The following is a 57,671-nucleotide window of genomic DNA, read 5'->3' on the forward strand; positions in this document are numbered from 1 at the left end:
AGCTTGGTGATAGCGTTCCAGCCCTGGCCGATCACGCGGCTGCTAGTCCAGCCGCTGTGGCCATTGCCACCGTAGAACACGAGGTTTCCGGCGCCGTCACGGGCGAGGACATCAGGCTTGTGGTCGCCGTCGAAATCACCAGGGGAGAACACCGAAGTCATGCCGCCCCATCCCCAGCCGACTGTCGAGGCAGCCAGGAAGCCGCCGTGGCCGTTGCCCGGGTACAGCATGAGCTCACCGGAAGACTTGCGGGCAAGGAGGTCGTTGTTGCCGTCTCCACTAAAGTCGCCTGCCGCGAAGATGGTGCTGAAGATCCCCCAGCCCCAACCGATCTGCTGTCTCGGGTACCAACCACCATGCCAGCCAGCTGGGTAGAGGAAGAGCGAACCGGAACTGTCGCGGGCAATGACGTCATTCTCGCCGTCGTTGTTGAAGTCGCCGGCAGCGAACATCGTGTTGAAGATGTTCCACCCCGAGCCGACTTCATATGCCTGCTGCCAGGTGCCGTTTCCGCCGGTCGGGAACAGGCCAAGTCGTCCCCAGGAGTCCCGGACAAACAAACTCATCGTGTACGAATCCCAATATTCGGCACGGTAGAAGCCGGACGTGTGGGGACGATCAATGTCTACGGGAGTCACGTAGTTGAAGTCCAAGGCGTCCAAGGCCACAGCCGCGGTTCCGGAGGCGGGGAGGTTGCCGGGGTTGTGGATCAGGGAACCGTCGCGCCAGTAACCTACTTCCTGGCCGGCTGCGGTTTGAATCTGCATGTACTGGGCAAGGTAGGTTCCCGGCGGGGTCCCCTGTGCAAAGAAGACGTCGAACGAGTACGTCGAATCAGCGGAACTGTACGAGCCCTGCGTCATCGTCGTGTGGAGTTTACCCGTTGCTGTATTCCGGAACAGGACGTAGACGTCGGTAATCGGACCGGATGCCTGGAAGGTAACGCGCGATGTTGCCTGCCCTCCAGCGCCGATCGCGTCTGGCGTCGTGGAGACCGCTACAGGTACCGGTGCGAAGGTGTCATCAGCATGTGCTGCGGGTGCCAACCCCAGCCCGCCGACCAAAATAACGCTGCCCAAAAATGCGGCCAGCCAGCTGCGCACGCGGCGCAGAGGAGTGCTCCCCATGGTTCCCCCAAATTAGGCCGGTCGCAGATGGCCGGCGGGAATAAGTGACTTGAGAGTACATGGCGACACAGAAAGTCTGGGAATTTGCTGGCAAATATTCACGCGAAAGACAAGTCAAACTCAAAACGCAACCAAAATCGGCTTAGAAAACCGCCGTGAACCCGCCCCAGCCCCAGCCAACGACACCGGCGCCTTTCCATCCTCCGATGCCGCTGCCGTAGTACATGTTCAGTTGGCCGCCGGCGTCGATGGCCCAAACGTCGTTGAAGCCGTCTCCGTTGAAATCTCCGGCCCCACCAATGCGTGACATGACGTTCCAGCCTGTGCCGATGGACCGGGCAGTGGTCCATCCGCCGTTGCCGTTGCCACCGTAGAGCCGTAGGTTTCCTGCGCTGTCACGGCCCAGGACATCAGGGTTGCCGTCACCGTCGAAGTCGCCGGGCGAGAAGACCTCGCTGAGGGCGTCCCACCCTTGGCCTACGGCGCCAGGGGATTTGAAGCCGCCCGTCCCGTTGCCGGGGTAGAGCACCAGGGCGCCCAAAGGCGTGCGGGCAAGGACATCGTTGTTGCCATCGCCCGAGAAGTCGCCTGCGGCGATGATCGAATCGAAGACGTCCCATCCCCAGCCGATCTGCTTGCGCGGAAGCCAGCCGCCGGTTCCGTTGCCCGGGTACAGGAACAGCGATCCATCGTGGTCCTTCGCGATGACGTCGTTGAACCCGTCTCCATCAAAATCGCCCGCGTTGAAGGCGGTGTCGAACACGTCCCAACCAAAGCCGATGGTCCGCGGAGCTTGCCAGCGGGCCGCGCCATCGGTGGGGTACAGGAGCAGGTTCGCCGCAGCATCGCGCGCGAACAGGTCCATGGAGGCCCCGGCGTCGAAACCTGTTGTGTGCGGCTTGTTTCGAACCACGGAGCGGTCGAAAACCGTAAACGGACGCGTGGCCGTCACTGGATTGCCCGCTTGGACTACTGCCCGGAAGCCGACGACGGCGCCACGGTCCGCTGCCTGAAGGGTGTAAGTCTTGGTGGTGGCACCGCCGATCACGGTACCGTTGCGCACCCATTCGTACCTGACGCTGACGTGCCCGCCGAGTGTCCCGCCGGAGACGCTGCCCTCGTTGAAGACGCCGGTGAGCTTCTCTCCGATGATCAGCTTGCCTTGGAGTGTGGGAGCGGTAGCTGTGATGGGTGACGTGGGTGTCAGTGGGAGCGAGGATGCCGACACAGCCCGGAAGCCTGCCCTTGTGGCCGTGACCCGTAGTGACAGGGTCTGATCAAGGTCTGCTTCTGCGATGCGGTAATTGCTGAGCGTGGCTCCAGGGATCGGCTGGCCGTTGCGCAGCCATTGGTAGGCGAAGCCGGTGGGCGGTTGGGTCCAGGAGCCGTTGTCCGCGGTCAGCACTTGGTCGTAGCGTGCCACGCCTGTGATGGTTGGTGGCTTGATATTTGGATTGTCCACCAGTGGGAAGCCGGGATTGTTGACGGCGAAGTCGACGCCGTCCAAGGCCCCTGGCCGCTGCGTTGGTGCTTCCAGTCCTTGCGAAAGGAAGATGATGTTGCCATCGCGGCCGTAGCGGATTACCCCCTGGCCCAAGGGGAGCATGATGTTGACGCTGAGGAGTTTGTAGCGCCCGGTTCGCTGGAAGGCGCTCCCGTCCACCGGCACTTTGGCTTGCGCGCTGTAGGGCCCGGACAGCTGGCTGGCAGGTCCGTAGAGGGTGGCCTGCTCCAGGGTGTCCTCATTGACGTAGGTGAAACCTACTTCCTTGGCGGGACCGCTCAGTGTGAAGGACAAGGAGACAATGCTCCCGGGACCCGCCGTTGCCGCCGACGTCCGGGTAACCACGGTGGGAAGCGGGACGATTGTTCCCGCAGCTGTAGCGCGGGGCGGCGGGACTGCAATTGCCAGCGCAGAGCAGAGGAGGATGGCTAGAAGGATGTGAAAACCCGACCGTACCGAATGCACAAAAGCCGCTGGGCGCACGGAAGAAAAAGTCGTCATGGTCTCCCCCAACCCCCTAGAACAAGGCGTTAAAACCGCCCCAGCCCCAGCCGATGGTTTGGGCGCCGTTCCAGCCGCCGTCGCCGTCGCCGTAGTAGGCCAGCAGCTGGCCGGATCCGTCCACTGCATAGACGTCCACATTGCCGTTACCGTCGATGTCGCCGGCTGCGCCAATGGCTGCCATGCCGTTCCAACCTTGACCGATCACGGCCATGCCTGCCCAGCCGCCGCTGCCGTTGCCCTTGTACAGGCGCAGGCTGCCGGCGGAGTCCCTCGCCAGGATGTCCACGTTGTAGTCGCCGTCGAAGTCGCCAGGCGTGATGATCTGGTTGACCACGTTCCAACCACTGCCGGCCAATGAACGGTTCAGCCAGCCGCCGCTGCCGTTGCCGGGGTAGAGATAAAGCAGTCCGCCGGAATCACGGGCGAGGATGTCGTTGGTGCCGTCGCCGTTGAAGTCGCCGGGGGAGACGATCGACGTAAAGCTGTTCCATCCGCTGCCCACTTGGCGTCCGGCAAGGAAGCCGCCGTCCCCAGTACCCGCATAAAGGAAGAGCCTTCCGGAGGAGTCCTTCGCAAGGATGTCGTTGGTGCCGTCGCCGTTGAAGTCGCCGGGGGAGAGGACCGTGCTGAACCCGTTCCAGCCGGGGCCAACGGTCCGGGAGGCTTCCCAGGCGCCGCCAATCCGGGGATACAGCATGAGGGTGCCATCCGTGCGGCGGGCCAGCATCTCATAGGCGCCCCGACCGGTGAAGCCGTTGGCCCTGTTGGATGCTGAGATGGGCGCTGTTTCCTGGCTGGAGACTTCCTGCGGTTCACACCCGTTTTGGCTGGCTGCGACATGGGCGGCGATGGTCTTGCCGCGGTCTTCTTCGCCGAGCTTGTAGTTCCACCACTCCCAGTGGTCCCCGGCTCGAACACCGTCGCGGGTCCAGTAGATCTGGTAGTCCGGGCCTGCCGCGGCGCCGCAGCCACGGTAGGAAGCAGGATCGATCTCAAGCGTGAGCGTTGAGCCAACAAACGGCGCACCGTGAACCACGGGATCTGCGGGGTCCATGGTTGCCATTGCAGGTGCCGGGGCGAAAGCGACGGCGGCAATAAGCGCAGCCGCAATTCCGGCTACCGCTCGGCGCACGCCTGATACACGGCATGATAGAGCGTTCATTGTGTCCTCCCCAGACTTATGCGGCTAATCTTACCGCGGCTGGGACTCAGCTAGAAGATTGCTGTGAAACCGCCCCATCCGTTGCCCACGGACTGGGATGTGCGCCACCCGGTCCGGCCATCGCTGTAATAGATCACCAGCCGGCCCTGTTGGTCCACGCCGTAAACGTCCTGGAAGCCATCCTTGTCGAAGTCACCCGCGGCACCCGCGGCTTTGAGGGCATTCCAGCCGACACCGATGAGCCACGACCGCGTCCAACCGCCCGCCCCGTTGCCGCCGTAGAAATACAGGTAACCGCTGCGGTCACGGGCAAGCACGTCCACCTTGCCGTCGCCGTTGAAGTCGCCAGGCGTCAGCAAGGCGTCCATCACCTGCCAGCCCTGCCCGACGGCGGTCCTCGCCAGCCAGCCTCCGGAACCATTGCCGGGGTACAAATAGAGGGCGCCGCCGGGTTCCCTGGCCAGGATGTCGTTGTTGCCGTCCCCGTTGAAGTCGCCAGGGCTGACGATTGAGTCGAAAATGTTCCAGCCTTTGCCGATGGTCTGGGCGGGCTTCCATCCACCGGTTCCGTCGCCGGCGTAGAGATACAGAGTCCCCGCCGAATCGCGTGCGATCACGTCACCCTTGCCATCACCGTTGAAGTCGCCGGGGGAAAGGACAAGGTTGAAGACGTTCCACCCCCAGCCCACGGTGCGGGCGGCGTCCCAAGCGGCGCCTGTCCGCCCGTACAACATCAACGAGCCGTCACTTCCGCGCGCCAGGAGTTCGAAGCTGCGGCCCGTGAAACCATTGGCCCGGTTGGGCGCAGCGACGGGTCCGGTCTCGTCGCTGTGAAGGGTTTCGCCCCCGCAGGCAGTCTTGCTGGCGGTCAGGTGCACAGCCATGCGTGCGCCCGTGTCATCCTGCTGCAGGAGGTAGCTGCGCCCGGTTTCGCCCGCCACCAGGAAGCCGTCCCTTGTCCAATAGACAGTGAAGTCGGGGCCCTTGCCGCCGCCGCAGCCATAGAAGGTGTACGGGCCGATTTCGGCTGTTAGCGTCTTGCCGACAAACGCTTCACCATTGACTATGGGGTCCGGCCCGTTGCTGGCCGCCGACGCCGGCAGGGGGCCAAGTGCCACGGCCGCCACAGCGGCGGCCAGCAGCGCTGCTGCCATCCGGCGTCGAAAATTCCCCATAGTGGTCTTCCTCCCGTGCGTGGACCCAACTGGGTCGCATTTAAGCGCGTTTTGAGCGTCCAAAACGCGCTCTACTGCTACCTAGTTGGGTTTACCTGAGCTTCCTGCAGTTTAGGGGCGCAGCGGGGGGAATCCGGGGAACGGCATGGACGCGTTGCAAGCAGGGCGCTCTCAGGAAACGGTCATTTTGCTCACGTATCATTGGTGCGATCGGCCTGCCGCGGGTCCTGTGACCTGAGCCGGCCGTTTCCTTGCCAGCCTGCCAAGAGATCGCCGGAAATGCCCGAACCGTTTTCCCTGGAACCGTACTCCCTTGACCTGACGACGGGGTTGCCCCGTATGGCTGCCGCACCTACCACCCCGCGGCAGCTTTTGCGCTATGCCCGCATCCTGAAGACAGCCTCCGGCTTTGCGCAACGTCAATTCGACACCTTGAGTTTGTCGGACGTTGCCGCGAAAGCGGACGTTCCGCTGGGCACCCTCTACCGTTACTTTCCCTCTACGGCGCACCTCATGTTGGCCGTCTACCGGCAGCAGTTGCGCGAGCTTCGCGACGGCGTGCGCCAGAGGAACGGCAAGGGCCATGCACTGTCAGGTTTGATGATGGAGATCTTCCACCTGAGGGTTATGCAGCCCGGCGTGGAGCACTGCCTCATCCGGCCTGCCGGCAAAGACAGCGACACCGCCCAGCTGCTGCGCGAGATTGACCTCTTGTCCGAAGAAGTTGTGGGTTCGTTGAGCAAAGAGCCCGGAAATGACGCACCGAAGGCCAGGATTCTGTTGCATCTGGTCAGTGGTCTGGTCCAGGCCGTCCGGTGCCGTCGCTTGTCGCTCTTTGAAGCCGAAAAGGACCTCAAGAAGGCGTGCAGCCTCATGACGGGGGAATGACACATAGCTCTTCCGGTCTAGACCACCGGCCCCTGAGAATGCGTTTTTTCGCGTGAGCTGAGTCACTTTTAGACCTGCATAAACGTTTTACTCTCGAATCGTCTCTCTTGGTATTGAATCTTGTACCCTCCGGGCTTCCCTACGCTGGAAAGACCGAAGCGGCTAGCAGCCCAACCTGCAGATGCACCTTCCGGGCCAGCCACCCTTGGTCCGAACCAGCAGTTCTGTTCCTGCCCGAACCATGCCGTGGGTCCACGGCTAGCCTGAGGAGACAAAGACGTGTCCATTGAGACAATCGCTACTGACAACGACGCCCTGGTATTGAGCGAAGAAGAGATCTTCGCAGCACACGAGGGCGGCAAGCTGACGATTTCCAGCACCGTTCCCCTGAACAACAAGCGTGACCTTTCCATCGCGTACACCCCCGGCGTCGCCCAGGTGAGCCGCGCAATCCACGCCAACCCCGAACTTGCCCGCACCCACACCTGGGCTGAGCGCCTGGTTGTTGTCGTCAGTGACGGCACCGCCGTCCTCGGCCTGGGCAACATCGGCCCCAGCGCTTCCCTCCCGGTCATGGAAGGAAAGTCTGCCCTCTTCAAGTCCTTCGGCGACCTCGACTCCATCCCGCTGGTTCTCAACACCACCAACGTGGACGAGATCATCGAGACCCTGGTCCGCCTCCGCCCGAGCTTCGGTGCAGTGAACCTCGAGGACATCTCCGCGCCGCGTTGCTTCGAACTCGAAGAGCGCCTCATCGAAGCACTCGACTGCCCCGTCATGCACGATGACCAGCACGGCACCGCCGTCGTGGTTCTCGCGGCCCTGACCAACGCTGCAAAGGTGACCGAGCGCGAACTTTCCGGCCTTAAAGTAGTTGTCTCGGGCGCAGGTGCCGCCGGCATTGCCATCGCCGAGATTCTTCTTGCTGTTGGCATCGAGGACGTCATCCTGCTCGACTCCAAGGGTGTGGTCAACGCTGACCGTGCCGACCTCGTGGCCGATCCCGGCAGCGTCAAGGCCCGTATGGCTCAGCGGACCAACCCCCGCGGCGTCACAGGTGGTCCCGGCGAGGGGCTGACCGGCGCCGACGTTTTTGTAGGCGTCTCCTCCTCCAAGCTGGACGAAGAGCACCTGAAGTTGATGAACGATCAGTCGATCGTGTTCGCGCTGTCCAACCCGGACCCCGAAGTACTCCCCGAGGTTGCCCAGAAGTACGCGGCAGTTGTCGCCACCGGCCGCAGCGACTTCCCGAACCAGATCAACAATGTGCTGGCCTTCCCCGGCATCTTCCGCGGCGCGCTCGACGCCAAGGCCCGCCGCATCACGCCGGCAATGAAGATCGCCGCTGCACGCGCCATCGCAGAGCTGGCCGAGGAAGACCTCTCCGCTGACTACATCGTGCCGAGCCCCCTGGACGCCCGTGTAGCACCCGCTGTCACCGCGGCAGTTGCCGCAGCCGTGACCGAGTAACGGTAACCAACTAAAAACCGACGACGGCGACGCCCCCAGGCAGGGGAGCGTCGCCGTCGTCGGTTTGTTAAGGAGCAACGCGGGGTCACTTACGGCCCATGTTGCCCCGTCGGATGGGCCGTATCTGACCTCGCGTTGCACGTCGGGGGGGAGGGGCCACACCTAGACTGGGGCCATGAACGCCGAACTCGTTGTGACCATCCTCTGCGGCCTGGCCATTGCCGTGGGTGTGGCCGGAACCATCATCCCTGTCCTTCCGGGAAGCATCCTCATTGGGGCGAGCCTGCTCGCGTGGGCCATTTGGGGTGGTGCGGGAACGCTCGGCTGGGTGATCTTCGCCATCGGCATGGTGTTCGTGGTGGCAGGGATGGCCGCCAGTGCCGTGCTCACAGGGCGGAAGCTGAAACAGCATGGGATTCCCAACAGGTCTGTGCTGATTGGGATAGTCCTTGGCGTCGTGGGGATGTTCGTGATTCCAGTGATCGGGCTCCTGGTGGGGTTCGCCGTCGGGCTTTTGCTTAGCGAGGTCCAGCGGACCCGTGACTTCCGTACGGCCGTCCGCTCAAGCGGCGCCGCGCTGAAGGCGACCGGCATCGGGATTCTCGTGGAGTTCGGCCTCGCATGTGCCGCTGCGAGCACGTGGGTCATCGGGGTGTGGCTGTCCTAGTTCACCGAGATGGCAAAAGATGACAATCCCAGGCCGTGGGATTGTCATCTTTTGCCATCTCGGCGGGAACTAGCGGAGGCTGGGTACCCGCAACTGGGCTGGACGGAATGAAGCACCGGCTCCTGGGAACAAAGGGACGTCGATCCGGGCGTGGGTGTGGATTTCCTGAACCGTGTCCTTCGTGTGCTGTGCGATCTCAGCAAGCGTGGTGACCCACATACCTTCGAGGCCCTTGACCCGTTCGATCAGCTGCTCCAACGCGACGGCCCGGGACGGCCTGCCGGAGATGAACGGGTGGTTGGTCAGGACGAAGCAGCTGCCCTGGGCGTGGTGCGCCTGGGCCTCGAGCGTCCACATTTCCAAGGCTTTGGCCGGGCTTTCAATGACCCCGCTGCCCGTGATGCCGGGGTAGAACGCGTACTGCTCCCAATCGTCCAGTGCCCAGTCCACAGGGATTTCCACGATGTCCCGGGGATCATCCTCGGCCACTGACATGCGGTAGGGGGCATCGCCGTCGAGAAGGCTTGAGTCATACAGGAAGCCGCGGTCCGCGAGCAGCGCGGGAGACTGCCAGTTCAACTCCCACCACGGAGCCCGGTAGCCCACGGGCCGAACACCCGCGACGTTGGCGAGAGCTTCCAAACCGCGGTCCAGGTAACTGGCTTCGGTTGCGGCGTCGATTCCCTGCATGGGCTCGTGAAGGTAACCATGGTGGGCGATTTCGTGCCCGCCATCAGCGATCCTGCCCACCACGTCCGGGTAGCTCTCGGCCGTGAAGCCGGGGATGAAGAACGTTCCCTTGATGCCCTGGCGATCCAGGATCTGCAGGAGCCGCGGGACTGCGATCGTTGGGCCATAGGACTGGTGGCTCATGAGTGACATGCGCCGGGTGCTGGACGGATCGTGGGCGATGGTGCAGGACTCGGCATCGACGTCGAAGGTGAAGGACGCGGCGGCCTTGAAGCCCTCTGGCCAGGTGATCGGGTGCAGGGAGTCCGCGAAGGCAGGCTGGCTCATGCTGTGGTCCTTTCGGGAACGACGGGAGTAGCTGATGCTGCCGATGCACTGGCGGAGACGTGGTTTTCGTCCGCGAGGACGTACTTCCGGTGCGCCCGCGGGCCGAGGATGGCGTAGGCTGCCGCGCTGGTAAGTCCGCCGGCCAGCCACGAGAGATCCCAACCACCAAGTGCCACGGCGATGGGGCCTTGCATTACGGGTATCAGCCCGTACATGAACAGCCAGGTGCAGAAGATTCCAACCAACAGGGAGACGATGCCGGCCCAGTTGATCACGGGGAGGCGGCGTGTGCCGACGCCGTCGAAGAGCCGTTCCACCTTGCCCGGCCAACGCTTCTCCAGCCAGAAATAGTGCACCAACATGACGCCGCCCCAGGCAGCTACCCACGCCACGAGGCCGATCAGCCAGGCGTCCAGTACGGAGGCGAAGTCCTCCTGGAAGATGAAGAACACCACGGCGAGGAGCGAGAAGACGCCCACGAACAGGTTGAGCTTGCGACGATTGATGTTGATATCCAGGGCCTGCGTGGCCACGGAGAAGGTGTAGATGTTCAAGATGTTGGTGGCGATGGGGCCATGCAACACCATGAGGAGGACGGGAAGGGCAAGGACTCCGAAGTTCTGGACGATCAGCTTGCCGGGGTCGATCTCGCCGCTGTTTGTCGCAAGGCTCGCGCCGAGGACACCGAGCCAGACCACGGGAATGAACTGGCCAAGGACCGAGGCCAGGTAGACCTTGCGCTTGGGAACCGAGGTGCTGACAAAGCGCGAGTAATCCGCGGCGTAGGTGAACCAGGTGATGCCCCAGCCGATGCCGATGGCAGTCATGACCGCACTCATCGCCGCGATCCGCTCGGATCCTTCAAGAATGTTGCCGGCCGGACCTGCGTAACCCCAGTCGATCTTCATACCGAACCATGCCACGGCGGACATGACGGCCAGGATGATGATGGTGGGCGGAACAGTCCACTTTTCAAAAGCGGCGATGGCCTTGTAACCGAACCAGGCGATGGCAACCTGGGCGGCCATGATGACGGTGGCCACGCCGATCTTCCAGGCGTAGTTCTTTTCAGTGGGGTCCACCCAGCCCAGCGTTCCGAAGAGCGCCATGACCAGGTCCAGGATGATCCACGTATTGACCGCGCACCAGCCGATGACCAGGAGAGCCTGGATGGCGGCGGGGAGATAGTTGCCGCGACGGCCGAACGCGGCCCGGGCAAGGACCATGCCGGTGGCACCGGTCTTTTGGCCGAGGAGGACGAAGCAGCCAAACAGCAGCATGCCGATGAGGTTGCCCAGGACGAGCACAAACACAGTGTCGGCGAAGCCGAGGCCGAGGTGGATTCCGAGTGCGCCCAGCACCCAGTTGATAGGGGCCAGGTTGGCGCCGGCCCAGATCCAGAACTGGCCCGAGACCTTGCGCGTGCGGTCTGACTCGGGGATGGGCTGCAGCCAGGCTTCGCTGTCATGGGCCGGCGCCGTTGCCGGAACTGACTGCGATGAGCCTGGCTGCGATGAGCCTGGCTGGGGTGAGGCAGGCTGGGGTGAGGCAGGCTGCGGTGAGGCCGGGGAGAGGTTGTCTTGCATGAGGGGGAGCCTCCGTGTGTGAAAGGGACTCTTTCAGCGTATGTGCCACAGATCACAGCAACAAGATACGATGTGTCTAAAGAAACTGCATTCGACCATACGGAGTGTCATGCCTATCCTTCTGGGCCAGGCTTTGGAACGTGAAAGTCTCAAAGCCGCTGAGCCACGCCTGCTTAATTCAGTGGCGGACGCCCTGACCCGCCCCGTCCGTTGGGTGCACTCCAGCGAGGTTTTGGACATCGCTCCGCTCCTCAGCGGCGGCGAGCTGCTCCTCAGCGGCGGCCAGGCGCTTGCGCTTGAGAGCGCCGGGCGGCAAGCCGAATACGTCCGGGAACTGGCAGCCCGCGGGATAGCCGCACTGGCCCTGGAAACCGGACCGACGCTGCCAGAGGTTCCGGGTCCTATGTTGGAAGCCGCCGAAGCCGCAGGCCTACCCGTTATTGAATTGCGTCACGTTGTACCGTTCGTCGCCGTCATGCAGGAGATCAACTCCCTCCTGGTCAGCGAGTCCGTCGAACAGCTTCAACGCGGCGACCAAACCAGCCACGCGATGGCCGCCGAACTCGCCCATGGCGGCGGACTTGACCAACTTCTGGCTGTCCTGGCAGAAAGGACGGGTGTCAGCGCGCGGTTGGTATCGCCGTCGGGCCTTACCCTGGGTTCCGCAGCAGGTTCCGCACCAGGCTCAGCGCCGCCGGTGGAGGACCGCGGGCTCATCACAGTTGATGTGCCTGTGCGTGGCGTCCTCGCCGCCCGCTTGGAGCTGCGAGTGCCCGACGACGGCGACACCGGCCTCGCGCGCGTGGCGGGAGAGCGGTCCGTGGACATTCTTGGCCTGGCCCTGTTGCAGCGGATGCCGCCGGGATTGAAGGAATTGGCGGGCATCGAACTGATGCGGGCCATCAATTCCGGGAGCCAATCGTGGCAGCTCCAGCAGCTCGGGCCGGCGTCGGGTTTTCCCGCCAATGGCCCTGTTGCTGCGCTGGTGATCCGCTCCACGGGTGCCGGGCATCTCCGCTCGGCCTTGGATGCATTGCTGCGTGCGAACGTGCCGCACAGCGCCAGCTATGCAGATAACGCGGAGCTGATCGCACTCGCGTCCGTTGGCGATGGCGCTGCTACCCGGGTAACGCTGATGGACGCGCTCAGGGCATTGGAGACGCCGGCCGGTTCAGCGATAGCGCTTGGCCCGGTGGGCAAGGGGATCGATGAGGCCCCGTGGTCGCTGGCCGAGGCTCGCCGGACCTTGGACCTGGATTTGGTGGGAGGTGGCGTGGTGGATGCCGAAGCTTTCGCCATGGAACGCCTCGTCGAGGAACATCTGGACCCAGCCACCCGAGAAGGGTTCGTTCAGCGGCAGCTGGGGGCCGTCGTCGAGCATGACCAACTGCGGCGATCCGAGCTTCTCCGGACGCTGACCGTCTGGCTGGACACCGGCTGCAACACAGCCCAGGCCGCACGGGAACTGCACCTGGAACGGCAGTCCATGCACCACCGGCTGCAGCGGATCTTCGAGCTGTGCGGGGGAGATCCGCGTGGAACGGGACGGCTCGCAGCCCTGCATCTGGCGGCGCGGTTGGCTCGCCTACAGAACCCTTAGACGCCAAAACGACGGCCCGCTGCGCACACGACGATTTAATACGTCTAATGCGTAGCGGACCATCGAAATGGGGCGCGCAAGGCCTTACTTCAGCACAATCGTCCTGTTCCCATTCAGGATGATCCGCCCTTCGCAGTGCCAACGAACGGCGTTGCTGAGGGCCTTGCACTCCGTGTCCCGACCGGCGGCTACGAGATCGTCCGGTCCGAACGTGTGATCCACCTCAACCACCTGCTGGGAGATGATCGGGCCCTCGTCCAGCTCGCCGTTGACGTAGTGGGCGGTGGCGCCCACGGTCTTCACTCCACGGGCGTAAGCCTGGTGGTACGGCTTGGCACCCTTGAAGCTCGGCAGGAACGAGTGGTGGATATTGATGGCGCGCCCGTCGAGCTTGCGGGCGAGATCGTCGCTGAGCACCTGCATGTACCGGGCCAGCACAACGAGTTCCACGTCCAACTCGTCGATGATGTCCAGCAAACGCGCTTCCGCCGCAGGTTTGGTAGCGGCGGTGACAGGGACGTGGAAGAAGGGAATCCCGTGCCACTCCGCCAAGCCCTGGTGGTCCGTGTGGTTGGACACGACGCCCACCACATCGATCGGCAACTCACCGATCCGCGCACGGAACAGCAGGTCATTGAGGCAGTGCCCGAACTTCGAGACCATGATCAACACGCGACGCTTGGACCCCTGGCGTTCCAGCTGCCAGTTCATGTTGTACTTCTCGCCCACAGGGGAAAACGCAGCCCGCAGCGTGTCCACGGTTGATTCGTCACCGGAGGAAGCGAAGTGCACCCGCATGAAGAAGTGGCCCTCGGCACGGTCACCGAACTGCTTGTTGTCGATGATGTCGCAGCCATGCTCCAGCAGGAAGCCGGACACAGCGTGCACAATGCCGGGACCTTCAGGGCAGTCCAGGGTAAGGACGTGCTCCACGGTGGTTTCTTCGGCAGGGGTAACAGAGGTTTCAGTTTGGACGGCAGTCATGGCTAGCACTCCACTACGTTGACGGCGAGGCCTCCACGGGAGGTCTCCTTGTACTTGGATTTCATGTCGGCGCCTGTCTCGCGCATGGTCTTGATGGCTTTGTCCAGGGACACCTTGTGGCTGCCATCGCCGTGCAGGGCAAGGCGGGCAGCGTTGATCGCCTTGACGCTGGCGATGGCATTGCGTTCGATGCACGGGATCTGCACCAGCCCGCCTACGGGATCGCACGTGAGGCCCAGGTTGTGCTCGATGCCCACCTCGGCCGCATTCTCCACTTGCTCCGGCGTCCCGCCCAGAACCTCGCAAAGACCAGCGGCGGCCATGGAGCAGGCGGAACCCACCTCACCCTGGCAGCCAACTTCGGCGCCGGAAATGGACGCGTTGATCTTGAACAGAATTCCGACGGCTGCTGCCGCGAGCAGGAACCGCACGACACCGTCGTCGTTGGCCCCCGGAACAAACTTGGTGTAATAGTGCAGCACGGCCGGCACAATTCCGGCGGCACCGTTGGTTGGCGCGGTGACGATCCTGCCGCCGGCCGCGTTTTCCTCGTTGACGGCCAACGCGAACAGGTTCACCCATTCCATGGCGAGCAAGGGGTCAGCTGAGGATTTGCCGTTCAGCTCGGCGTCGGTTTCGGAAAGCTTCTTAAACAACGACGGCGCCCGTCGCCTGACCTTCAGACCTCCAGGAAGGATCCCCTCGGCAGAGCAGCCGTTGTCCACGCATTCGCGCATGACGGCCCAGATGCTGAGGAGCCGCTCGCGGAGCTCGTCCTCGGATCGCCACACCAGTTCGTTGGCCAGCATGACATCGGAAATCGACATGCCCTCGCGTGAACAAATAGCGAGCAACTCGTCAGCAGTGGAGAACGGGTAGGGGAGCACGGTGTCATCGGCTACTACTTTGTCCGTGCCCGTGGCGTCCCCATCCACCACGAAGCCGCCACCGATCGAGTAGTAGCTGCGCTCACGCAGTACTGCCCCGGTGTGGTCAAGTGCCCGGAACGTCATGCCGTTGGGGTGTGCCGGAAGGGACTTGCGGCGGTGGAGGACCACGTCCTCGTCCCAGTTGAAGTCCACCCGGTGGTCGCCACCCAGGCGCAGTTCGGCGTCGAGGGCAGCCGCGGCCACCTGGTCATCAGCCGTTTTGGTGTCGACAGTTTCGGGTGATTGGCCCTGCAGCCCCAGCACCACGGCTTTGTCGGAGCCATGGCCCCGGCCGGTGGCGCCCAGGGAGCCGAAGAGCTCAGCCTGGACGCGCACCGTGGCCGGAAGCTGGCCGGACGATTCAAGACCGTCCGTGAACTGCTTTGCCGCCCGCATCGGGCCGACCGTGTGTGACGACGACGGCCCGATGCCAACAGAAAACAGGTCAAGCACACTCAGTGCCATTAGGGGACCTCGGGGGAGGCATACTCCCGCATGGCATCAAGAAGCCAGCGTCCCAGGAAATCGGCAAACGAGGCCCGGGGAAAGATCCGGTAGTTCTCATCCGAGGTCTTCCAAAGCATCACGGGGATGTGTGCGAGCTCCGTTGAGACGGCGGTGCCGGCCTTGAAGACGCGGGGGTGAAGGTCCAGCGAGCACGTCTTTTCGAGCACAGCGCGGGCGTGGCTGCCGGAGAGCTCGAACGTGGTGCGGTTGGCGGACAGGTCCACCACCTGACCTTCATCGTTGCCCAGTGCCTTGGTCAGGTCGCTGACCAAGGAGCCGCCGAGTGAGTCGTGGGACTCCTCCGGAGCGACTACCAGGAACTCGGTGGGGCCAAGCCAGAGTGTGTTCACGGAACCGGCCTCCGTCACTTCACCACAAGTGGCAGGCAAGCCGCCGGTGATGGAGGCGACGCGGGCACCGGCGTCGGACGTTCGCTCAACCCGGATACCCACCATGGCCTGGTACGGGATTTCCTTGAGCGTCACGGTGCCCGGCACTGAGCCGGAGGTGAAGGCGTCAGCTAGGTGCTCGGCCGGGCTGCGGCGGGCTCCCCGTACGCGGTCGACGTGTGCGGTTTCTGCTGGTGTTGCTGTTTCAGCCATCTTTGCGGGTCCCTTCAGCATCGAAAAGTACGGTTTCGCCAACAACCACGTCCACCAGTTGGTCTCCCACCGAGGCCACGAGGGTCTCGCCGATGCGGTTGCGGCCGTTTTGGATCAGGGCCAGGCCGAAGGATCGGCCCAAAGCGGCACTGTGGTAGCTCGAAGTTACGAAGCCCTCCATGGGGACGGGTCCGTACGCCGGGTTGACCGGGATGCCCTTCTCCACAAGCTGTGTGCCTTCGGGCAGCCTCAGCGAGTGGTCCACGGGAAGGACGCTCACCAGGTGCTTGCGGTCCTCGCGCTTGGCATCCTCACGGAGGTAGGAGCGCTTGCCGATGAAGTCCTTGGCCTTGGAAACAATCCAGTCCATGCCTGCGTCCTGTGGGGTGACCGTGCCGTCGGTGTCCTGCCCGACGATCGGGTAACCCTTCTCGGCGCGGAGCACGTGCATGGTTTCCGTGCCGTACGGGGTGATGTTGAACTCAGCACCTGCGGCGGCAACGGCTTCCCAGGTGTTCAGCCCGTACCAGGACGGAACGTTGATTTCGTAGGCCAGTTCACCGGAGAAGGAGATACGGCAAACGCGTGCCTGCACTCCCGATGCCAGCGTGGTTTCGCGGAAGGTCATGAACGGGAAGGCTTCAGCATCCAGGCCGCCGTTTTCGGCGAGCTGCGGGGCAACCTTCGCGATCACTGCACGGGACTTGGGACCAACGACGGCGATGGTGCTCCACTGCTCCGTGACGGAGGTGAAGACGACGTCCAGTTCCGGCCACTCCGTCTGGTGCCACTCTTCCAGCCAATCCAGCACCTTGGCAGCGCCGCTGGTGGTGGTGGTCATGAAGTAGCGGTCCTCGTCCAGGCGCAGGGTCACGCCGTCGTCGAAGATCATGCCGTCCAGGGTGCACATGACACCGTAGCGTGCGGATCCCGGTGCGAGTTTCTTGAAGGCGTTGGTGTACACACGGTTCAGGAATTCGCCGGCGTCCGTGCCGCGGATCTCGATCTTGCCCAGCGTGGTTGCGTCCATGAAGCCCACGGAATCGCGGACTGCTGCGCACTCACGCAGGACTGCCGTGTCCATGTCCTCGCCGGACTGCGGGTAGTACCAAGGGCGCTTCCACTGTCCGACGTCTTCGAACAGCGCACCCTGGGCAACGTGCCACGGGTGGATGGAGGTCACTCGGGCGGGATCGAAAAGCTCCCCGCGCTGGCGGCCCGCCAAAGCGGCGAATGCGACCGGGGTGAACGGTGCGCGGTAGGCGGTGGTGCCGATCTCGCCGACGCCGGGTACGCTTTCCGCGCCGCCGAACTTCAATGCAGCGGCGATGACGCCGATTGCGTTGACGCCGGAGGTCTTGCCTTGATCGTTGGCGGTGCTGATGGAGGTGTACCGCTTCACGTGTTCCACCGAGCGCATGCCGGCGCCCGTGGAGCGAAGGACGTCAGCCACGGACTGGTCACGCTGGAAGTCAACGAAGTGGTGGTGCCACTCGCCAGGTTCGCCTTCCTGGCCGGGAACCAGCCACAACTGGCGTGTCGGCGCACTAGCCACGGGTGCCTGCAGGTCCACCGGGGTGGTTGCGGACTCAAAACCAGCAGCGATGGATGCTGCCGCTCCAGCCGAGATGCCCTCTGCGAGGCAGTCCTGGAGTTCATAGCTGCCGCGGCCTGCGCCAACAACCTGCTGGTCCCGAACCACCGTGGACGGAACAAACGCTGCGAGCTCGTCGTCCCAGCGCAGCTTGCCCTGGCGCTGGCTGTGGAGGTGCACCACTGGGCTCCAGCCGCCGGAAACAGCAAGGAGATCTGCGGCGATCTGCTCGACGCCCGAGGTGAGTTCGCCGTCGTCGTTAATGCTGCGGACGGTGACGCCGCTGAGGCGGCCCTTGTCATCGGCGCTCGTGTCAGCAACTGCGCTGCCAATGAGGACCCGGATACCGGACTCGACGGCGGCAGCGGCCTTCGCGCTGATCTGCGGACGGGCATCGACGACGGCGGCAATCGCCACGCCTGCTGCCTTCAGGTCTGCGGCGAGCAGGTAAGCGGAGTCGTTGGTGGTGCTGATGACGACGCGTGAACCGGCCGCGACCGCGTAGCGGTTGAGGTACGTGCGGACAGCCGAGGCGAGCATGATGCCCGGGCGGTCGTTGTTCTCAAAGACCAGCGGACGTTCGTGGGCACCCGGTGCCAGGACAACCTGCTGTGCGCGGATGTGCCAGATACGCTGACGCGAAACGCCCGGCGCGGCCGGAACGGTCAGGTGATCCGTGCGGTTCTGCGCTGCGATGAAGTAGTTGGAATCGTAGGAACCGAAGGCAGTGGTGCGGTTCAGCACGGTGCATTCTTCGGCGGAGACCAACTCCGCTTCCACGTCGGCAACCCATTCCAGGGCAGGCTTGCCCTCGATGGTTTCCTGCAGGCCTTCGGCCGTGGAACCGGAGAGCAGTGCACCGCCCAGTTCGGGCTGGTCGTCGATCAGGATGACGCGGGCACCGGTGCGGACTGCTTCACGGGCGGCTGCCAGGCCGGCAACACCACCGCCGACCACCAGGACGTCCGTGTGGACGTACTTCTTGTCGTACTCAGCCTTGTCCTCGGCAGGGTCAAGCTTGCCCAAACCGGAGAGCAGCTCAACGTTCATGCCGTCCACGAGTGAAACGGCGGTGGCGGGGAGCATGGATTCGGCAACGTGGCCCGGGAAGCGGGGAGCGATCTTGACCAGGGCGTTGGATTCCTCCACGCCGGCGGCCATGATGCCGCGGGGGCGGTCCTCGTAAAGGGAGTTGCCTGCGTTGATGTGGCCGTTGGCCAGCAGCGCCGAGGCGATGGTGTCGCCGGGGTGGCCGGTGAATTCCTGGCCGTCCACAGTGAAGCGCCAAGCGATGCTGCGGTCAATGCGTCCGCCAGTGGCGAGGCGTGCGTTCTTGCTGGTCACTTCTAGACTCCTTCCGAGGAGGTGGGGGCGGCAGTGGCCGTCGGGGTGGTGGGGGCGCCGGGGGCGAGGCCTGCTCCGCCGGCCTGGCCGTACTCGCCGGTTGTATCCGGGCGGGGTTGGCCCATCGCGTAGATGGAGTGGATGTCGTAAGTCACGGTGTCCCGCAGCATGTTGAACCACTGGCGGCAGCCTGTGCTGTGGACCCAGCGTTCGGCGAATGCACCCTTGGTGTTCTCGCGGTAGAACAGGTACTCGGCCCACTCGCGGTCGGTGAGTTCGTTCGGGTTCTCCGGGTAGGCAACGTGCGCCTGGCCGCCGTAGTGGAATTCGGTTTCGTCGCGTGGCCCGCAGTTGGGGCATGAAATGAGAAGCATGTCTTTTCCCGTCCTTACTAGTGGGCCACGGCTGCGGCGCCGTGTTCGTCGATGAGCGCTCCGGTTTCGAAGCGTTCCAGGGCGAAGGGCTTGTTGAGCTTGTGCGGGGCGCCGGTTGCGATGGTGTGCGCGAAGGTCAGGCCAGCCGCAGGAGTGCCCTTGAAGCCACCCGTTCCCCAACCACAGTTGACGAACATGTTCTCCACCGGGGTAAGCCCAACAATGGGCGAGGCGTCCAGTGTGGTGTCCACGATGCCGCCCCAGGTCCGGAGCACGTGGGCCCGGGCGAAGATCGGGAAGAGCTCCACGGCGGCTGCCATCTGCTCCTCGATCACGTGAAACGATCCGCGCTGGCCGTAGCCGTTGTAGGAGTCCACGCCAGCGCCCATCACCAGTTCACCCTTGTGTGCCTGGGACACATAAACGTGGACGTGGTTGGACATGACCACTGTAGGGTGGACCGGCTCGTGCAGTTCAGACACGAGCGCCTGGAGCGGGTGGGACTGGATCGGGAGGCGGAACCCGGCCATCTCGGCAAGGACCGAGCTGTGGCCTGCGGCGCAGAGGCCTACCTTTTCGGTGTTGATGGTGCCACGGGTTGTCTTGACGCCCGTAACCCGGTTTCCGTCCTTGATGAAGCCGGTGACTTCGCAGTTCTGGATGATGTCCACGCCGAGTTCATCGCACTTGCGGGCGAAGGCCCAGGCCACGTGGTCGTGCTTGGCGATGCCGGCACGCGGCTGATACGTGGCGCCCATGACGGGGTAGCGGATGTTGTCGCTGGTGTTCAGGATGGGGCAGAGTTCCTTGACCTGGTCCGGCTCCAGCCACTCTGCGTCCACACCATTGAGGCGGTTGGCGCCCACGCGGCGCATGCTTTCGCGGACATCGCCCAGGGTGTGGGCAAGGTTCATTACGCCGCGCTGGCTGAACAGGAAGTCGTACTCCAGCTCTTCCGGCAGGATTTCCCACAGCTTGAGGGCGTGCTCGTAAATCGCAGCGCTCTCGTCCCAGAGGTAGTTGGACCGGATGATGGTGGTGTTGCGGGCCATGTTGCCACCGGCCAGCCAGCCCTTTTCAAGGATGGCGATGTTGGTCATGCCGTGGTTCTTGGCCAGGAAGTAGGCCGTTGCAAGGCCGTGCCCGCCGCCGCCGACAATAACGGCGTCGTACGAGGATTTCGGTTCCGGGTTGCGCCAGAGGAAGTCGGGGTGTTCGGGGAGGTGGTCCGCGCTCACTGGGCTGCTCCAATCATTTCTTCGAGTTCAGCTGCGGCGTCGTTGCCGTTGCTGAGGTGTGGGTAAAGCGGGAACTTGTCGGCCAGCGCGCTCACGCGGCGGCGGAGTTCGACGGCGGTCGCATCGTCAAGGGTGACGTCACCATCGGTGCCTGCTTCGGTTCCGTCGCCGTTGGTGCCGCTGTTCGCTGCGGCGATCAACGCCGTCGCAATGATGTCCGAGACTTCGGTGAAGTCCTCGGCGCCAAAGCCGCGGGCTGCGAGGGCGGGGGTGCCGATGCGCAGGGCCCGAGGAAACCATCGGCGGGCGGGGGTCGAAGGGGACGGCGTTGCGGTTGACCGTGATGCCGATGCGGTGCAGCGTGTCCTCGGCCTGCTGGCCATTAAGGACGGAGTGGCGGAGATCGGCGAGTACCAGGTGCACGTCGGTCCCACCGCTGACCACGGAAATGCCGGCTGCGGCCACGTCGTCCTGGAGGAGGCGCTCGGCAAGGATCTTGGAACCCTCAAGTACACGGACCTGGCGTTCCTTGAACTCCGGCTCGGCAGCCATTTTGAACGCTACGGCCTTGGCTGCGATGACGTGCTCCAGAGGGCCACCCTGCTGTCCGGGGAAGACGGCGGAGTTAACCTTCTTGGCGATGTCGGCGTCGTTCGTCAGGATGACGCCACCGCGGGGACCGCCCAGGGTCTTGTGGGTGGTGCTGGTGACAATGTGGGCGTGCGGGACCGGGCTCGGGTGCAGTCCAGCTGCGACGAGACCCGCGAAGTGGGCCATGTCCACCATCAGGTAGGCGCCCACGAGGTCCGCGATGCGGCGGAACTCTGCGAAGTCCAGGTGACGGGAGTACGCCGACCAGCCGGCCACGATCAGTTGCGGCTTGTTTTCCAGGGCGAGGCGCTCCACCTCGGCCATGTCGATGGTGTGCGTGTCCTCCTGGACGCCATACGGGACAACCTTGTACAGCTTGCCGGAGAAGTTGATGCGCATGCCGTGCGTCAGGTGGCCGCCGTGGGCGAGGTTCAGGCCCATGATGGTGTCGCCAGGGGTGATCAGTGCGTGCATTGCCGAGGCGTTTGCCTGGGCGCCGGAGTGGGGCTGGACGTTGGCGAATTCTGCGCCGAACAGGGACTTCAGGCGGTCGATGGCCAGCTGTTCGATCACATCAACGTGTTCGCAGCCGCCGTAGTAGCGCTTGCCCGGGTAGCCCTCGGCGTACTTGTTGGTAAGGACTGAGCCCTGTGCTTCCATGACGGCCGTGGGGGCGAAGTTCTCAGAGGCGATCATTTCCAGCGTGGACTGCTGGCGGATGAGTTCCAGGGCGATCGCCTGATCGACCTCCGGGTCCGCCTGTGCGAGCGGGCGGATCAGCGGTTCAACCATGGTGTTCTCCTTCAAAAGCTTGTCTAGTGGCCGACTGTTAGGCAACTGATATATTAGAACTATTGCCATAGTATGTTGAAGATCACAAGGTCGTCAACAGGTCTGCGGCAATCCACCCAAACTGGATTGGCGACAACGGGAGAGAGCAATGAGCGCAGCATTGGAAGCACTGGAATCAGCTCCACAGGGTTCGTCCCTGGCGGAGAACGCCTACCTGCTCCTGCGCGACAGGCTCATCATGCTGGACATCAAGCCCGGCGACCCCATCAACGATGGCCAGATTGCTGCGGAACTCGGCATTGGACGCACGCCCGTCCGCGAAGCCATCAAGCGTCTTGAAAGCGACCACCTGGTGGTCTCCTACCCGCGGCGTGGGACGTTTGCCACGGGCGTGGACATCACCCAGCTCGCTGAGGTCTCCGAGATCCGCGAGCTCCTGGAACCACTCGCCTCCAGGAAAGCCGCCCGCATGGCCAGCCCTTCAATGCGTTCAGAACTCCGCGCTGTCGCTGGCGCAATTCGCGATCTTGAAGGCCAGGACAATTCCTCGCAGGAACTCATGCGCTACGACATCCAGGTTCACCGCCTGATCTACAAGGCCTCCGCGAACGCACACCTGGAAGACGTCCTGATCCGGTATGACAACCTGGCTACCCGCATCTGGTGCTACATGCTGGAACGGATGCCCTCCGTCTCGGGCCACATCTCCGAGCATGCGGAATTGCTGACAGCCATCGCCGATGGCGACGAAGACCGCGCCGCCGAACTGGCCCTGCACCACGTAGTCAGCTTCGAAGAGACGATCCGCAAGGTCCTCTAGAGCCCCCCGCCCGCTCCGCCGCCGGCACGTTCTCTCACATCCAACGGTCTTTTGGCCGATGCTCTCTCACATCCACCAGCCTTTTGGCCGATGTTCCCTCACGTCCGACGGTCTTTTGGCGGATGTTCTCTCACATCCGACGGTCTTTTGGCGGATGTTCTCTCACATCCAACGGTCTTTTGGCCGATGTTCCCTCACGTCCGACGGTCTTTTGGCCGAGGTTCCCTCACGTCCGACGGTCTTTTGGCCGAGGTTCCCTCAAATCCTTCGGCGGCATCTGACTCGCTGTCACGCGCTAAAGCCCGACGTCGGCACTCACCGTGGGAGTGTCCGATGGCAAAGGCGTTCAGGGCCGGTTTTCATCGTGCAATCCGTCGTGCTCTGCTCCTCCCGGTGGGATCCAGTGCGCGGGTGGCCGGGTAGAGGCATTTAACGGCCGCCGGGATGGTCGGGAAGTGTCCGCGGGCCCTGACTGCGCGACGATAGCAGGCGTTGAGGATTCGATGCGTTCGTGCTGCAGATGACGCGACAGATCTCCACGTCGTAGTCCAGCAAGGGGACGAACTCGCTCCACGCGTTCTCCCACAACCGGATGATCGCCGGATACTGCTTGCCCCATTTACCGGTGAACTCTCCAGGGCGTTCCTTGGCCGCGGGCTCGGACGGCGCCGTGTAAACCGGGCGGAGGTCCGGGCCATTTCGGTCCAGTCTTCCTTGAGGCGTAGCGGAAAGTGTTCCGCACCAGATGCAGGATGCAGATCTGGACCACTGCCAAGGGCCAGGCGGTGTTGGTCGCTTCCGGCAGGCCCTTGAGGCCGTCGCAGACAGTGATGCACACGTCCTCCACACCCCGGTTCTTGATCTCAGTCAGTACCGCGAGCCAGAACTCCGCTCCTCACCGTGGGTGTCCGATGCCGGGCTTTCTTTATGAAAGTGAGAGAACGTCCCGCAGTGGGCCGTTGGATGTGAGAGAACGTCCCGCAATGGGCCGTTGGATGTGAGAGAACGTCCCGCAATGGGCCGTTGGATGTGAGAGAACGTCCGGAAAAGGGCCGTTGGATGTGAGAGAACATCCGAGGGGTGGGGCGACTGGTGCAACTCAGTCGCTTCAGATGCAACAAACACTGGATCGGGCTCGCGAGCGCTGAACATACCCGGAACGCCAAACAAACCCCAATACGACTTTTGAAAATAGTCTTGACCGTGACGCGGCCCACACGTAGTCTGGTGCAACAGCGTTGCTTCTAATGCAACCCCAAATATTCTTGGTGGACACATGAGTAATGAACTTTCCTCTGTGGCAGCCGTTCCGGGAGATCAGTCCAATGGTGGACTCGGCACTTCTCCCGAAGCCGGCCCCAATCACACAGTCAGCAAGGACACGCGCCGACGCGTGGTCACCGCAAGCTTCATCGGCAACTTCGTAGAGTGGTTCGACTACGCCGTCTACGGATACCTGGCCGGCATCATCTCGACCGTCTTCTTCCCCGAGTCGGATCGCCAGACAGCCCTTCTCGCGACCTTCGGTGTCTTCGCCGTCAGCTTCTTCGTAAGGCCGCTTGGTGGATTCATCTGGGGCCACATCGGAGACAGGCTGGGCCGGAAGCAGGCGTTGTCGCTCTCGATCGTCCTGATGTCGGTAGCCACGTTCTGCATCGCCCTGATTCCCGGCTACGCCACTATCGGGGTCGTGGCCCCGATCTTGCTGTTGCTCGTAAGAGTGGTCCAAGGCTTCTCCGCTGCAGGGGAGTACGCCGGCGCGTCCGCCTTCCTGGTGGAGTATGCGCCGTCGAATCGTCGCGGACTCTATGCCGCCGTCGTGCCTGCCAGTACCGCAGCGGGTCTCCTGCTGGGCTCCTTGCTGGCCGCCTTGCTGAGTTCAGTCCTGACGCCGGAACAGCTGAACGAATGGGGCTGGCGGCTGCCGTTCCTGTTGGCGGCGCCCATGGGCTTGATCGGCAGGTACATCCGCACCAAGCTCGAGGACACCCCTGCGTTCCGTGAACTGTCCGAGAAGGAGACCCCTGTCAAGGCTCCGGCCCTGGCGATGTTCAAGACCTACCGCAAGCAGCTCATTATCGCCACGGGCGCAGTGCTGCTGAACGCCGTCGGCTTCTACGTGATCCTCAGCTACATGCCCACATACCTGTCCGTGGAACTGGGCTTCGGAGCAGCGGAATCGTTCCTTGCCACCACCATCGCCCTGGCAAGTTACATCGGCTTCATCTTCCTGACCGGCATCGCGTCGGACAAGTTCGGCCGCAAGCGCATGCTCATCACGGCGTCTGTACTGTTCGTGGTGCTGACGGTCCCGGCGTTCATGCTCCTGGATACTCGCAACTTCCTGGTGATCGTGCTGGTCCAGATCCTGCTGGGCGGAATGCTGACCCTCAACGACGGCACCCTGCCGAGCTTCCTGGCCGAACTATTCCCGACGAAGGTCCGCTACACAGGATTCGCTGTCAGCTTCAACCTCTCCAACGCGTTGTTCGGCGGTACTGCGCCGTTCATGGCAACGCTCCTCATCGGCATGACCCACAATCAACTGGCCCCCGGCTGGTACCTCGTGGCTGCCGCCCTTGTTTCCCTCATCGCAGTCCTGTTCGCCGCCGAGACTTCCAAGAAGCCACTGCAGCAGGACTGAAACCAACCAACCCATTGAAAGGAACACCATGACCATCACCGAGAACGAGGCCATCAACGATGTGGCCAAGCTCGATCGACTCAAGGTCCTCAACAACGGCGAGAAGGTTTCCCTGACCTTCTCCGATGCAGAGTTCGAGCGTCGACTCGCCGGACTTCGCAACATCATGGCCGAGAAAGACCTCGACGCCGTCATCCTTACCAGCTACCACTCCATCAAGTACTACTCCGATTTCCTCTTCACCTATTTCGGCCGTTCCTACGGCATGGTGGTCACCAAGGATGACACCGTCACCATTACGGCAAATATCGACGCCGGTATGCCTTGGCGCCGCAGCTACGGCGACAACCTCGTGTACACGGACTGGCGTCGGGACAACTACATCCACGCCATCCAGGAAGTCCTGCGCACCCGCGGCATCAACCCGCGCCGCATCGGCGTCGAGGATGACTCCCTGCCGCTGGACAACCGCAACAAGATCCAGGCCGCATTCTCCGGAGCAACGCTGGTGGATGTTGCCCAGGCTGCGATGCGCCAGCGCATGATCAAGTCGGACGAAGAAATCGCAGTCATCAAGCACGGCGCCCGCATCGGCGACCTCGGTGGAGAGGCCATCCGCAACGCCATCACGGCGGGAATCACCGAGTACGAGGTTGCCCTGATCGGCACCGAAGCCATGGTCCACGAGATCGCCCGCACGTTCCCGGACTCTGAAATCCGTGACACGTGGGTCTGGTTCCAGTCCGGCATCAACACCGACGGCGCGCACAACTGGGCAACTACACGGAAGATCCAGGAACACGACATCCTGTCCCTGAACTGCTTCCCTATGACAAGCGGCTACTACACGGCACTGGAACGCACCCTGTTCTATGGCGAACCGGACGCCCGCTCACTGGAACTGTGGAACATCAACGTGGAGGTCCACAAGAGGGGCCTGGAACTCATCAAGCCCGGCGCGGTCTGCAAGGACATCGCCGCCGAGCTCAACGAGATCTACATCGGTCACGGGCTCCTGGCCAACCGCACGTTCGGCTACGGCCACTCGTTCGGCGTCTTGAGCCACTACTACGGACGCGAAGCAGGCCTTGAACTTCGTGAAGACATCGATACGGTGCTGGAACCGGGCATGGTGGTTTCCATGGAACCGATGATTACGGTGTTGGACGGCCAGCCGGGTGCCGGCGGTTACCGCGAGCACGACATCCTGGTGGTGGGTGAAGACGGTGCGGAGAACATCACCAAGTTCCCGTTCGGCCCCGAGTACAACATCATCGGAGCCTAGGTGATCCGGCCGGTGGACGCAGTGCACGGCGTCCACCGGTCGAAACCTGTCCCTGTCCGCGAGCTTCAGCCAAATATAGTGAACCCATGACTCCCACGGAATCCAGCGACGTTTCAGGCAACGGCGAAGCCAAAGGTACCTCGGTCATTGTCAACGCCATCGCGGTCCTGCGCAGTTTCAGTGCCGAAGAGCCGCTGTTGGGGGTCACTGAAATCGCAGGGCGCATTGGCCTGCACAAGAGCACAGTCTCCCGCATTCTGGCCACATTGGAGCAAGAGCATTTGGTGGAGCGCGACGTCGATTCGCGCAGGTTCCGCTTGGGGCTGGGAATGATCGCCATGGCGGGCCCACTCCTGGCGGAACTCGAAGAGCGGCGCGTGGCGTATCCGGTACTGCGCGAATTGACCGAGCGAACCGGGGAGACCAGCGCGCTCATGGTCTGGAACGGCACTGAATCCATGAGTGTGGAGCAGATCCCCAGCCGGCACCAGGTCAAGCATCTAGCCCCGTTGGGAGTACGTTACAACGAGGCACTCAGTTCCTCTGTTCAGGTCTTCCTGGCCGCGGAAGACAAGGATCGCGTCCGGAATCTGCTCAGGAGCGGTGCGGTCACTCTTCCGGGCCTCGATGAAGAAGCCGTGGAGGCGTACCTGCAGCGGCTTGAGGACTCGACGAAGCGCGGCTGGACGGTGAACTTTGGCGAAACGTCCATCGAGGAAGTGGGCGTGGCCCTCGCCCGTCTATGACCACAGGGGAAACATTGTGGCGTCCGTGCTCATCCCCGCGCCAAAGTTCCGCGTCTCGCAGGATACGCTTACGAGTCTCGGTGAAGCTTGCGCCGATGCCGCCGCCAAGGTCACCACGCGCCTTGGTGGGCGCGCACCACGCTGAGCCCCGCCGAGATGGCATTTAATGCCAATCCGAGAGCCAAGGATTGGCATTAAGTGCCATCTCGGCGGAGACAAAAAAGAACGGCGACCGTCCCCACGAAGGGTCCGACCGCCGTCGTTCGTTGAACCGACGTCCGCGACGTTACATCCTCCGCCGTGCCGCCGTTGTCTCGTCCATGACATCCCTGCCCAGCCAAGCACCCAGACCGATCATGGCCACGCCAAGAACAAAGTGCAGCCAGTTATCAGCGGTGTTGAACGGAACAAAGTTGGCGCCCGTTTCCTGGTTGATGATCAGGCCGTAGATCCACAGAACGAGATATACGGCGCCGCCACCAATGAGGAAGAGGCGAGCCATGCGTGCTGTCCTGGCCATGGCCAAACCGGCTACGCCAAACAGCAGATGGACGATGTTGTGGAGAATGGATACTTGGAACACACCAAGCAGCATGGCGCCGGATTCATGTCCCGCGAAGGTCATGGCGCCGTAGTTGGTGGTGATACCCGGGATGAAGCCCAGGACACCCACGAGCAGAAATACAATGCCAACGCCCATGGCGGTGTTGTGAAGAGTCAACCCCATCGCATGATGGTGTTCGGTGGGGTGCGAAGCGGTGGTCATGAAGTCCTCCCTTTCACGCAGTTACACGGCTCTTCTCATGGAGAGCCGTCCCGCGGCAAGGGTGTCGGAAAACCTTGCCGACGCCGCCATAATACTCCTGAAATGCCTCCAATTGCAGGGGAATGGCCAGTCAGGTGGCAGTTAGCATGGGTTCATGAGCCAGGCTCCCAACGGCGATTTCCAATCAATCTTCCATGACACCCGGGATCTCACTCCCTTCCGCGAAGGATATGTGCGCACGACCGTCCGTGGATTGGCCGATGGCGTGGGTGAAGTGTTGTCCGGCGTCCTGACTGGCCGGGATCCTGCCCGCCTTTCCGTGCTGGGCGATGTTCCCCGTTTGAAGCGCCTGTCCACCAAGCAGGCCAAGGCAATGCACGAGGCCGTTTTCACCTCTACTGAGCCTGATCGGCTGATCTCCCTGGGTCGCGTCTACCCGGGGTGGGCGGGCTTGTGTTACGTGATGGCGGGGCTGTTGGCGTACAAACACGGCGGTTATCTGCGGGCGTCCGAGTTGTTGCGGCGCGGCTTAACAACAAGGATCGACGACGACGCGAGCCAGTTCTCGGCTCTCTACCTTGGGCAGGTGGTCACCAGGGTTGAGGTGGCCGAACGCATTGAAGTCCCGGTTTTGTTCAGCGAGGAGTCCGTGTTCCTAGCGTTGGCCCATTGCCTTCGGGAGATGGGAATGATCGAGTCGGCGTTGGAAGCTGTGGTGGGTTTGCCGCCGTCGTTGCCTTCTGCTCTGGCGCGCTGCACCGCAGCGTTTGCTCTGGGCCGGCACCGGGATGTGGTGATGTGTACGGAGGGGCTGTTGAATACGGATGATCTCTCGGCGGCATTGCTCCTGATCCGGGCTCGATCGCAACGTGCGCGTGGCGACTTTGAATCGGCCCAGGCGGCGCTGAAAGAGGTCCTTCGGCGCAGGAAGACCAGCCTGGCCTTGCGCAATGACGCCCTCACGGACCGCGCCCTTCTGGCGTTGGACCAGGGCCGCCGGACCTTGACTCCCCGTTCCAAGCGCCCCGCCCCGCCGGCAGAGCTGGAGGCCTTGGAAGTGATCCGCAAGGACGCCGAGATGCGCCGTTTGTGGGAGAACGACTTCAGGCAGCTAAGCGGGGAATAAGGCATTGTGCACGCCCTGATGCAAGCGTAGTCTTGTAATCAACCAAGTGATTGATAAAGCATTTGGTTGACAAAGAAAGGTCGCGCAGGGTTATGGATCCAGACGCTCTGGACAAGGCCTTCATGGCCCTTGCTGATCCCGTCAGGCGGGGAATCGTTGCCCGCCTGTCGCGGGGAGACGCAACGGTCAACGAATTGGCGGAGCCCTTCGCGATCACCAAGCAGGCCGTCTCAAAACACATCCAGGTCCTGGAGCACGCAGGGCTGGTGACCCGGTCCCGTGATGCCCAACGCAGGCCCGTGCACCTGGATGCAGCTGCCCTCGAAGAGCTGACGGCGTGGATAGACCAATATCGACTGATCGCCGAGCGTCGCTTCCGGCTGCTCGACGAGCTCCTGGTCGAGTCCGGCCCCGGGGTCCTCCAGGGGTCACAACAACAAGATGAAGAGGAATTGAAATGAGCAATCCAACAGCAATCACTGCTGATGACGGCGTTCCGTTCGTCGATACTGTCCGCGAATTCGATGCGCCGGTCAGCGCGGTATTCAAGGCCCACGTGGACCCGGATCTCCTGGCCAAGTGGCTTGGTCCGCGGGACGCGATACTGAACGTCACCGAATACAACGCCACCACGGGCGGCAGCTGGCACTACGAAAGTGGCCACGAAAACGCGATGTACGGATTCCGCGGGGTCTTCCACACCGTGGACACCGACGAGCTGATCATCATGACCTTCGAATTCGACGGTGCCCCTGGCCAAGTGGGCATCAGCACCACCAGGTTCGAGGAAATTGACGGTCGCACCAGGATCGTCGTCCACGAGGTCTACCCATCGGTGGAAGCGCGTGACATGGCACTCGCCACAGGCATGAATTACGGCGTGATCGAAGGGTACGAGCGACTCGATGAGGTACTGGCCGGCTAGGCCCGGCTTACCAGGATGGGAAGGAGTTGCTCCGTCAACAGCACTGCTCCCAGCCCGATCATGATGATCCCGCTTGCCAGCGTCACCACGCGTGCTGCGCCTGGACGTGAAGCTAGCAGTTTCCGCGAGGTCAGTGCGACCCCGGTGTACACCAGGCCGGCGAGGATCACGAACGTTAATCCCAGCAACCCGGACTGAACAGGAACAGGCAGCGCGGCTTCCGGGCTGACGAATTGCGGCACCAGCGCCACAAAGAACAGCAGGCCTTTGGGGTTGATGCCGCTGGTGCCCATGCCTTGGAAGAACGTGCGGAGCTGGTTTCCGGACTGCACGACGGCGCCTTCCGCACTAAAGCTGGCCCCTCGCCAGGAACGGATGGTCCCGAAGCCAAGCCACAACAGGTACGCGGCGCCGGCAACCGTGAGCCACCCCAGCAGGCCTGGCACTCCCGCCAGCAGGGCTGCCAAACCTGCCGTCATGAGCACGGTGTGAATCACGTATCCGCTGCATAACCCGGCGACAGCGGGCACGAAGCTGCGCTGGCGAAGTCCAGCCGAGATCGAGTAAGCCCAGTCGACGCCGGGGGTGCAGGCCAATGAGACTGCGACGAGCATGAAGGCGAGGAACAGCTGTGGGTTCACGATCTCTCCAGAGGGTTAGTGGTAGGAAAACTCTAAGGAAAATCGCCCGATAAGTGTTCCCTGATTTATCCCCAAAACCTTCAATCCGGGTAAGATCATTGCGTGATTGACCACATTGACAGAAGTATTTTGCGCCACCTTCAAGAGGATGGTCGAATGACCGCCACTGCCTTGGCATCGAAGGTGGGATTGACGGTTGCTCCGTGCCATCGCCGGCTCCGGGATCTGGAGGCTACGGGAGTTATCCGCGGGTATCGCGCGGACGTCGATCCAGCAGCGGTGGGGCTCGGATTCGAGGCAATTGTGTTCGTCACGCTCCGGCAGGTGGAGCGCACCATCATGGCGGAGTTTGAGGAGCGCGTGACGGCAAGCCCCAACATTGTGGAGGCGCAGCGGCTGTTCGGCTCGCCGGACTATTTGTTGAAGGTCATCGCGGCCCGACCTCCCTGCCTATCAACGCTTCTATGACGACGAACTCGCAGCCCTCCCGGCTGTTGAGCGACTCACTTCAACGTTGGTGATGAAGAACCTGAAGACCAATATCGGACCGCCGGTCTGAGCGCTATTCCTTCAGCAGCCCGGTTGTCCGGTAGGGAATCACTTCGCGTAGGAACATGCTGGTGGACGTACGCACGATTCCCGGGCAGAGCCTGATTTCCTCCGAGACGCGGTAGAGGTCATCCGGGCTCTTGGCAACCACCCTGATGATGAGATCGGTATCGCCCGCGGGTGCATGGCATTCGAGTACCTCAGGGATCTCCCGTAGGGCCGCGATGGCTTCGTTGAGGTGGCTTTGATCGAGTTCGGCGCTGACAGCGGCGGCCACACCCCGGCCAAGTGCCGAGGGCAGCACGCGGCTGCTGTTGGCGCGCAATGCGCCCGATGCCGTCATCCGCTCCAGCCGCGACTGGACCGTGCCGCGCGCCAGGTGAAGTTTCTGGGCGAGGACCATGATGGGGACGCGGGGATCCTCATCAAGCGCGGCGATGATCCTACGGTCTGTCGCATCGAGTTCCTGCAAAATGACCACTTCCTGTCTACAAATTCAACTGTGATTAGTCAGATCGACCACTCAATGCCATGTCTATTGCACCTACTGTATGCGTACTGTTGAAATGGTGACAACGAAGCAGGGCGAGGCTACCGCCGGATCCCGCAGGCAGCAGGCACCTGGAACACCACCCGGACCCCTGTACAGGTTTCCCGCAAGGAAGCAGCCGCTGATTGACTCTTGTTCACAGCATTGTCATTCTGCACCCGCCCGTCCTGACGGGCAGCACAGCAAGAGCCCCTGAGCCACCGGATCGTTGCGGTAGCTGAGGGGCTCTTGTGTTGTGCCCGGACGCATAGGCTTGGATCATGACGTCTGCCGGCCGCTTCGCCCCGAGTCCTTCCGGGGAACTGCATGTAGGCAATCTCCGGACGGCGATCCTCGCCTGGCTCTTCGCCAAATCGACTGGCCGCGACTTCCTGCTCCGTGTTGAAGACCTGGACCGTGCCCGGTCCGGCTCGGAAGCTGAGCAGCTCCGCGACCTGAAGGCCGTCGGCGTCAGTTGGGACGCCGCCGTCGTGCGTCAGACTGAGCGCGGACCGCTGTACGAGGACGCAATTGGCCGCCTGACTGTCCAGGGCCGCACCTACGAATGCTTCTGCACGCGCCGCGAAATCCAGGAGGCGCCGTCTGCGCCGCACTCTCCACAAGGCGCGTATCCGGGGACGTGCCGCAGGCTGTCCGAGGCCGAGCGCGAGATCCGCCGGGCGTCGCGTCCGGCCTCGATCCGCCTCCGGTCGGACGTCGCTGAGTGGGCTGTTGAGGACCAGTTGCACGGACACTACGTGGGTGTGGTGGATGACTTTGTACTGCGTCGCAACGATGGCGTCACGGCCTACAACCTGGCAGTTGTAGTAGACGATGCCGCCCAGGGAATCGACCAGGTGGTCAGGGGCGATGACCTCCTTCCGTCCACTCCGCGGCAGGCTTACTTGGCCACCCTGTTGGGCTTGCCAGTGCTGGAATATGCCCACGTTCCGCTGGTTGTAAACCACGACGGCGTGAGGCTGGCAAAGCGCGACGGTGCGGTGACGCTTGGCGACCTCGCCGCCGTCGGGGTTTCAGCGGTGCGCGTGCGCGACCTCCTCCTTGAGTCGTTGGGATTGCCGGCAGGTTCCTTGCAGGATGCGGTGCCCGAATTCGACCCCGAAAGGCTGCCAAGGGAGCCCTGGGTGTGGAAAACGCCCAACGGCTGAAGGCAGGCCAAGTAGGCTGTCTGGATGCATTCACAGGTGATCGCCCCAGGTTTCGAATCCGTAGCCGGGCTCTTCGAAAGTTTCCTCGAACAAGACCCTGAATATTCCGCCCAGCTGGCGGCGTACCATCGGGGTGTCAAGGTGCTGGATATCAGCGGCGGGCCCCACACTCGTGCCGATTCCGTGACAGGTGTTTTCTCGTGCTCCAAGGGCATGGCCGGCCTTGTCATGGCTCTGCTCGTTCAAGACGGCGAGCTGGATCCCGATGCGGAAGTGGCCAAATATTGGCCGGAGTTCGGTGTTGAAGGGAAGGCCTCCGTCACTGTTTCCCAACTCCTTTCGCACCAGGCCGGTCTGTTGGGCGTCGAGGGCGGCGTGAGCCTTGAGGAAGTCAACAACTCTGAACTCGCGGCCGCGAAGCTCGCCAAACTTCCGCCCCTGTGGAAGCCCGGTGCGGCGTTCGGCTACCACGCCCTGACAATCGGCATTTTCATGGAGGAGCTGTGCCGTCGAATCACGGGTTCCACGCTCCAGGAGGTCTTCGAACAGCGCATCCGCTCCGTGACCGGTGCCCACTTCTACCTTGGCCTACCGGATGCTGAGGAAGAACGCTTCGCGCCTTTCCGCTGGGCGGCCGACCCCACGTGGCCCTGGGTAGACCCCGCCAGTCACTTCGGATTGTCAGCCAATGCTGCAGAGGGCGACATCCTGGATCTTCCGAACATCCTCGAGGTCCGCGCCGCGGGTATGAGTTCGGTGGCGGGCGTCTCCAGTGCTGAGGGGATGGCCAGGATCTACGCTGCGGCGGTAACGGGCTTGGCCGCGGGCGGTCAGGCCCGCCGTCGCACCCTTCCTGACGGAGGAGACCATCCGCAGGGTTTCCGCTGAGCAGGTGTTCGGAATTGATCGCGTCTTCGGCGAGGCCGGTTGCTTTGCCACTGTCTTCATGAAGCCCCACAGCCGCATGCCCTTCGGCAGCTACCGCGCGTTCGGGCACGACGGCGCCAGCGCGGCTTTGGGGTTCGCGGACCCGGTGTATGAACTTGGCTTTGGATACGTCCCGCAACAGGCCGAGCCGGGAGGAGTTGGATGCCGCAACCTCCTGCTCAGTTCAGCCGTCCGGGAGGCAATTGCAGGGCTTTCGTAGTCCCGCCAGCGCCCTCACGCCAGCTGGCCCTCATCAGGCTGGTCAGGCGCCCGCTGTGTGTGAGAGCTGCGCGGCTGGAACTCCCGCCGCCATGCCGGCCCACAGGGTGTCAGTAGTGGCAGCAACAACGTCCTCAACACTGTTGCCGTCCAGTTGCTTGCCTGCTGCCAGGAGTGCGGCGCCGTGCAAGCTCACGAAGCACACCATTGCCAGGGTTTCGGTGTCGCCCGGGGCCAGGGCCCCACTATCCTGTGCCTCCGCAATGAGGGCGCGGGCTACGTGGATCCCTTGCTCGCCGATGTTCCGCAACTCGGTGCTGGAATCGGGGTGATGCTTGGTGGAATACATGACGGTCAAGAGCGCCGGGTGGGTGACTGCGAAGTCCACGTAGGCGGTGGCCACGCTTGCGAAGCGCTGACGAAGGTCATCTCCGGCCTGGGAGGCAGCGAGGATCCGATGGTTCATTGATTCGAACCCAGCCAACGCCAAGGCGTCGATGAGGGATTGCTTGTCGCGGAAATGTTTGGCCGGGGCCCCATGGCTGACATTGAGGTCCCTGGCCAGCTGCCTTAGGGAGAGTCCGTCGACGCCGGCTTGCTCAATGGTTTCCATGGCGCGCTCCAGTAGGGCCTCGCGCAGCTTGCCGTGGTGGTAGGGCTGGTCCGTCATACCGATAGTCTAGCGGAGAAGTAGTCATTGACAACAATGTAGACAGTGCCTACGATGTTGGCATTGACTACATCGAGTCAGCGGGTTTCATCCGGAGCCGGCGCTTACAGATTGGACTTGCCATGACCATGACCTATTCGGGTACTACCGCATTGATCACAGGCGCCAGCTCCGGGCTTGGCGCTGAATTCGCAAACCGCTTTGCCGCTCGAGGTTCCAACCTGGTCCTAGTAGCCCGCCGCGCAGACCGTCTCGAAGAACTGGCCGGGAAATTGCGCTCCGAGCATGGCGTAGCCGTCACAGTGCTTCCCATGGACCTGGGCCGGGCCGGTGTTGGCGCCGAACTCGTGGACGAAATGGCCAAGCGCGGAATCACCGTGGACACCCTCATCAACAATGCCGGGTTCGGAACACGCTCTCCCTTGGTGGAGGAAGATCCGGAAGTCATCGCTTCCGAGATCGCACTCAATGTGGCTGCATTGGTGGATATCACCCGGGCCCTTCCTGCCAGCCATGCTCTCTTCGGGCAAGGGCGCCCTGGTGAATGTCGCCAGCACAGCCGCTTTCCAGCCCATCCCCGGCATGGCCGTCTATGGGGCCACGAAGGCATTCGTCCTCAGCTTCACCGAGGCCGTCGCCCACGAGGTCAAGAGCTCAGGACTTCGTGTACTGGCCCTCTGCCCGGGCGCCACCCGCACCGAGTTCTTCGATGTCCTCGGCAGTGAATCGGCTGCAGTTGGACGCATGCAAACCTCAGCGCAGGTTGTGCAAACAGCCCTCAAAGCGCTGGACCGCCCCGGAACGCCGGCAAGCGTCGTGTCCGGCTGGGCCAACCGGATCGCCGCCGGTCTGGCGCAGCGCGTGCCGAGGGCGCTCGCAGTAGGCATCGCCGCACGCGCCGTTCAGGAGTAGGGACCTGTTCAGGAGTAGTGCCAGTGCCTGGGTAGGCGCTGCGCGGGACTTTACGGATAGCCTGAAGAAAGGTCCGATTCCTGTTCGGTGCCTACATCAATCCGGAGGCCCGCATGACCGAACCACGCTTCACCGTTGAGACGGCGAAGGTACTCGCCGAGGTGGCCCACAACCGCCAAAAGGACAAGCTCAAGCGCCCTTATCGGGAGCATGTCCTGGCGGTGGGGGACGCGCTCGCCGACTTCGACGAGGACATCCGGATTGCGGGTTACCTTCACGACATCGCCGAGGATACTCCCATCACGCGGCAAGCCCTGTTGGACATGGGAGTGTCCGATCGCGCCCTCGCCATCATCGAACGTGTCACCCGCCGATTCCACGATGACCCCGACGACTATGAAGCAGGAATCCGGTTTGTGGCCGAGGACCACGACGCCACCTTGGTCAAAATCGCCGACAATGCCCATAATTCCCTGCCGGAACGCGTCCAGGCACTGGCGGAGAAATGGCCCGACAAGCCGCCCATGACCCGCTACGCCGATGCCCGACCGGTGCTCTACCGGGCCGTGCCGCGTGAAGAAGTGGCGTTGATCCTGCAGCGGATCAACCCGCATTTGCTTCCGGAGCTCGACGAGATCGTTCCTGGGTAACCCGGGGTCAGCCCTCCATCAGGCGCCGGCGATGCTTGAGCTCCTTGGTCCATTCCTTGGTTTGCCGCGCCGCGAAGGGAGACCCGCCGCCGTCGAGGTCGCTGACCAACGAGCCAGTTGCTTTGAGGGCGATGTCCACGCAATGTTGGGCGGCCCGTTCAGTCAGCCCAAGCTTCGCGGCCCAGGCGAGGAAGTGCCTGCGGGAGATACCGGTCTTCTTCCCGCCGACGGCCAACGCGAGCGTCTTGTCGCCGTATACCACTGTGGAGGGAATGTCGTAGACCGGGGCGATGGTGAATTCGCGCGCGCCAAGAACCCCGGGCGCCTCCACCATGGAAACGTTCTTGGCATGCAGATCCCCGTTCCCCGTCAGCCAGGCAAAGGCGAGTTGGATGACCAGATTCCGCAGTGCTGGAAGGCGGGCAGGGCAATGCCCGGCCAGCGCCGCGCAGACCTCGCTGAACGGAACACTGTACTTGTCCGCGGGGTACAGCCCCAGGATCTGGGCGCCGTCCTCCACCGCCAGCCGCAGAGGCGAGCCGTCGGCTGCGGTGACCCGATCAAAACGCTCCACCAGGAGGCCGGCCCTGCCACCGACGTCGTGCACCAACTGCACGTTGCTCACCGGAATCCGCAGCCGGCGCGCATAACGGAACATCAGGAACTCGTTTTCCACCACAGAGGGGAACTCCGGGGCGTTGAGCTTAAGGATGTACCGCTTGCCCGCCTGCGCCACGGGCAGTGAAATCATCCCGGCAGACAACTTGTCCTGCACACCGGCCAGCGCGACGGGATCGATCAATCCGGAATCGCCCAGCAACGCATCAAAGTCCAGCGGCAGTTTTGAATCAAGCACGACGGCGGCGCCCCCTTCCGCCAGTGCCTCGCCGTGGGGGACCGTCTGGACGTCGCCCACTGCGTCGCCGCCCGCTGCCATGAGGAGGGCGAGTTCGTCGTCGGCGCTCGCCTTGACGCTTCGTCGCAGGGAGTTGAGCCGCCGGCCCTCAGGCAGCAGGCCGGTGAAGTAGGGCGGTACTGCGCCGCTCGGCGTGAAAACAGGCTCGGCGCTCACAGGGAGCGTCGTTGCCACGGCGGGTAGGCCGGCGTCGAGGTACTTCGGAAGGTAGCTGAACTTGGTGCCGCCCTCATGCCGTTCGAGGCGCGCCGCGAGGATGCCCCTTTTGTAGACGTCGGCGATGCGGTGGAAGGTCATTGTGCTGGCTCGGAAGCTGTCCAGGAAGCGCCAGGCCTACCGGCTTGGCGGAGGGAAAGTTCCAGGCCGAGGGTGTCCAGCACCGCCACAAGGGGCTCAAGCTGGACTGTGCTCTTGCCTGTTTCCACGAACCGGACGAACCGTTCGGAGACGCCCGCGAGATCGGCGACGTCCCGCTGGCTCAGGCTCAATGAGGCGCGGCGGGCGCGGACTTCAGAACCGAGAGTTGCCATGAGGCTGTTGGCTGGCATGAGGTCCTCCCACTTCGTGAATCGGTACGAACGTGCCGATTCCCCAAGTTTTCACCCGGAAACAGCGGCAAATCAAGGCATTCCTGTGAAAAACCGGCACGAACGTACCGACTCCATCCGTGCACCCTCAGCCCGCCGCCGCCTCCAGCCGACGCAGGGCTGCTGCCCGTCCCTTGTGTCCACGGCGTTCATCGAAAATGATCGAGAGCCCAAGCACCACCATCATTTCCAACATGCAGAGGGGTACGGACGCGCCCGCTGCCGCCATGGCGATGCTTCCCGCCAAAGCGATCACCACCAGCGCTGAGCTCCAGAGAAGCTCCCGGTCCGGGCCGAGCATAATGCTGTAGAGCGTAGTCAGCGAGACCTTGAACAGGATGACAGGGATGGCGATCGAGGCGACCGCGCCAGCCGCCGGGATGTGTGCCTCATGATCGATGAAGTAGGCGGCAACGTGAAGTCCGGCGCCGGTTGCTGCGATAGCTGCGAAAAGGGGGAGGTGCCCGTACCCGAAGATCCACGAGCGGTGCCGCTGTACGTGGAGGGCAGGACCTGAGGGCAGGATGAAGTAGATCCACCACAGGGCGAAGGCCAAGCCCGTCCCGCTCAAACCAACCAGCGCAGCATCCAAGGTCCAGCCGTGGAGGGCAACTATTGCGCGAAGCGTTTCAATGGCGCCGATCAGGCACTCGCCCAGGGCAATAATGGCCAGTAGACCGTACCGTTCGGCGATGTGATGGGCATGCCAAGGCGTGCGGATCTTCCGTTCTGCGAAGTATGGGGCCGCCATCTCCAGGATGAACAACGGGGCTGCCATGAGGAAGGTAGTTGCGATGCTCGCATCGATCAAGAGGACTGCGACCCACCCCACTTGTACCAGTGCGACGTACTTTGCATACCGCAAACACGTTTCACGGCGGGCAGGATCCTGGCGCGCAGCGCGCAGCCACTGGAAGATCAAAGCCACGCGCATGATGATGTAGCCCAACACCATGGTCACGTTGTCCACGTGCTTGCCTTCGATGATGGAGTGGAACACCGGCTCTATGCCCATGGCCAGGATCAGCACACCCACCATTTGGACCATGGTGACCACGCGGAACACCCAGTCGTCGGTGTCATAGGCGCTCGCGAACCACGTGAAGTTTATCCAGGCCCAGATCACGGCAAACATGGCGAACGCGAACGCCAGGAGCCCTGGCCAGAAATGCGCCTCCGCCACAGCATGGGCGAACTGGCTGCCGGCAACTCCGAAGGCAATGACAAACGTCAGGTCGAAAAACAGCTCCAGCGGAGTGGCCGTGCGGTGCTTCTCGTGGGGATCTCGGCCGCCCATGCGGGCCAGGGCATGGCGAAGTGGGTTTGTGGACATGGGTCAAAGATTACCGTTGCCAAACTTTACACGCGCCCCAGCACATCGATGTCTTCGAGGAACTCCTGGTACACCTCGTCGCTCACCGTCGTGCGGGTATCGGCGATTGCGTCGAGGTAGTCCTGTGTGACCGGCCCCTTCCGTCCGTTCGACGAGACTGCGGACGACGCACCCGAAGCAGCACCGTCGTCGTACACGGCCTTTTCCAAGGCACGCTGCGACGCGCTGCGCGCGGCAAACTCGATGTCGGCCGGCGAGAAACCCTGGGTGCGTTCCACCAACTGGGCAATATCGACGTCGTCCACGACGGTGGCGGGGATGAACCGCTGCCACATTGCTTCGCGGGCGTGGACGTCCGGCAGGCCGATGGGGATGACGTAATCGAACCGGCCATGGCGCAGGAACGCGGTGTCCAGGGCGCGAATGAAGTTGGTGGCACAGACCAGGAGGCGGCCTGGCTGTTCGCGGAAAGCCGGGATGATCTTGAGGAGCTCGTTGGTGACGCCCTGCAGCGGTGACGGGGGATCGCCCGCGCGCTGCGAGGCGATCTCCTCCACTTCGTCAATGAACACCACTGCGTGCTCCAGCTCGGCGATTTCCAGGAACGTCTCCCGCAGCGCCCCGGCCAGGCCCTTGGGGTCAGACGCCAGTCGGGACGGGAACACCTCCACGAACGGCCACTCGAGGCGTGACGCGATGGCTTTGGCGAACGTGGTCTTGCCGGTGCCCGGAGGACCAAAAAGCACGACGGCGCGCGGCGGCACCACACCGTATTCGTCGGCGAGGTCCGCCTCAGCCAGCGGAAGGACCAAACGGCGTTCCAAGAGTTCCTTCTCGCGCTTCATGCCCGCCACGTTTTCCCACAGGTCGCGGGCCAGGATCCGGCCACCCAGCAGGCTCAGCGGTTCCAGCTCCTGGCGCTGCACGGGAATGGTCCGTTCGAAGTACCGCAGGTTCTTCTTCACCACGAAGCCGCGCCCCAGGAACGCTTCCACGCGGGTTTCGGTTTCCGGCATGAGCGCGGACAGCTTGTTGAGGCCGTGCGGAGCCATGCGGTTCTCGACGGCGGACAGCAGCGAAGTGCCGATGCCCCTGCCACGGAACTCCGTCAGCGTGGCGAGGAAAACAACCCAGCCTTGGTCATGCGCCGCACGTCCAACAGCGGCGCCAACCACCTGATCGCCCTGGACAGCCACCACTGCATGGTCCTTTTCGCACGAGGCAAGGACCTCAGAGAGTGCGTACACGGGCTCAACACCATCAGCCTTGAGTGACTCCCAGAGGTGCAGGATGCCGTCAAGATCGGACGAATGGAAGTCCCTGATACGCCAGTTGGTCATGGGGTTTCTCCTGGGTGTGCTTGGTGGATCGCCGTTGATTCCTTGGAGTTGAGCATAGGGGAAGCATCCGCCCTGGGACGTTGCAGGCCCGTTGCGTTACGCAGCCAACACCCGACGGCGGCCTGTCGCCACCCGCTTTCGTCCCGGCGTCGTTTCCCGAACCTAAGATAAGCGCAACACCTGGCTGGGCCACGCCGTAAAGAGGGGGATCCGTGGGTTTGTTTTCCAGAAAGGCGACCGCCGGTGGCAGCAGCGCGGGGATGCTGTGTGCGCTGCTGATCGGCACAACGTTTGCTCCGGCCGCGGAAGCTGTCGACGCCGATGACCTCGTGATGTACTACGGAAGGCGAACATGTCACCAAAGAACTCGATCATCAAAAGCATTGCGGCGCTGTTGTTCGGTCCGGCGCTCGTTGTTTCGGGCTTCGTTTCCCCTGCCCACGCTGCGGATTCGTCTGGCGTGAAGATCTCCGGTGCACCTATTGTCGGCTCGGCGCTGTTCGTTCAGGGTGCCCAGGACTACTTTTCGGGCTGCGGAGGGGACGGGGATCCTGGCTACTCCGTCCAATGGCTCCGGGACGGCCAACCCGTAGACGGGAACCCGCTCTACAACCGGAATCTCTACGTCCTGGAGAAGGACGACATCGGCGGGCGAATCTCGGCCATAGTCAAGGCTTCGCCCGGCAAGTGCCCCGGCCAGGAACTGGTCACGGAAGCAACACCGGCCGTAGCGCAGGGACCGGTGCGCGCGGCTGGCTTCACCGGCCGTGGGGTTTTTGAGCTGGTTGGCCGTACCCATGGCGGCGCACTCATGCTCTACCTCGGTAAGGACAACGTCAAAGGGTGGAAGGAATCCCGCTATGTAGGTCCGGGGTGGGGCTTCTTCACCACGATCATCGCCCCGGGCGACGTGACCCACGACGGTATCGCTGACCTCATGGTCGAGAACACCTCGGGGACGCTCTACCGGTTCCCGGGAACGGGCGACGGAGGGTTCCATACGCTGTACCCGCAAGCCACCTGGGAGTGGCAGCCGACGGTTCTTGCGATTGGACCAGGGGACTTCGACGGGGACGGAATGAACGATCTCCTCAGCGCAGAGACGAACGGCGACCTTTACATCTACCCGTCCAAGCCCTTCGGCACCTGGAATCCGCGCGTGAAAGTCGGCCAAGGCTGGGACGTCATGGACCTGCTCATCGGGCCTGGTGACTGGGATGGAGACGGCAACGTGGACGTCCTGGCGAAAGACAAAGCCGGACGCCTGTATCTGTATGGCGGTGACGGCCACGGCGGATGGACCACGGTGCGCCAGATCGGCCATGGCTGGAACGTCCTGACCATGGCTGGCAGTGCTGGCGACTTCAACCGGGATGGCTTCAATGATGTCCATGGCGTGAATGCCGCTGGCGATCTGGTGATGTACTACGGCGATGGTCGCGGTGGTTGGAAGGGCATGGAGACTGTCGGTTGGGGCTGGAACATCTTCAACGGGCTTTACTGAAACGCCACGCCAACCCAGCCCCAACCAGCGCACCCCTACTGAACCGGCCGCAACCGCGGCCCCTGCATGCCGCCGTCGACGGCCAGCGAGGTTCCCGACGTCGAACCGGACAGCGGGCTCGCGAGGTAGGCGACGGCACCGGCAACCTCAGCAGGGTCCACCATCCGGCCTGACGTGGCTCATTTGCTCAGTGCGTGAGTTTTGGACTCCGGATGGCATCGAGAATGGCTTGTTGCTCGTTGGCGATGTCGGGTGCGAAGGTCTGCGTGTGCCGTTGATGGTGATGGTCGCTGAGCGCCAGATGCCGTCCGCACCCTCCTGATCAATGCCACACCGTGACACTAGATCAAGTTCCATCAGTGCGTGAAAAACTGTACATCCGCAAACATCACCACAGGTCAGCGGCCTGCCGCTCCGCGAGACCACTGCCCGTGAGCCAACTCAGGCCCGAAGCGATTCCTGGGGTGGAGGCGGCGGCGAGGGAGCACCGGCAGGCCGGGCATCGTCTGGATAAGACCGTTGCGGCTGCGAAAGCGGCAGGCGCTTCCTGGACGGATATTGGCCGGGCAGCTGGCATCAGCCGCCAAGCTGGGCAGGTTGCCGTGACGAATTGACAGCACATTAAATGGATATCCTCCTAGCTGCTGCATTGGTTTTCTGAGCAACCAGGAGGACATCCCATATTTAGTTTGTATTAGCGAGCAAACACGTTTGCCCAGCTACCGCTTCCGGAGACTCCCACTAGTCCAGGATCAGCTGCACACCATCGGCGGCTGTGAGTACGGGCGGGAGCTCGTTGCTCGGGCTTGGAGGCATCAATTCTTCCTCTGAAACTGTCCCACGAGCTGCGTACGCTGGCCAGAAGTTCATGCTCGCTCCCCACTGACTCAAAAGAGTGTCTATGGGGATGTAGCAACCGAGAACGGAACCGTTGTAGTTAAGGGCCCCGACGTGCATGCCAACAGCTCGCAGACCTTGGCTGTCCTGTCGCCAAACGGGACCGCCGGAATCACCTCCGGCTCGGGCATAGTTGGCGCAGTAGACGTAAACTCCGTTCCAATCCAAAAAGCGGTATTGGATCGTTCCTTCAGTCCAGCCTGTTGTATTGCCCATCTTGCCGACCGCAGTGCCGAGAGTCTGATCAGCACTGGGCATCTTTCCCGTTACATGTCCGCTGCCAGGAGCATTCCCTGTCTTGGGATCAACAATGGTCTGGTACACGTCGACGCCGGCGTCGGGTCGAACGAGCCCGGAGTCACCGTCAGTGCCGTTGTACTTTCGGTACTCCAGCGTGCCGAACTGGGCGCCCGTGCCGGACACCCGTTCGCCCACAGAAAAGCAATGGCCAGCCGTCAGGATAAAAGTCCCGCTCGTGCCGTTAATGACATAACTGCCGGTACACCAAGGCGAAGTGCCTTTGTACATCGGGTGACCAGCCAAATAGTTGTACCACCCTGCGTGAGCCGGCTGCACGCCGATCACAACGACAAAAAGTGCCGCAATCAGGGCCGAGATCCCAGAGATCCCGCCCTTGATTAACTTCCGCATATTGCCCCATAATTGAGATTTGGTTGTCGACCACGCCGACTGGAGCAGACTCTAACCTGTTCCTCAGACAATCTGGCTTCGCCACGCCTTTTGCGATCTGGAGCCGCCGTCGTAAGGAAAATACAAGGGCGGAAAGCGGGAGTAACGGGCTCGCTGTTTCTGCCGGTGAACTCGCCTAGGACGCCGCAGCAATGGGAAACTGCTCAATACTGCTTCGCGTGGGCGGGAATTGGCCGGCTAATTGAAGCCGACGATTCTTCCTCTAACGAAATGATGTTCTGCTGAACGTGCCTCGCGACGTTCGGCGTCCTGTTGCTGTCGAATCGCACAACAAGTTCATAGGGCGTGACAAACGAGAATCACTTTCCGGATACTCTCCAGCACTCCTTCGGTCAAAGATTTCCGAATCTCAAAATCTATGCCAGATTAAAGGGGTTTAGCGTCCCTGGGGTTCATCCCAGCGGTGAGGAGAACCATCATCGCGAGGTAGGCATGCAGGGCCGGTGGACGGACCGTTCGGGCTCAGTCCGTCCACTTGGGGCGGTCATCCCCCAACGGCGACCGCCCCGCCGTGATGTGCGGCAAATCTCTCTGGGGCGACAGCTTAGGGAGCGAAGTCCACCACTGAGGTCCTCAGCGAGGTCCAAGTCGTGACCGTCCCCGCGGGATATCCGGGATAGTCCTTGAGCAACACGGACTGTACCCCGATGACCAGACCCGAGGCAGGATCGATAACGATGTTCGCTCCCGTCACTCCGTCAGATGATGCGATACCGATGGCGATGCCTGTGCGGTCGTCGATCATTGCGTGCCTGTCAGTCACCGTAACGCCGGGAATTAGAGCAGCTGCCTTGTACAGCGCAGCGCGCAGGTCAGCCGGAACGACTCCTGTCCGCAGGCCGTCCGCGATTGCCGTGAAAGCCTCACCGTCGGGAGACTTCCCGGCGCCCTTGATGCGTTCGTAGATCAAATCCAGGAGAGCCCGTGGATCCCTAGGCAGACTCGCGGCCTCCCTTAACGGCGTACCAACGATGACGGTCGGCTCACTCCCATAGAAGACACCTCCCGGGGAACGCAGAATCCCGACGAACTCAGGCTGCCCATCCCACTCGGCTTCCTGAGCCTTACGGACCTCGTCTGGCAGAGCCTTGGCTTCCTCGCTCGGCGAGTCCAAAATCAGGCGAGGTTCCCGGTTCCAGACCCATACATCTGCCCTGTCGGCTGGCACGTACATCTGACTGTTTGTGGTCTCTTCCCATCTCACGTCGCTTACATTGGCAGCCTGCCCCCCCGTTCCAAAGACCGACCTCGTTGCGATCTTCAGATACTGGCCGGGTCCCACCACAGGGTCGGACGTTTGAATGGTTGCAGCAGCGGCGTTGTTCAGCACCTCGGCCGCCTCTGCCGTGGTTCCCGGACCTCCAGGTCTGACGACATCGGCAATGACGATACCGCCGACCAACAGCGCGGCAGCGGCAGAAGCGAAAAGGGCACGTCGCCGGAACCGAATAGGCGAAACGGTGGGTTTCCGCTGAGGCGCTGAGGTGACGGACGCTTGCACTTTGGCCATGACTTTTTCCCTGCCCCGGGCCAACGTAGCAGGTGGTGCTGAGCCGACATCGCTACGCATCTCGCGGAGCAGCTGAAGGTCGTCCATGGTGGTTCTCCGTTTCGGTAGGTCTTTCAAGGTTGAGCTGGGCTTGAAGTGTTTGCCGCGCACGGTTCAAGCGGGAGCGAACCGTCCCGACCGGAACGCCCATGGCCTGGGCAATGCCTTCGTAAGTCAGATCAGCCCATGCGTAGAGCAACAACGTTTCCCGGTCGATCGCAGCCATATCCCGGAGGGCTTGAGCAATTCTCCCGGTGGCTACCTTGGCGTCGACCTCAGCAGCGATCCGGTCGGAGTCATCGGCTATGGCCTCACTTGAAGCCGTTTTCGCGGCTGTTCTGAGGACGCTGGCTTCGGCCCGGTGATGCTGTCGAAGCAAGTTGGTAGCGATGCCGAACAACCATGGCCGGGCATCGTCCCGGCTCGTGTCGTATCTTTCCAGATGCTCCCAAGCGACCAGGAAGGTTTCCGAGGTAACGTCGTCCGCGGCGAATTCCCCTGCCCTTCTGGCCGCATACCTGTAAATGGCTGAGGCATGCCGATCGTACAGCTCCCCGAAAACTGCGGGGCTGTCCCGGGACCGCCTGATGATTTCGCTGTCTGTGCTCACACTATGTATTGACCGCTGGCCACAAAAGAGTTCACGCAGCGGCCCTTCTTCCTCCCTTGGACCTCGACCACAGACTATCCGTGCCTCGTTATCTCATCTGGGACGCGGCCTTACTCAAGCACTTTGACAAGGTGCAGTGAAGAACCGTCCCACTTGGGTTCTTGGTGGGAACCGCGTGGGAGCGCAGGCGGACCGGGGAGGGTTTGGACGAGTTTCGCAAGGGCAACGGAACTGGTGGTTGCAGTGCAGTGGGATGGAATCGGCCGCAGACCCTTCGGTCGCTGCCCAGCTGTTCCAGCCCGTCAGTCGCCGGGCATCTGCCAGCAGACCGAGCAGACAGGGCGTCGCTCGCTACGCTCACCCGTGCCTGGCACAAACCGAAATGCCACAACAAGCGACAACCGATGGGTACCCCGTAGGCGACACAGGAAGCCGCCCAAGTGGTAGTAAGCTTTTGCTCTCATCGGGACGATAACCAGCGCCCCATTGTCACTCGGCATCCAACGTCAAGTATGGACGAGGGGCACGACAGGATAACCACGCCGGATCGGCTGGACGGCTAGCAGTCGGCACAGCCAGCTTCGAGGCCAGGGGTTCCGGCGCCTGCCTCGGAAGGTTCGAAGTCCCACTGTCCATCTCTCTTTTTGACACAACACCGCAGCTCAGCGGCCTGCCGGTCCGCGAGACCTGAGCCCGTGAGCCAACTCAGGAGCCATCCCCAACCAACGCACCCCCTACTGAACCGGCCTTAGCCGCAAACCCTGCATGCCGCCGTCGACGGCCAGGGAGGTTCCCGACGTCGAACCGGACAGCGGGCTTGCGAGGTAGGCGACCGCGCCTGCAACCTCGGCAGGGTCCACCATCCGGCCATGAGGTTGACGGGCATTGAGGGCGGCGCGCTCAGCTGCAGGGTCAGCGGCGGAATCCAGGAGGCGCCCCACCCAAGGAGTGTCCACGGTGCCTGGGTTGACGCAGTTCACGCGAATGCCCTCGCGGACGTGGTCGGCAGCCATGGCCAGCGTCAAGGACAGCACCGCACCCTTTGATGCCGAGTACAGCGCCCGCTGGGGCAGCCCGGCGGTCGCGGCAATCGAGCACGTGTTCACGATGGCCGCTGAGGGCGACTCACGCAGGTAAGGCAGCGCCGCTCTGCTGACGCGCGCAATTCCCACGACGTTGATGTTCAGGACCCGGAGCCACTCGTCGTCGTCGTTTGCGGCGATGTCACCTTGGGCGCCTATACCGGCGTTATTGACCACGATGTCCAGGCGGCCGAACTGCCTGGCAACGGTCTCGACGGCGGAACGCACCGAGGCGTCATCGGCAACGTTGCATTCCACGCCGAAGTGCGGGCTGGTTTCAGGTGCCAGGTCCAGGACGGCGACCTGCGCGCCACCGGCGGAGAGCCGGTGGGCAATGGCAGCACCAATCCCGGAGGCCCCCGCCGGTTACGAGTGCTGCCAGGCCTTCGAATTCCTGGCCCATAGGGGTTGCCATCAGGCGCTGATGTGGGCAGGGACGGCGGAAACAGTGCCGGCCTGCGCGCGGTAGTATTCCTGGCGCTGCCGGCCCAAGCCGTCGATCTCCAGTTCCACGACGTCGCCGGGCTGGATGTACGGGAACCGACCGGAGAGGGCCACGCCTTCGGGTGTGCCTGTGATGATGACATCGCCTGGCTCCAGAACCATGTACTGGCTGAGGTGGTGGACGACCGTGGCGGGATCGAAAATCATGTCCGAGGTGTTCGAGTCCTGGCGGGCTTCGCCGTTGACCAGGGTCCTCAGCCGGAGGTTGTTGGCATCAACGTCAGCGGCGGGTACAAGCCATGGGCCCAGGGGAGTGGAGGCGGGGAGTGACTTGCCCTTGGTCCACTGTCCGGCGGCTCCGGGAATCTGGTAGTCGCGCTCGGACAGGTCGTTGGCCACTGCGTAGCCGACGATGCATGCTTCGGCCTCGTCCAAGGAGGAAAGGTAGGACGCTTCCTTGCCGATCACGATTGCCAATTCCACTTCCCAGTCGTACTTTTCCGACGACGGCGGGATGGGCGCTGCGTCGAAAGGTCCGCTGATGGTGTTGGACGGCTTCAGGAAAACCACTGGGACCTCGGGCGGTGTGGCCCCGGATTCGGCGGCGTGCGCGGTGTAGTTCAGGCCGATGGCAATCACCGAGCCGGGCCGGGCAATGGGAGCGCCGATGCGCATGCCCTCGACGGAAATTTCCGCAAGTTCCCCGGATTGGAGGGCTGCGCGGGTCCGGGTGAAACCGTCGGAGGCGAGGAAAACGCCGTCGATGTCGTTGGTCAGCGTCGAGAGATCGAAGTACTTCTCTATGCCGTCGGCGTCCTGGGCGATGACGGCCGGTTGTTCGTTTCCGGCCGTACCCAGCCTGGCGAATTTCAAGGTCATGGCTTCCTCCGTGCGTTTGGGACTAACATCCGAGCTCTAGTGTGCTGTTTCACTACATAATACGGAAATGTGACCCATTGACAAGGTAGACATCGGATGTTTAGCTCTACCTAGATCAACCGCCAGCTGCCAAGCAAGGAGCGCAATGAGCGTCGTCACCGCAGCGGACACTTTCGATATCCGCTTTCCCACCTCACAGGACCTCGATGGCTCCGATGCCATGAACCCGGACCCCGACTATTCAGCCGCGTACCTGATCATTCGCACTGATGCCGGTGACGGCCATGAAGGCCACGGCTTCGTGTTCACGATCGGGCGCGGAAACGAGGTTGAGACGGCAGCCCTCGACGCCCTCCGGGAGCACATTCTGGGCCGTAACGTGGAGGACCTCCTGGGCGACATGGGTGCCACCTGGAAGCTGATGGCCCACGATTCCCAGCTCCGCTGGCTTGGCCCGGAGAAGGGCGTCATACATATGGCCATAGGTGCGGTGGTCAACGCTCTCTGGGATCTGAAGGCCAAGCGGGGCCGGCTTGCCGCTCTGGGAACTGCTGGCAGACATGAGTCCCGAGGAACTCGTGGCATTGGTGGACTTCAGATACCTCACCGACGCCCTCACGCCGGATGAGGCGCTGGCGATCCTCCGGATGGCGGAGCCGGGAAAGGAGCTACGCAAAGCAGCCCTCCGCGCTGAAGGCTACCCCGCCTACACCACGACGCCGGGCTGGCTGGGTTACAGCGACGAGAAACTGACGCGCCTGGCCAAGGAAGCCGTGGCCGATGGGTTTGCGCAGATCAAGCTCAAGGTGGGTGCCTCCTTGGAAGACGATATCCGGCGCGTCGGGATTGCCCGTGCTGCGGTGGGGCCGGACACCAGGATCGCGGTGGACGCGAACCAGCGCTGGGATGTCCAGGAAGCCATCGATTGGATGGCCCACCTGGCTCCCTATGACATCGCCTGGATCGAGGAACCTACCAGCCCCGATGACGTCCTGGGGCATGCGGCCATTGCCCGCGGGGTTGCCCCCATCCCTGTGGCAACAGGCGAGCACGTCCAGAACCGGGTGGTGTTCAAGCAGATGCTCCAGGCTGGTTCCCTCCAGGTCCTGCAGATAGATGCGGCCCGTGTAGCCGGGGTCAACGAAAACATCGCCATCCTGCTGCTCGCGGCCAAGTTCGGGATCCGCGTGTGTCCGCATGCCGGCGGCGTGGGGCTGTGCGAGGCCGTTCAGCACCTGTCCATGTTCGACTTCGTTGCCGTCTCAGGTACCAAGGAAGGCAGGATGATCGAGTTCGTGGACCATCTGCACCAGCACTTCATCACACCTGTGGACGTCCGAAGCGGCGTCTACTGGCCGCCGTCGGCTCCTGGTGCGGGCAACGAAATGGTGCGTGAAACACTGACGGAATACGCCTTCCCCGACGGCCCCGTCTGGGCCCGATAACGTACCGCGACAGCACGTGCACGCTCACAAGGAAGTGATCGCATGACCCAGCAAGCACCACCGCTGCTCTCCCTCCACGGAGTCAGCAAGAGTTTCCCCGGAGTCCGGGCCCTGAACAACATGGGGCTGGAGCTTCGCCATGGTGAAGTCCTTGCGCTCGTGGGTGAGAACGGCGCCGGAAAGTCCACGCTGATGAAGCTTCTATCCGGCATCTACACACCGGACAGCGGCGCCTTCGAGCTGAACGGAACGGCCTTTGTGCCCAACAGTCCCAAGCACGCGCAGGAACTGGGTATCAGCATCATCCACCAGGAATTCAACCTGATGCCGGACCTCACCGTAGCCCAGAACATCTTCATCGGCCGCGAACCCCGGCGCTTCGGAGTGCTGAACGAACGGGCCCTCAACCATCAGGCCCGGGAACTGCTGGACAGGATCGGGCTGCAGCTGAATCCCCGTCAGAAAGTGGGGCAGCTGACGGTCGCCAAGCAGCAGATGGTGGAGATCGCGAAAGCACTGAGCCACGATTCCAAAGTGATCATCATGGACGAACCAACGGCAGCACTGAATGACGCCGAGGTGGCCGCCCTGCACCAGATCATCCGTGGATTCATCTCTCCCACCACAGGCGTCATCTACATCTCCCACAGGATGGACGAACTCAAGCAGATCTCACAGCGCATCACCGTCATCCGCGATGGCGAGTACGTGGACACCGTCAATACAGCGGAAACCACCATGAAGGAAGTCATCTCCCTGATGGTGGGGCGTCGGATTTCAGGAGAACAGCGCCCTACGGCGGTCCCCGCCGAGGTGCGTAACGACGTCGTGCTTTCGGTTGAGGGGTTATCGACGCGAGCCTTGCTGCGGGATGTCGGATTCGAACTGCGACGCGGCGAAATCCTTGGCTTCGCCGGGCTCATGGGCGCAGGTCGGACGGAGGTGGCACGGGCCCTGGTGGGCGCCGATCGTGCCACGTTCACCCGGTTACAGGTACGCGGCGTTGATGCGGCCATCCCGAACCCTGCCGCTGCCGCGAAGCTGGGCATCGGCTACCTGTCCGAGGACCGCAAGCATCTTGGCCTCATGCTTGAGCGCGACGTGAAGGAGAACATCATGCTCTCCTCGCTCGCGGCGAACGCACCGGGCGGTTTCATCAAGGATTCGGCGTTGCGCAGGACCCGCTGAGGAATACAGCAGGAAGCTAAGGATCAAAACGCCATCCATCAACCAACTGGCGCGCAATCTCTCCGGCGGCAACCAGCAGAAGATCGTGATCGCCAAGTGGCTGGTCAAGGACTGCGACATTCTCATTTTTGATGAACCCACGCGTGGAATCGACGTTGGTGCCAAGGAGGAAATTTACAGGCTCCTTAACGAACTGGCCGCCGGTGGGAAATCGATCATCATGATCTCCTCGGAGCTTCCCGAGATCCTGCGCATGTCCCACCGGATCGCCGTTATGGCCGAAGGCCGGATCACAGGCTTCCTCAGCAACGCTGAAGCCACCCAGGAACAAATCATGGAGCTGGCCACCCGCCGCGCCATCGCCACACCAGGAGCAATGACAGCATGAGCCTTGTAGAGACCCCCGCGTCCCGCAACCAGGGTACAAAGCCCGGACCCGCCGAACAGAAGCCCGTACGTGACCTGGCAACCCGGTTCCGTTCATCCCTTCAACAGCTCCTGGCCTTCGGTTCACTCATTGTCCTGGTCATCTTTTTCGGTGCGATGAACTCAAGGTTCCTGGTGCCAAGCAATCTTTCGGACATCCTTCTCTCCACCGTCGTGATCGGGTTGCTGGCCCTGGGCGCGACGTTCGTGATCATTACCGGAGGCATTGATCTCTCCGTAGGCACCGGGATGAGCCTGTGCTCAGTCATGACGGGCGTGGTCCTGACCTATCTCGGCCTGCCGCTGTGGGCCGGCGTCATTGGCGGCATCCTGATGGGAGCCGTGATCGGTGCCGTCAATGGGTTCCTCATTTCGTTCCTGAAGATCCCACCGTTCATTGCCACCTTGGCCACGATGCTCGTAGCACAGGGCATGGCCCTGGTGGTTTCCGGAACCAAACCCATCTATTTTCACCAGCACTGAAGGCTTCGCCAACCTTGCCCTCGGCAAGCCCATCCCCGGCCTGGTAGTTCCCAACGCAGTATTCATCTTCTTCGCGGTGGCCGTACTGGCCGGACTCGTCATGAGCAAGACGCTCTTGGGCCGCTATACCTTCTCCATCGGTTCCAACGAGGAAGCAACAGCACTTTCCGGCATCAACGTGCGGAACTGGAAATTGTGGATCTATACGGCCGCCGGAGCCTTCACAGGGCCTGGCCGGCGTCATCATCGCAGCCCGCCTGAACTCCGCCCAGCCGGGGCAGGGCATGGGCTACGAGCTGCAGGCGATTGCCGCCGTCGTGATCGGTGGAACATCCCTGGCCGGAGGCAAAGGCTCCATCGTCGGAACGGTGATCGGCGCCCTCATCATGTCCGTCCTGACCAACGGCCTGCGCATTATCTCCGTGCCGCAGGAATGGCAGAACGTGGCAATCGGCGTCGTGATCCTCGTGGCGGTCTATCTGGACATGCTGCGCAGGAAGGAGACCACCAAATAGCCGCTGCGTTTCGGCTCCAACCACCCGCTTCCGCTCCACCCAATCGCATCCTCTCCAGAACGCATCTTCTCCAGAACGCATCCTCAGAAAAGGGAGTCTTCAATCGTGAGCAAGTCCATCCACAACCGCCGTTCCTTCCTTACCCTCACCGGCCTCGCCCTCGGTGCCGTTGCCATCGCCGGCTGCGAGGCACCGGCCGGATCCGCCTCCGCCAGCGGAGCAGCAGCCGACGGCGCCAAGCCGTACATCGCCGTCGTGTCCAAAGGTTTTCAGCACCAGTTCTGGCAGGCCGTCAAGCAAGGAGCGGACAAGGCTGCCAAGGAATTCAACGTCGAGATCAGCTTTGAGGGCCCGAACACCGAGAAGGACGTCGATCAGCAGATCCAGATGCTCACCACGGCCCTGGGCAAATCGCCTGCAGCCATCGGCTTCGCAGCGCTGGACTCACAGGCCGCCACGCCCCTCCTGGAGCAGGCCAAGAGCAAGAACATCCCGGTCATTGCGTTCGACTCCGGCGTTGACTCCACCATCCCGGCCACCACGGCTTCCACCGACAACAAGGCTGCAGCAGCTGAGGCTGCAAAGCACCTTGCTGAACTGATTGGCGGATCAGGGGAGATCGCCATCATCGGCCACGACCAGACCTCAAAGTCCGGCACTGACCGTCGGGACGGCTTCAAGGAATACATCGAAAAGAACAACCCCGGCGTCAAGATCGTCGCCATCCAGTACGCCGGTGGTGACCAGCTGCTCTCGGCAGACGCTGCCAAGGCGATCATCACCGCCAACCCGAACCTCAAAGGCATGTACGGAACCAACGAAGGTTCGGCAATCGGCGTCGTCAAGGCCGTGGAGGAGCTTGGCCTCAAGGGCAAGCTGACGATCGTCGGATTCGACTCCGGCAAGGCGCAGATCGACGCGATCAAGTCCGGGCTCATGGCAGGCGCCGTCACCCAGAACCCTGTTGGCATCGGCTATGAGACGATCAAGGCCGCCGTTGCCGCGATCAAGGGTGAGAAGTTGCCGGGCAAGATCGACACCGGCTTCTACTGGTACGACGCCAAGAACATCGACTCCGAAACCATTAAGCCCAACCTCTACCAATAGAATCAGCCCGGATTGGGAGGCCCTGAGCGGCTCCCAATCCGGGCCTGACGCTGAAAAAACATTGCCAAATCCCGGCACACGGAAGGTATCCCGTTGATCCAGCACGCACCTTGGTTCGAAGAGGCACGCTTTGGCATGTTCGTACACTGGGGCCTGTACGCCCTGCCCGCCCGGCACGAGTGGGTGATGAACCGCGAGGAAACCACTGTGGAGGAGTACTCCAAATACTTCCGGCGCTTTGACCCCGATCTCTACGATCCCAGCGAGTGGGCACGGGCCGCGCGCAGGGCCGGCATGAAGTACGTGGTCCTTACCACCAAGCATCACGACGGCTTCTGCCTATGGGACTCAGGCCTAACGGACTACAAAGCCACCAACACCCCAGCGGGCCGTGACCTGATTGCACCCTACGTGGAAGCGCTGCGGGCTGAAGGGCTCAAAGTCGGTTTCTATCACTCGCTGATCGACTGGCACCACCCGGACTTCACCATCGACGGCGTGCACCCCCAGCGCAACGCAGCCGACGTCGAAAACCTCAACGCCGGACGCGACATGGCACGCTACCGCGAGTACCTGCACGGACAGGTGCGCGAGCTCCTGGGCAACTACGGCACCATCGACTACCTGTTCTTCGATTTCTCCTACGCAGGAGACGGACACTCAGAGTTCTGGGGCGGCAAGGGTGCCAAGGACTGGGACTCCGAAACCCTGCTCGCCATGGTGCGGGAACTGCAGCCCGGCATAGTGGTCAACGACCGCCTTGGTATCCCCGGCGACTTCGTCACCCCCGAGCAGTACCAGCCGGCCGGACCCATGATGGTCGACGGCGTCCCCGTCACCTGGGAGGCCTGCCAGACCTTGAACGGCAGCTGGGGTTACGACCGCGACAACCTCAACTACAAATCCGTGGACCTGCTCATCCGAATGCTGGTGGACGGCGTCTCCAAAGGCGGCAACCTGCTGCTTAACGTAGGCCCAACAGGCCGGGGCAGCATCGACCCCCGGGCGCTCGCCTCCCTTGAAGGCATCGGCGAGTGGATGGAACTGCATTCCCGCTCGATTTACGGCGCGGGGACCTCACAGTTCACAGCACCTGCGGATGCCCGCTACACCCAGCGCGGGGACCGCCTGTACGTGCACCTCTTCGCCTGGCCCTTTGAATACGTCCATCTCCCGGACCTGGCCGGCAAAGTGGAGTACGCCCAACTCCTCAACGACGCATCCGAGGTCTTCCTCCAACAGGTGGACCCCGCACAGCAGGCCATGAACATGACCCCCGGAGGCCAACCAGCCGGGACCCTGACCATCAAGCTCCCCGTCCAGCGGCCCGACGTCGCGGTGCCCGTGCTTGAACTTTTCCTGAAGCCGGGGAATCTCAATGACTGAAAGCATCGCCCTCCACACCCGGCTCAAACCCGGAACCGAAGAGGCATACGCAGACGCCCACGCGAACATCCCGCCCGAACTCGTTGAAGCCCTCAAAGGAGCCGGCGTACGGAATTGGCGGATCTGGCGCAGCGGGCTGGACCTTTTCCACGTGGTGGACGTCGAGGACTACCAAGCCATGCGCCATGCGCTCGCGGATCATCCGGCGAACGTTCCCTGGCAGGCCCGGATGGCAGAACTTCTTGAGGTTCAGGACGATTACTCCGGAAACGATTCGGGTATCCAGAAAGTATGGGAACTGCCATGAACTCTGAACCACTGACTCTCGGCAGGCTCGGATTCGGTGGGGGCCCGGCATCGGAAACCTGTACAAAGCCATCCCGGATGGGGAAGCGTTGGCTACTGTCCTGGCGGCCTGGGATTCAGGTGTCCGCTATTTCGACACCGCACCCCACTACGGCCTGGGCTTGTCCGAGCAGAGATTGGGCGCTGTCCTCCGGGACAAACCCCGGGAAGAATTCGTCATCTCCACTAAAGTGGGCCGCTTGCTGGAAGCCAACCCCGATGCCGGCTCGGCAAAGGACGGCCCGGCAGCGGCCGGCTCGGCAAAGGACGACGAGGGCTTCGACGTCCCCGCTACCAGCAGACGCGTATGGGATTTCACCGAAGCCGGCATCCGGCGCAGCATCGAGGACTCCCTGGAACGCCTGGGCCTGGACCATGTGGATATCGCATACCTCCACGATCCCGATGTCCACGATCTCCAGAAGGGCATCTCCCACGCCCTTCCAGCGCTGGAGAAACTGCGCGCCGAGGGCTTGGTCAAAGCCATCGGCGTCGGCACCAACTCCGCGGAAGCAGCCTTGGAATGTGTCGAGGCCGCGGACCTGGACCTCATCATGCTCGCAGGACGCTACACGTTGCTTGAGCAGCCCAGCGTCCCGCTGCTTGACCGCTGCGTGGAGCAGCGCACCGGCGTCGTGGATGTTGGCGTCTACAACTCCGGGCTGCTGGCCCGTCCCGAAGTCCCCGACGACGCGCATTACAACTACGACCGCGCACCGCGTGCAGTGGTTGAGCGTGCGCGTGCGCTCGCGGGCGTCTGCAGCGACTTCGGGGTGGAACTCCCGACGGCGGCACTCCAGTTCCCCTTGCGGCATCCGGCCGTGGTGAATGTGACAGTCGGGGCCAGCAGACCTGAACAGGTCACTTCGAACGCCAGCCGTATGCAGGAATCCGTGCCCGAAGAATTGTGGGACGCGTTGGAGGCCCTGCGGCGTGATTGACGCGCATCTGCACCTCTGGAATCTCGATACCTTCGTAACGGGAGGTGTCCGGCCCTACTCATGGCTCGGCCCGCAGCACGGTGGGCTGTTCCGCAGCTTCGGCGAGGATGAGGCCGCAGAGGTCCTGGCCGCAGCGGGGGTGAGCGGAGCGGTGATGGTCCAGGCCGACGACACGGTTGCTGACACCGAGAGCATGCTGGGGGTGGCCTCGCGCAATCCGTGGGTACTCGGCGTCGTGGGGTGGATCCAACTGGACTCTCCCGCGGAAGCCGCATCCCAACTGGACCGCTTCGCCACTCATTCCGTCTTCAGGGGCGTGCGGCATTTGGTGCACGATGATCCCCGGGATGACTTCCTTGACCTGCCCCCGGTACGCGAATCCCTGGCCCTGCTTGCCGCACGCGGCCTGGCCTTCGACGTCCCCGATGCCTTCCCACGTCATCTGGGAGGCACTGTACGGCTTGCCCGCGAACTTCCTGAGCTGACCGTGGTCCTGGATCATCTCGGCAAGCCACCCCTTGCCGACGCCGCTGCGATGGACCTTTGGCGCGCTGATTTTCGAGAACTAGGGCGTCTGCCCAACACCGTGGCCAAGTTGTCCGGCTTGCACTTGCCCGGCGTGGAATATTCCGCAGATTCGTTGCGGCCCTTGTTCGACGAAGCGCTGGAGGCCTTCGGTCCCGATCGCTTGATGATCGGCAGCGACTGGCCGGTCAGCACACTGGGTGCGCCTTACGGCCGGACCTTGGATGTGTTGTTGGAACTCATCTCTTCACTGAGCGTCCCTGAACAGGATGCCGCGCTCGAGGCGACAGCAATCCGCACCTACGGGCTGCCGGTTACGCCGCTTCCACAGGATTAGCTCCCAAGGATTAGGACTTCCTCGGACTAGAGGGCCTGCCGCAGCCAGTTCTCCACGCCGCTGATGTGGACAGTCACCAGGGCCCGGACCAGTTCGGCATCGCCGCGTTCCAGGGCGTCGGCGATAGCGCGGTGTTCTGCCAGCGTATGCGCCACAGCTTTTTCCTGCGTCAGGCCACGCCAGATCCGGGCTCGGACCGTACTGCTGGACAGGGCTTCCAAGAGGCTGCCAAGGTAGTCGTTCCCCGCAGCTTCGGTGATGATTCGGTGGAATTCGAGATCGTGGGCTACGAGTTCCTCGACGTCCGTGTTTTCATCGATGCCGTCCATGGTGGCCCGGAGCGCCATGAGCTCTGCCGGCCCGATCTTGCCGGCAGCGAGGTGGGCGGTGGCCGGTTCAAGGATTCGTCGGACCTCAAAGAGTTCCAGGATGGAGCGGTCCTGATGCAGGTCAACCACAAATGCCACGGCTTCGTTAAGCAGCTTGGCATCGAGGCTGGTGACGTAGGTTCCGTCGCCGCGGCGGACGTCGAGCACGCGGATCAGCTCCAGTGCCTTCACCGCCTCACGCAGTGAACTGCGCGAAAGGCCGAGCCGCTCGCTCAGTTCCTTCTCGGGCGGAAGCCGATCCCCGGCCTTGAGTTCCCCGCGGATCAGCATGTCCTTTATCTTGCCAATCGCCTCATCTGTGACAGCCATGGATCCATAGTAGTCGCGAATCATCGGATGTTTGGCTTAGGCGCGCTCTCACCCAACTAGGTAGCAGCAGATGCCCTTTTGAGCGCTCAAAACGGCATCTGCTGCGACTTACTTGGGTTCGTTAACCAACGACGGCGGCACTTGCGTTCCGTTGTTACGGAACCCAGGTGCCGCCGTCGGGCGTTACTCG

At 62.7% G+C, this 57,671-nt stretch carries 44 protein-coding genes and 11 pseudogenes (1 of these 55 only partly in view); 26 read left to right on the plus strand and 29 right to left on the minus strand.

The features are described from left to right. The 4 genes from LDP01_RS14130 to LDP01_RS14145 all read right to left on the minus strand — a co-directional run. Positions 1-1,127 carry the 5' portion of an FG-GAP repeat domain-containing protein gene (locus tag LDP01_RS14130; RefSeq protein ID WP_224093395.1) on the minus strand. 157 nt of this gene lie to the left of the window's left edge, so only the first 1,127 of its 1,284 coding nucleotides appear in the window; it begins with the start codon at positions 1,125-1,127; the stop codon falls past the left edge of the window. A 142-nt stretch (positions 1,128-1,269) separates the two neighbouring features. Continuing rightward, positions 1,270-3,132, minus strand: coding sequence for an FG-GAP-like repeat-containing protein (locus tag LDP01_RS14135; protein WP_224093406.1), 1,863 nt, complete (start codon positions 3,130-3,132; stop codon positions 1,270-1,272). Between the two features lie 16 nt (positions 3,133-3,148). Beyond that, complete coding sequence (locus LDP01_RS14140) at positions 3,149-4,297, minus strand: FG-GAP repeat domain-containing protein (RefSeq protein ID WP_224093408.1); 1,149 nt, start codon at positions 4,295-4,297, stop codon at positions 3,149-3,151. Between the two features lie 50 nt (positions 4,298-4,347). Further along, positions 4,348-5,472, minus strand: a complete 1,125-nt coding sequence (locus LDP01_RS14145) for an FG-GAP repeat domain-containing protein (protein ID WP_224093410.1) — start codon at positions 5,470-5,472, stop codon at positions 4,348-4,350. 279 nt (positions 5,473-5,751) lie between these two features. Between LDP01_RS14145 and LDP01_RS14150 the strand changes: the two genes are divergently transcribed. The 3 genes from LDP01_RS14150 (at position 5,752) to LDP01_RS14160 (ending at position 8,497) form a co-directional block, all read left to right on the plus strand. Beyond that, positions 5,752-6,360, plus strand: a complete 609-nt coding sequence (locus LDP01_RS14150; RefSeq protein ID WP_224093412.1) for a TetR/AcrR family transcriptional regulator — start codon at positions 5,752-5,754, stop codon at positions 6,358-6,360. Positions 6,361-6,639: 279 nt separating this feature from the next. Beyond that, positions 6,640-7,830 carry an NAD(P)-dependent malic enzyme gene (locus tag LDP01_RS14155; protein ID WP_224093414.1) on the plus strand — a complete coding sequence of 397 codons (1,191 nt, stop codon included), beginning with the start codon at positions 6,640-6,642 and terminating at the stop codon, positions 7,828-7,830. Between the two features lie 175 nt (positions 7,831-8,005). Continuing rightward, the gene (locus tag LDP01_RS14160) at positions 8,006-8,497 is read left to right on the plus strand and encodes a DUF456 domain-containing protein (protein WP_224093416.1); all 492 of its coding nucleotides are present in this window, start codon (positions 8,006-8,008) and stop codon (positions 8,495-8,497) included. Between the two features lie 69 nt (positions 8,498-8,566). On the opposite strand, the gene LDP01_RS14165 is transcribed toward LDP01_RS14160, so the two are convergent. After that, complete coding sequence (locus LDP01_RS14165) at positions 8,567-9,514, minus strand: polysaccharide deacetylase family protein (protein WP_224093418.1); 948 nt, start codon at positions 9,512-9,514, stop codon at positions 8,567-8,569. Beyond that, complete coding sequence (locus LDP01_RS14170) at positions 9,511-11,100, minus strand: purine-cytosine permease family protein (protein WP_224093420.1); 1,590 nt, start codon at positions 11,098-11,100, stop codon at positions 9,511-9,513. Before LDP01_RS14170 ends, LDP01_RS14165 begins: the two co-directional genes overlap by 4 nt. Positions 11,101-11,209: 109 nt before the next feature. On the opposite strand from LDP01_RS14170, the gene LDP01_RS14175 reads away from it, so the two are divergent. After that, positions 11,210-12,700, plus strand: coding sequence for a PucR family transcriptional regulator (locus LDP01_RS14175; protein ID WP_224093422.1), 1,491 nt, complete (start codon positions 11,210-11,212; stop codon positions 12,698-12,700). An 84-nt stretch (positions 12,701-12,784) separates the two neighbouring features. Here the strand turns inward: LDP01_RS14175 and purU are convergent, their stop codons facing one another. From purU to glyA, 7 genes and pseudogenes are all read right to left on the minus strand, one after another. Next, a complete protein-coding gene (gene purU / locus LDP01_RS14180; protein WP_224093424.1) occupies positions 12,785-13,684 on the minus strand; it encodes a formyltetrahydrofolate deformylase in 900 nt (299 codons plus the stop codon). 2 nt (positions 13,685-13,686) lie between these two features. Then, positions 13,687-15,078, minus strand: coding sequence for an L-serine ammonia-lyase (locus LDP01_RS14185; RefSeq protein ID WP_224093426.1), 1,392 nt, complete (start codon positions 15,076-15,078; stop codon positions 13,687-13,689). Next, on the minus strand, positions 15,078-15,722 hold the full coding sequence (locus LDP01_RS14190) for a sarcosine oxidase subunit gamma (protein WP_224093428.1): 645 nt from the start codon (positions 15,720-15,722) through the stop codon (positions 15,078-15,080). The genes LDP01_RS14185 and LDP01_RS14190 overlap by 1 nt, the downstream gene beginning before the upstream one ends. Further along, on the minus strand, positions 15,715-18,660 hold the full coding sequence (locus tag LDP01_RS14195) for an FAD-dependent oxidoreductase (RefSeq protein WP_224093431.1): 2,946 nt from the start codon (positions 18,658-18,660) through the stop codon (positions 15,715-15,717). The genes LDP01_RS14190 and LDP01_RS14195 overlap by 8 nt, the downstream gene beginning before the upstream one ends. A gap of 2 nt (positions 18,661-18,662) precedes the next feature. Then, on the minus strand, positions 18,663-19,034 hold the full coding sequence (locus LDP01_RS14200; protein ID WP_224093433.1) for a sarcosine oxidase subunit delta: 372 nt from the start codon (positions 19,032-19,034) through the stop codon (positions 18,663-18,665). Between the two features lie 17 nt (positions 19,035-19,051). Beyond that, entirely contained in the window at positions 19,052-20,272 is a 1,221-nt protein-coding gene (locus tag LDP01_RS14205; protein WP_224093436.1) for a sarcosine oxidase subunit beta family protein, read from the minus strand. After that, a pseudogene (gene glyA / locus LDP01_RS14215) lies at positions 20,269-21,655 on the minus strand (serine hydroxymethyltransferase). Before glyA ends, LDP01_RS14205 begins: the two are co-directional and overlap by 4 nt. A 148-nt stretch (positions 21,656-21,803) precedes the next feature. On the opposite strand from glyA, the gene LDP01_RS14220 reads away from it, so the two are divergent. Continuing rightward, entirely contained in the window at positions 21,804-22,475 is a 672-nt protein-coding gene (locus tag LDP01_RS14220) for a GntR family transcriptional regulator (protein ID WP_224093438.1), read from the plus strand. 359 nt (positions 22,476-22,834) lie between these two features. Here LDP01_RS14220 and LDP01_RS14225 read toward each other — a convergent pair. Beyond that, positions 22,835-23,370, minus strand: a pseudogene (locus LDP01_RS14225) (transposase); the annotation flags it as partial. Between the two features lie 381 nt (positions 23,371-23,751). On the opposite strand from LDP01_RS14225, the gene LDP01_RS14230 reads away from it, so the two are divergent. The 3 genes and pseudogenes from LDP01_RS14230 to LDP01_RS14240 all read left to right on the plus strand — a co-directional run bounded on the left by LDP01_RS14230 (position 23,752) and on the right by LDP01_RS14240 (position 27,295). Beyond that, positions 23,752-25,119 (plus strand): MFS transporter, encoded by a 1,368-nt coding sequence (locus LDP01_RS14230; RefSeq protein WP_224093448.1) that lies wholly within the window; start codon positions 23,752-23,754, stop codon positions 25,117-25,119. A 28-nt stretch (positions 25,120-25,147) separates the two neighbouring features. Then, complete coding sequence (locus tag LDP01_RS14235) at positions 25,148-26,404, plus strand: aminopeptidase P family protein (RefSeq protein WP_224093450.1); 1,257 nt, start codon at positions 25,148-25,150, stop codon at positions 26,402-26,404. Between the two features lie 86 nt (positions 26,405-26,490). Further along, positions 26,491-27,295: pseudogene (locus LDP01_RS14240) on the plus strand (IclR family transcriptional regulator). A gap of 141 nt (positions 27,296-27,436) precedes the next feature. Here LDP01_RS14240 and LDP01_RS14245 read toward each other — a convergent pair. Next, on the minus strand, positions 27,437-27,916 hold the full coding sequence (locus LDP01_RS14245) for a DUF4383 domain-containing protein (protein ID WP_224093452.1): 480 nt from the start codon (positions 27,914-27,916) through the stop codon (positions 27,437-27,439). Positions 27,917-28,070: 154 nt separating this feature from the next. On the opposite strand from LDP01_RS14245, the gene LDP01_RS14250 reads away from it, so the two are divergent. From LDP01_RS14250 to LDP01_RS14260, 3 genes are all read left to right on the plus strand, one after another. Next, a complete protein-coding gene (locus LDP01_RS14250; RefSeq protein ID WP_224093453.1) occupies positions 28,071-29,042 on the plus strand; it encodes a hypothetical protein in 972 nt (323 codons plus the stop codon). 92 nt (positions 29,043-29,134) lie between these two features. Next, positions 29,135-29,503 (plus strand): ArsR/SmtB family transcription factor, encoded by a 369-nt coding sequence (locus tag LDP01_RS14255; protein WP_224093454.1) that lies wholly within the window; start codon positions 29,135-29,137, stop codon positions 29,501-29,503. Beyond that, a complete protein-coding gene (locus tag LDP01_RS14260; RefSeq protein WP_224093456.1) occupies positions 29,500-29,967 on the plus strand; it encodes an SRPBCC family protein in 468 nt (155 codons plus the stop codon). The genes LDP01_RS14255 and LDP01_RS14260 overlap by 4 nt, the downstream gene beginning before the upstream one ends. Here the strand turns inward: LDP01_RS14260 and LDP01_RS14265 are convergent. Further along, a complete protein-coding gene (locus LDP01_RS14265; protein ID WP_224093458.1) occupies positions 29,964-30,608 on the minus strand; it encodes a LysE family translocator in 645 nt (214 codons plus the stop codon). The genes LDP01_RS14260 and LDP01_RS14265 overlap by 4 nt on opposite strands. Positions 30,609-30,713: 105 nt before the next feature. Between LDP01_RS14265 and LDP01_RS14270 the strand changes: the two are divergent. Next, a pseudogene (locus LDP01_RS14270) lies at positions 30,714-31,167 on the plus strand (Lrp/AsnC family transcriptional regulator). A 3-nt stretch (positions 31,168-31,170) separates the two neighbouring features. Here LDP01_RS14270 and LDP01_RS14275 read toward each other — a convergent pair. Then, positions 31,171-31,629 carry an Lrp/AsnC family transcriptional regulator gene (locus tag LDP01_RS14275; RefSeq protein ID WP_223937668.1) on the minus strand — a complete coding sequence of 153 codons (459 nt, stop codon included), beginning with the start codon at positions 31,627-31,629 and terminating at the stop codon, positions 31,171-31,173. A 338-nt stretch (positions 31,630-31,967) separates the two neighbouring features. On the opposite strand from LDP01_RS14275, the gene gluQRS reads away from it, so the two are divergent. Both gluQRS and LDP01_RS14285 read left to right on the plus strand, forming a co-directional pair. Beyond that, positions 31,968-32,855, plus strand: coding sequence for a tRNA glutamyl-Q(34) synthetase GluQRS (gene gluQRS, locus LDP01_RS14280; protein ID WP_224093459.1), 888 nt, complete (start codon positions 31,968-31,970; stop codon positions 32,853-32,855). A gap of 24 nt (positions 32,856-32,879) precedes the next feature. Further along, positions 32,880-34,002: pseudogene (locus tag LDP01_RS14285) on the plus strand (serine hydrolase domain-containing protein). 42 nt (positions 34,003-34,044) lie between these two features. Here LDP01_RS14285 and LDP01_RS14295 read toward each other — a convergent pair. Next, positions 34,045-34,671, minus strand: a complete 627-nt coding sequence (locus LDP01_RS14295) for a TetR/AcrR family transcriptional regulator (protein WP_224093463.1) — start codon at positions 34,669-34,671, stop codon at positions 34,045-34,047. A 122-nt stretch (positions 34,672-34,793) separates the two neighbouring features. Between LDP01_RS14295 and LDP01_RS14300 the strand changes: the two are divergent. Then, positions 34,794-35,583, plus strand: a pseudogene (locus LDP01_RS14300) (SDR family NAD(P)-dependent oxidoreductase). A 113-nt stretch (positions 35,584-35,696) separates the two neighbouring features. Beyond that, positions 35,697-36,233 (plus strand): phosphohydrolase, encoded by a 537-nt coding sequence (locus tag LDP01_RS14305; RefSeq protein WP_224093464.1) that lies wholly within the window; start codon positions 35,697-35,699, stop codon positions 36,231-36,233. 7 nt (positions 36,234-36,240) lie between these two features. Here the strand turns inward: LDP01_RS14305 and LDP01_RS14310 are convergent, their stop codons facing one another. From LDP01_RS14310 to LDP01_RS14325, 4 genes are all read right to left on the minus strand, one after another. Beyond that, complete coding sequence (locus tag LDP01_RS14310; RefSeq protein WP_224093465.1) at positions 36,241-37,446, minus strand: type II toxin-antitoxin system HipA family toxin; 1,206 nt, start codon at positions 37,444-37,446, stop codon at positions 36,241-36,243. After that, the gene (locus LDP01_RS14315) at positions 37,443-37,697 is read right to left on the minus strand and encodes a helix-turn-helix transcriptional regulator (protein ID WP_224093467.1); all 255 of its coding nucleotides are present in this window, start codon (positions 37,695-37,697) and stop codon (positions 37,443-37,445) included. Before LDP01_RS14315 ends, LDP01_RS14310 begins: the two co-directional genes overlap by 4 nt. 127 nt (positions 37,698-37,824) lie before the next feature. Continuing rightward, positions 37,825-39,069, minus strand: coding sequence for a low temperature requirement protein A (locus LDP01_RS14320; protein WP_224093468.1), 1,245 nt, complete (start codon positions 39,067-39,069; stop codon positions 37,825-37,827). A 26-nt stretch (positions 39,070-39,095) separates the two neighbouring features. Then, complete coding sequence (locus LDP01_RS14325; protein WP_224093469.1) at positions 39,096-40,409, minus strand: ATP-binding protein; 1,314 nt, start codon at positions 40,407-40,409, stop codon at positions 39,096-39,098. A gap of 352 nt (positions 40,410-40,761) precedes the next feature. Here LDP01_RS14325 and LDP01_RS14330 point away from each other — a divergent pair, with 352 nt between their 5' ends. Further along, positions 40,762-41,913, plus strand: a complete 1,152-nt coding sequence (locus tag LDP01_RS14330; protein ID WP_224093470.1) for an FG-GAP repeat domain-containing protein — start codon at positions 40,762-40,764, stop codon at positions 41,911-41,913. A gap of 35 nt (positions 41,914-41,948) precedes the next feature. On the opposite strand, the pseudogene LDP01_RS14335 reads toward LDP01_RS14330, so the two are convergent. Continuing rightward, positions 41,949-42,086, minus strand: a pseudogene (locus LDP01_RS14335) (SDR family oxidoreductase); the annotation flags it as partial. A gap of 258 nt (positions 42,087-42,344) precedes the next feature. On the opposite strand from LDP01_RS14335, the gene LDP01_RS14340 reads away from it, so the two are divergent. Then, positions 42,345-42,527, plus strand: coding sequence for a hypothetical protein (locus tag LDP01_RS14340; protein WP_224093471.1), 183 nt, complete (start codon positions 42,345-42,347; stop codon positions 42,525-42,527). Positions 42,528-42,654: 127 nt separating this feature from the next. Here LDP01_RS14340 and LDP01_RS14345 read toward each other — a convergent pair whose 3' ends face one another. The 5 genes and pseudogenes from LDP01_RS14345 to LDP01_RS14365 all read right to left on the minus strand — a co-directional run bounded on the left by LDP01_RS14345 (position 42,655) and on the right by LDP01_RS14365 (position 48,085). Beyond that, a complete protein-coding gene (locus LDP01_RS14345) occupies positions 42,655-43,461 on the minus strand; it encodes a trypsin-like serine protease (protein ID WP_224093473.1) in 807 nt (268 codons plus the stop codon). A gap of 604 nt (positions 43,462-44,065) precedes the next feature. Then, a complete protein-coding gene (locus LDP01_RS14350; protein WP_224093475.1) occupies positions 44,066-45,118 on the minus strand; it encodes a CU044_5270 family protein in 1,053 nt (350 codons plus the stop codon). Continuing rightward, positions 45,084-45,680: an RNA polymerase sigma factor gene (locus LDP01_RS14355; protein ID WP_224093477.1), complete on the minus strand. Its 597-nt coding sequence runs from the start codon at positions 45,678-45,680 to the stop codon at positions 45,084-45,086. Before LDP01_RS14355 ends, LDP01_RS14350 begins: the two co-directional genes overlap by 35 nt. Positions 45,681-46,414: 734 nt before the next feature. Next, a pseudogene (locus LDP01_RS14360) lies at positions 46,415-47,177 on the minus strand (SDR family NAD(P)-dependent oxidoreductase). Further along, positions 47,177-48,085, minus strand: coding sequence for a fumarylacetoacetate hydrolase family protein (locus LDP01_RS14365; protein WP_224093479.1), 909 nt, complete (start codon positions 48,083-48,085; stop codon positions 47,177-47,179). The pseudogene LDP01_RS14360 and the gene LDP01_RS14365 overlap by 1 nt, the downstream one beginning before the upstream one ends. A gap of 145 nt (positions 48,086-48,230) precedes the next feature. Here LDP01_RS14365 and LDP01_RS14370 point away from each other — a divergent pair. The 8 genes and pseudogenes from LDP01_RS14370 to LDP01_RS14405 all read left to right on the plus strand — a co-directional run bounded on the left by LDP01_RS14370 (position 48,231) and on the right by LDP01_RS14405 (position 56,783). Further along, positions 48,231-49,530 (plus strand): annotated as a pseudogene (locus tag LDP01_RS14370) (L-fuconate dehydratase). A 42-nt stretch (positions 49,531-49,572) separates the two neighbouring features. Beyond that, a pseudogene (locus tag LDP01_RS14375) lies at positions 49,573-51,106 on the plus strand (sugar ABC transporter ATP-binding protein). Next, positions 51,103-52,142: pseudogene (locus LDP01_RS14380) on the plus strand (ABC transporter permease). Before LDP01_RS14375 ends, LDP01_RS14380 begins: the two co-directional pseudogenes overlap by 4 nt. A gap of 117 nt (positions 52,143-52,259) precedes the next feature. Beyond that, positions 52,260-53,249 (plus strand): ABC transporter substrate-binding protein, encoded by a 990-nt coding sequence (locus LDP01_RS14385; RefSeq protein WP_527249085.1) that lies wholly within the window; start codon positions 52,260-52,262, stop codon positions 53,247-53,249. 93 nt (positions 53,250-53,342) lie between these two features. Then, the gene (locus tag LDP01_RS14390; protein WP_224093481.1) at positions 53,343-54,635 is read left to right on the plus strand and encodes an alpha-L-fucosidase; all 1,293 of its coding nucleotides are present in this window, start codon (positions 53,343-53,345) and stop codon (positions 54,633-54,635) included. Continuing rightward, entirely contained in the window at positions 54,628-54,942 is a 315-nt protein-coding gene (locus tag LDP01_RS14395; protein WP_224093482.1) for an L-rhamnose mutarotase, read from the plus strand. Before LDP01_RS14390 ends, LDP01_RS14395 begins: the two co-directional genes overlap by 8 nt. A gap of 88 nt (positions 54,943-55,030) precedes the next feature. Beyond that, a complete protein-coding gene (locus LDP01_RS14400) occupies positions 55,031-55,921 on the plus strand; it encodes an aldo/keto reductase (RefSeq protein ID WP_263433788.1) in 891 nt (296 codons plus the stop codon). Then, the gene (locus tag LDP01_RS14405) at positions 55,914-56,783 is read left to right on the plus strand and encodes an amidohydrolase family protein (RefSeq protein WP_224093484.1); all 870 of its coding nucleotides are present in this window, start codon (positions 55,914-55,916) and stop codon (positions 56,781-56,783) included. The genes LDP01_RS14400 and LDP01_RS14405 overlap by 8 nt, the downstream gene beginning before the upstream one ends. 26 nt (positions 56,784-56,809) lie before the next feature. Here LDP01_RS14405 and LDP01_RS14410 read toward each other — a convergent pair whose 3' ends face one another. Continuing rightward, on the minus strand, positions 56,810-57,481 hold the full coding sequence (locus tag LDP01_RS14410; RefSeq protein WP_224093485.1) for a FadR/GntR family transcriptional regulator: 672 nt from the start codon (positions 57,479-57,481) through the stop codon (positions 56,810-56,812). Positions 57,482-57,671 lie beyond the last annotated feature (190 nt).

Origin of the sequence: Arthrobacter sp. StoSoilB13, assembly GCF_019977255.1 — a bacterium.
Classification (GTDB): Bacteria; Actinomycetota; Actinomycetes; order Actinomycetales; family Micrococcaceae; genus Arthrobacter.

Coding starts and splice junctions, on each gene's coding strand:
- LDP01_RS14135 (WP_224093406.1), bottom strand. CDS start 3,132: ATGACGACTTTTTCTTCCGTGCGCCCAGCGGCTTTTGTGCATTCGGTA.
- LDP01_RS14140 (WP_224093408.1), bottom strand. CDS start 4,297: ATGAACGCTCTATCATGCCGTGTATCAGGCGTGCGCCGAGCGGTAGCC.
- LDP01_RS14145 (WP_224093410.1), bottom strand. CDS start 5,472: ATGGGGAATTTTCGACGCCGGATGGCAGCAGCGCTGCTGGCCGCCGCT.
- LDP01_RS14150 (WP_224093412.1), top strand. CDS start 5,752: ATGCCCGAACCGTTTTCCCTGGAACCGTACTCCCTTGACCTGACGACG.
- LDP01_RS14160 (WP_224093416.1), top strand. CDS start 8,006: ATGAACGCCGAACTCGTTGTGACCATCCTCTGCGGCCTGGCCATTGCC.
- LDP01_RS14165 (WP_224093418.1), bottom strand. CDS start 9,514: ATGAGCCAGCCTGCCTTCGCGGACTCCCTGCACCCGATCACCTGGCCA.
- LDP01_RS14170 (WP_224093420.1), bottom strand. CDS start 11,100: ATGCAAGACAACCTCTCCCCGGCCTCACCGCAGCCTGCCTCACCCCAG.
- LDP01_RS14175 (WP_224093422.1), top strand. CDS start 11,210: ATGCCTATCCTTCTGGGCCAGGCTTTGGAACGTGAAAGTCTCAAAGCC.
- purU (WP_224093424.1), bottom strand. CDS start 13,684: ATGACTGCCGTCCAAACTGAAACCTCTGTTACCCCTGCCGAAGAAACC.
- LDP01_RS14185 (WP_224093426.1), bottom strand. CDS start 15,078: ATGGCACTGAGTGTGCTTGACCTGTTTTCTGTTGGCATCGGGCCGTCG.
- LDP01_RS14190 (WP_224093428.1), bottom strand. CDS start 15,722: ATGGCTGAAACAGCAACACCAGCAGAAACCGCACACGTCGACCGCGTA.
- LDP01_RS14200 (WP_224093433.1), bottom strand. CDS start 19,034: ATGCTTCTCATTTCATGCCCCAACTGCGGGCCACGCGACGAAACCGAA.
- LDP01_RS14220 (WP_224093438.1), top strand. CDS start 21,804: ATGAGCGCAGCATTGGAAGCACTGGAATCAGCTCCACAGGGTTCGTCC.
- LDP01_RS14230 (WP_224093448.1), top strand. CDS start 23,752: ATGAGTAATGAACTTTCCTCTGTGGCAGCCGTTCCGGGAGATCAGTCC.
- LDP01_RS14235 (WP_224093450.1), top strand. CDS start 25,148: ATGACCATCACCGAGAACGAGGCCATCAACGATGTGGCCAAGCTCGAT.
- LDP01_RS14245 (WP_224093452.1), bottom strand. CDS start 27,916: ATGACCACCGCTTCGCACCCCACCGAACACCATCATGCGATGGGGTTG.
- LDP01_RS14250 (WP_224093453.1), top strand. CDS start 28,071: ATGAGCCAGGCTCCCAACGGCGATTTCCAATCAATCTTCCATGACACC.
- LDP01_RS14255 (WP_224093454.1), top strand. CDS start 29,135: ATGGATCCAGACGCTCTGGACAAGGCCTTCATGGCCCTTGCTGATCCC.
- LDP01_RS14260 (WP_224093456.1), top strand. CDS start 29,500: ATGAGCAATCCAACAGCAATCACTGCTGATGACGGCGTTCCGTTCGTC.
- gluQRS (WP_224093459.1), top strand. CDS start 31,968: ATGACGTCTGCCGGCCGCTTCGCCCCGAGTCCTTCCGGGGAACTGCAT.
- LDP01_RS14295 (WP_224093463.1), bottom strand. CDS start 34,671: ATGACGGACCAGCCCTACCACCACGGCAAGCTGCGCGAGGCCCTACTG.
- LDP01_RS14305 (WP_224093464.1), top strand. CDS start 35,697: ATGACCGAACCACGCTTCACCGTTGAGACGGCGAAGGTACTCGCCGAG.
- LDP01_RS14310 (WP_224093465.1), bottom strand. CDS start 37,446: ATGACCTTCCACCGCATCGCCGACGTCTACAAAAGGGGCATCCTCGCG.
- LDP01_RS14315 (WP_224093467.1), bottom strand. CDS start 37,697: ATGCCAGCCAACAGCCTCATGGCAACTCTCGGTTCTGAAGTCCGCGCC.
- LDP01_RS14320 (WP_224093468.1), bottom strand. CDS start 39,069: ATGTCCACAAACCCACTTCGCCATGCCCTGGCCCGCATGGGCGGCCGA.
- LDP01_RS14325 (WP_224093469.1), bottom strand. CDS start 40,409: ATGACCAACTGGCGTATCAGGGACTTCCATTCGTCCGATCTTGACGGC.
- LDP01_RS14330 (WP_224093470.1), top strand. CDS start 40,762: ATGTCACCAAAGAACTCGATCATCAAAAGCATTGCGGCGCTGTTGTTC.
- LDP01_RS14345 (WP_224093473.1), bottom strand. CDS start 43,461: ATGCGGAAGTTAATCAAGGGCGGGATCTCTGGGATCTCGGCCCTGATT.
- LDP01_RS14350 (WP_224093475.1), bottom strand. CDS start 45,118: ATGGACGACCTTCAGCTGCTCCGCGAGATGCGTAGCGATGTCGGCTCA.
- LDP01_RS14365 (WP_224093479.1), bottom strand. CDS start 48,085: ATGACCTTGAAATTCGCCAGGCTGGGTACGGCCGGAAACGAACAACCG.
- LDP01_RS14395 (WP_224093482.1), top strand. CDS start 54,628: ATGACTGAAAGCATCGCCCTCCACACCCGGCTCAAACCCGGAACCGAA.
- LDP01_RS14410 (WP_224093485.1), bottom strand. CDS start 57,481: ATGGCTGTCACAGATGAGGCGATTGGCAAGATAAAGGACATGCTGATC.